General features: G+C 60.2%; 48 protein-coding genes (2 of these 48 only partly in view). 23 read left to right on the top strand and 25 right to left on the bottom strand.

The genetic code is table 11. The features are described from left to right. Together queE and queF are read left to right on the top strand one after the other, a co-directional pair. Positions 1–514, top strand: partial view of a 7-carboxy-7-deazaguanine synthase QueE gene (queE, locus tag RGAI101_RS19135; protein ID WP_037230121.1) — the 3' portion only. 206 nt of this gene lie to the left of the window's left edge; only the last 514 of its 720 coding nucleotides appear in the window; its start codon lies off the left edge, out of view; it ends in the stop codon at positions 512–514. Between the two features lie 16 nt (positions 515–530). Then, a complete protein-coding gene (gene queF, locus RGAI101_RS19130; RefSeq protein ID WP_037230118.1) occupies positions 531–995 on the top strand; it encodes a preQ(1) synthase in 465 nt (154 codons plus the stop codon). 227 nt (positions 996–1,222) lie between these two features. On the opposite strand, the gene RGAI101_RS19125 is transcribed toward queF, so the two are convergent. The 8 genes from RGAI101_RS19125 to RGAI101_RS19090 all read right to left on the bottom strand — a co-directional run bounded on the left by RGAI101_RS19125 (position 1,223) and on the right by RGAI101_RS19090 (position 12,692). Further along, positions 1,223–2,146 carry a LysR substrate-binding domain-containing protein gene (locus RGAI101_RS19125; RefSeq protein WP_008229581.1) on the bottom strand — a complete coding sequence of 308 codons (924 nt, stop codon included), beginning with the start codon at positions 2,144–2,146 and terminating at the stop codon, positions 1,223–1,225. A 42-nt stretch (positions 2,147–2,188) separates the two neighbouring features. Beyond that, positions 2,189–3,394 carry an NAD(P)/FAD-dependent oxidoreductase gene (locus RGAI101_RS19120; RefSeq protein WP_008229664.1) on the bottom strand — a complete coding sequence of 402 codons (1,206 nt, stop codon included), beginning with the start codon at positions 3,392–3,394 and terminating at the stop codon, positions 2,189–2,191. Further along, positions 3,391–4,209, bottom strand: a complete 819-nt coding sequence (locus RGAI101_RS19115; protein ID WP_008229586.1) for an NAD-dependent epimerase/dehydratase family protein — start codon at positions 4,207–4,209, stop codon at positions 3,391–3,393. Before RGAI101_RS19115 ends, RGAI101_RS19120 begins: the two co-directional genes overlap by 4 nt. Positions 4,210–4,217: 8 nt before the next feature. Further along, positions 4,218–5,423 carry a pyridoxal phosphate-dependent aminotransferase gene (locus RGAI101_RS19110; RefSeq protein WP_037230116.1) on the bottom strand — a complete coding sequence of 402 codons (1,206 nt, stop codon included), beginning with the start codon at positions 5,421–5,423 and terminating at the stop codon, positions 4,218–4,220. After that, entirely contained in the window at positions 5,420–7,039 is a 1,620-nt protein-coding gene (locus RGAI101_RS19105) for a hydantoinase B/oxoprolinase family protein (protein WP_008229679.1), read from the bottom strand. Before RGAI101_RS19105 ends, RGAI101_RS19110 begins: the two co-directional genes overlap by 4 nt. Position 7,040: 1 nt before the next feature. Next, the gene (locus RGAI101_RS19100; RefSeq protein ID WP_008229665.1) at positions 7,041–9,119 is read right to left on the bottom strand and encodes a hydantoinase/oxoprolinase family protein; all 2,079 of its coding nucleotides are present in this window, start codon (positions 9,117–9,119) and stop codon (positions 7,041–7,043) included. Beyond that, entirely contained in the window at positions 9,116–10,789 is a 1,674-nt protein-coding gene (locus tag RGAI101_RS19095) for a thiamine pyrophosphate-dependent enzyme (RefSeq protein WP_008229794.1), read from the bottom strand. The genes RGAI101_RS19100 and RGAI101_RS19095 overlap by 4 nt, the downstream gene beginning before the upstream one ends. A 496-nt stretch (positions 10,790–11,285) precedes the next feature. Then, positions 11,286–12,692 carry an FAD-binding oxidoreductase gene (locus RGAI101_RS19090; protein ID WP_008229577.1) on the bottom strand — a complete coding sequence of 469 codons (1,407 nt, stop codon included), beginning with the start codon at positions 12,690–12,692 and terminating at the stop codon, positions 11,286–11,288. Between the two features lie 160 nt (positions 12,693–12,852). Here RGAI101_RS19090 and RGAI101_RS19085 point away from each other — a divergent pair, with 160 nt between their 5' ends. Both RGAI101_RS19085 and RGAI101_RS19080 read left to right on the top strand, forming a co-directional pair. Continuing rightward, on the top strand, positions 12,853–13,545 hold the full coding sequence (locus tag RGAI101_RS19085; protein ID WP_037230113.1) for a winged helix-turn-helix transcriptional regulator: 693 nt from the start codon (positions 12,853–12,855) through the stop codon (positions 13,543–13,545). A gap of 289 nt (positions 13,546–13,834) precedes the next feature. Continuing rightward, positions 13,835–14,332, top strand: coding sequence for a hypothetical protein (locus RGAI101_RS19080; protein WP_008229766.1), 498 nt, complete (start codon positions 13,835–13,837; stop codon positions 14,330–14,332). 275 nt (positions 14,333–14,607) lie between these two features. On the opposite strand, the gene RGAI101_RS19075 is transcribed toward RGAI101_RS19080, so the two are convergent. The 6 genes from RGAI101_RS19075 to RGAI101_RS19050 form a co-directional block, all read right to left on the bottom strand. Next, positions 14,608–15,048: a c-type cytochrome gene (locus RGAI101_RS19075; protein ID WP_441295899.1), complete on the bottom strand. Its 441-nt coding sequence runs from the start codon at positions 15,046–15,048 to the stop codon at positions 14,608–14,610. A gap of 104 nt (positions 15,049–15,152) precedes the next feature. Continuing rightward, positions 15,153–16,541, bottom strand: a complete 1,389-nt coding sequence (locus RGAI101_RS19070; RefSeq protein WP_008229484.1) for a multicopper oxidase family protein — start codon at positions 16,539–16,541, stop codon at positions 15,153–15,155. A gap of 1 nt (position 16,542) precedes the next feature. Next, on the bottom strand, positions 16,543–16,971 hold the full coding sequence (locus RGAI101_RS19065) for a c-type cytochrome (RefSeq protein WP_008229505.1): 429 nt from the start codon (positions 16,969–16,971) through the stop codon (positions 16,543–16,545). A gap of 87 nt (positions 16,972–17,058) precedes the next feature. Continuing rightward, a complete protein-coding gene (locus tag RGAI101_RS19060; protein WP_157044754.1) occupies positions 17,059–17,364 on the bottom strand; it encodes a hypothetical protein in 306 nt (101 codons plus the stop codon). Between the two features lie 120 nt (positions 17,365–17,484). Next, positions 17,485–19,956, bottom strand: a complete 2,472-nt coding sequence (locus RGAI101_RS19055; RefSeq protein ID WP_008229618.1) for a heavy metal translocating P-type ATPase — start codon at positions 19,954–19,956, stop codon at positions 17,485–17,487. A gap of 358 nt (positions 19,957–20,314) precedes the next feature. Then, complete coding sequence (locus tag RGAI101_RS19050; RefSeq protein ID WP_008229671.1) at positions 20,315–21,409, bottom strand: hypothetical protein; 1,095 nt, start codon at positions 21,407–21,409, stop codon at positions 20,315–20,317. Between the two features lie 382 nt (positions 21,410–21,791). On the opposite strand from RGAI101_RS19050, the gene RGAI101_RS19045 reads away from it, so the two are divergent. From RGAI101_RS19045 to RGAI101_RS19010, 9 genes are all read left to right on the top strand, one after another. Then, the gene (locus tag RGAI101_RS19045; RefSeq protein ID WP_008229603.1) at positions 21,792–22,529 is read left to right on the top strand and encodes a GntR family transcriptional regulator; all 738 of its coding nucleotides are present in this window, start codon (positions 21,792–21,794) and stop codon (positions 22,527–22,529) included. Positions 22,530–22,533: 4 nt separating this feature from the next. After that, positions 22,534–23,571, top strand: a complete 1,038-nt coding sequence (locus RGAI101_RS19040) for an ADP-ribosylglycohydrolase family protein (protein ID WP_037230105.1) — start codon at positions 22,534–22,536, stop codon at positions 23,569–23,571. A gap of 84 nt (positions 23,572–23,655) precedes the next feature. Then, positions 23,656–23,865: a hypothetical protein gene (locus RGAI101_RS19035; protein ID WP_037230102.1), complete on the top strand. Its 210-nt coding sequence runs from the start codon at positions 23,656–23,658 to the stop codon at positions 23,863–23,865. Beyond that, positions 23,862–24,026 (top strand): hypothetical protein, encoded by a 165-nt coding sequence (locus RGAI101_RS21980; RefSeq protein WP_157044753.1) that lies wholly within the window; start codon positions 23,862–23,864, stop codon positions 24,024–24,026. The genes RGAI101_RS19035 and RGAI101_RS21980 overlap by 4 nt, the downstream gene beginning before the upstream one ends. A gap of 21 nt (positions 24,027–24,047) precedes the next feature. Further along, positions 24,048–24,497 (top strand): carbohydrate kinase family protein, encoded by a 450-nt coding sequence (locus tag RGAI101_RS19030; RefSeq protein ID WP_198133741.1) that lies wholly within the window; start codon positions 24,048–24,050, stop codon positions 24,495–24,497. Next, complete coding sequence (locus RGAI101_RS19025) at positions 24,403–25,161, top strand: ABC transporter substrate-binding protein (protein ID WP_254655319.1); 759 nt, start codon at positions 24,403–24,405, stop codon at positions 25,159–25,161. Before RGAI101_RS19030 ends, RGAI101_RS19025 begins: the two co-directional genes overlap by 95 nt. A 22-nt stretch (positions 25,162–25,183) precedes the next feature. Then, positions 25,184–26,047 carry an ABC transporter permease gene (locus RGAI101_RS19020; RefSeq protein WP_008229592.1) on the top strand — a complete coding sequence of 288 codons (864 nt, stop codon included), beginning with the start codon at positions 25,184–25,186 and terminating at the stop codon, positions 26,045–26,047. Further along, the gene (locus RGAI101_RS19015) at positions 26,044–26,829 is read left to right on the top strand and encodes an ABC transporter permease (protein ID WP_008229656.1); all 786 of its coding nucleotides are present in this window, start codon (positions 26,044–26,046) and stop codon (positions 26,827–26,829) included. The genes RGAI101_RS19020 and RGAI101_RS19015 overlap by 4 nt, the downstream gene beginning before the upstream one ends. Beyond that, positions 26,829–27,878: an ABC transporter ATP-binding protein gene (locus tag RGAI101_RS19010; RefSeq protein WP_008229604.1), complete on the top strand. Its 1,050-nt coding sequence runs from the start codon at positions 26,829–26,831 to the stop codon at positions 27,876–27,878. The genes RGAI101_RS19015 and RGAI101_RS19010 overlap by 1 nt, the downstream gene beginning before the upstream one ends. A gap of 104 nt (positions 27,879–27,982) precedes the next feature. On the opposite strand, the gene RGAI101_RS19005 is transcribed toward RGAI101_RS19010, so the two are convergent. Then, positions 27,983–31,114: an efflux RND transporter permease subunit gene (locus RGAI101_RS19005; RefSeq protein WP_008229600.1), complete on the bottom strand. Its 3,132-nt coding sequence runs from the start codon at positions 31,112–31,114 to the stop codon at positions 27,983–27,985. 18 nt (positions 31,115–31,132) lie between these two features. Next, positions 31,133–32,341 carry an efflux RND transporter periplasmic adaptor subunit gene (locus RGAI101_RS19000; protein ID WP_037230100.1) on the bottom strand — a complete coding sequence of 403 codons (1,209 nt, stop codon included), beginning with the start codon at positions 32,339–32,341 and terminating at the stop codon, positions 31,133–31,135. 24 nt (positions 32,342–32,365) lie between these two features. Here RGAI101_RS19000 and RGAI101_RS18995 point away from each other — a divergent pair, with 24 nt between their 5' ends. Beyond that, a complete protein-coding gene (locus RGAI101_RS18995; RefSeq protein ID WP_157044752.1) occupies positions 32,366–32,596 on the top strand; it encodes a hypothetical protein in 231 nt (76 codons plus the stop codon). A gap of 94 nt (positions 32,597–32,690) precedes the next feature. Here the strand turns inward: RGAI101_RS18995 and RGAI101_RS18990 are convergent, their stop codons facing one another. Then, positions 32,691–33,485 (bottom strand): hypothetical protein, encoded by a 795-nt coding sequence (locus tag RGAI101_RS18990; protein ID WP_008229532.1) that lies wholly within the window; start codon positions 33,483–33,485, stop codon positions 32,691–32,693. A 293-nt stretch (positions 33,486–33,778) separates the two neighbouring features. Here RGAI101_RS18990 and RGAI101_RS18985 point away from each other — a divergent pair, with 293 nt between their 5' ends. The 6 genes from RGAI101_RS18985 to RGAI101_RS18960 all read left to right on the top strand — a co-directional run bounded on the left by RGAI101_RS18985 (position 33,779) and on the right by RGAI101_RS18960 (position 37,944). Further along, positions 33,779–34,276 (top strand): hypothetical protein, encoded by a 498-nt coding sequence (locus RGAI101_RS18985; protein ID WP_008229760.1) that lies wholly within the window; start codon positions 33,779–33,781, stop codon positions 34,274–34,276. A 164-nt stretch (positions 34,277–34,440) separates the two neighbouring features. Beyond that, entirely contained in the window at positions 34,441–34,821 is a 381-nt protein-coding gene (locus tag RGAI101_RS18980) for a hypothetical protein (protein ID WP_008229841.1), read from the top strand. A gap of 24 nt (positions 34,822–34,845) precedes the next feature. Beyond that, entirely contained in the window at positions 34,846–35,472 is a 627-nt protein-coding gene (locus RGAI101_RS18975) for a MotA/TolQ/ExbB proton channel family protein (RefSeq protein ID WP_008229672.1), read from the top strand. 15 nt (positions 35,473–35,487) lie between these two features. Further along, the gene (locus RGAI101_RS18970; RefSeq protein ID WP_008229486.1) at positions 35,488–35,958 is read left to right on the top strand and encodes an ExbD/TolR family protein; all 471 of its coding nucleotides are present in this window, start codon (positions 35,488–35,490) and stop codon (positions 35,956–35,958) included. A 1-nt stretch (position 35,959) separates the two neighbouring features. After that, positions 35,960–36,364 (top strand): ExbD/TolR family protein, encoded by a 405-nt coding sequence (locus tag RGAI101_RS18965; protein ID WP_008229825.1) that lies wholly within the window; start codon positions 35,960–35,962, stop codon positions 36,362–36,364. Further along, positions 36,361–37,944, top strand: a complete 1,584-nt coding sequence (locus tag RGAI101_RS18960) for a hypothetical protein (protein ID WP_008229634.1) — start codon at positions 36,361–36,363, stop codon at positions 37,942–37,944. Before RGAI101_RS18965 ends, RGAI101_RS18960 begins: the two co-directional genes overlap by 4 nt. A 95-nt stretch (positions 37,945–38,039) precedes the next feature. Here the strand turns inward: RGAI101_RS18960 and RGAI101_RS21350 are convergent, their stop codons facing one another. From RGAI101_RS21350 to RGAI101_RS18930, 6 genes are all read right to left on the bottom strand, one after another. Continuing rightward, the gene (locus tag RGAI101_RS21350; RefSeq protein WP_008229528.1) at positions 38,040–40,136 is read right to left on the bottom strand and encodes a serine/threonine protein kinase; all 2,097 of its coding nucleotides are present in this window, start codon (positions 40,134–40,136) and stop codon (positions 38,040–38,042) included. Beyond that, on the bottom strand, positions 40,133–40,948 hold the full coding sequence (locus RGAI101_RS18950) for a PP2C family protein-serine/threonine phosphatase (RefSeq protein WP_008229704.1): 816 nt from the start codon (positions 40,946–40,948) through the stop codon (positions 40,133–40,135). The genes RGAI101_RS21350 and RGAI101_RS18950 overlap by 4 nt, the downstream gene beginning before the upstream one ends. A gap of 168 nt (positions 40,949–41,116) precedes the next feature. Then, positions 41,117–44,389 (bottom strand): type VI secretion system membrane subunit TssM, encoded by a 3,273-nt coding sequence (gene tssM / locus RGAI101_RS18945; protein ID WP_037230096.1) that lies wholly within the window; start codon positions 44,387–44,389, stop codon positions 41,117–41,119. Beyond that, entirely contained in the window at positions 44,386–45,822 is a 1,437-nt protein-coding gene (gene icmH / locus RGAI101_RS18940) for a type IVB secretion system protein IcmH/DotU (RefSeq protein ID WP_008229503.1), read from the bottom strand. Before icmH ends, tssM begins: the two co-directional genes overlap by 4 nt. A 574-nt stretch (positions 45,823–46,396) precedes the next feature. Continuing rightward, on the bottom strand, positions 46,397–47,461 hold the full coding sequence (locus RGAI101_RS18935) for a ParB/RepB/Spo0J family partition protein (protein ID WP_008229714.1): 1,065 nt from the start codon (positions 47,459–47,461) through the stop codon (positions 46,397–46,399). Beyond that, on the bottom strand, positions 47,458–48,768 hold the full coding sequence (locus RGAI101_RS18930) for an AAA family ATPase (RefSeq protein WP_008229542.1): 1,311 nt from the start codon (positions 48,766–48,768) through the stop codon (positions 47,458–47,460). Before RGAI101_RS18930 ends, RGAI101_RS18935 begins: the two co-directional genes overlap by 4 nt. A gap of 429 nt (positions 48,769–49,197) precedes the next feature. Between RGAI101_RS18930 and RGAI101_RS18925 the strand changes: the two genes are divergently transcribed. The 3 genes from RGAI101_RS18925 (at position 49,198) to RGAI101_RS18915 (ending at position 55,871) form a co-directional block, all read left to right on the top strand. Then, positions 49,198–49,863 (top strand): DnaA N-terminal domain-containing protein, encoded by a 666-nt coding sequence (locus RGAI101_RS18925; RefSeq protein ID WP_254655315.1) that lies wholly within the window; start codon positions 49,198–49,200, stop codon positions 49,861–49,863. 82 nt (positions 49,864–49,945) lie between these two features. Beyond that, a complete protein-coding gene (locus RGAI101_RS18920) occupies positions 49,946–50,839 on the top strand; it encodes a glycosyltransferase family 2 protein (protein ID WP_008229735.1) in 894 nt (297 codons plus the stop codon). Between the two features lie 181 nt (positions 50,840–51,020). Then, positions 51,021–55,871 (top strand): beta strand repeat-containing protein, encoded by a 4,851-nt coding sequence (locus RGAI101_RS18915; RefSeq protein WP_008229648.1) that lies wholly within the window; start codon positions 51,021–51,023, stop codon positions 55,869–55,871. 60 nt (positions 55,872–55,931) lie between these two features. Here RGAI101_RS18915 and RGAI101_RS18910 read toward each other — a convergent pair whose 3' ends face one another. Further along, complete coding sequence (locus RGAI101_RS18910; RefSeq protein ID WP_008229502.1) at positions 55,932–57,566, bottom strand: type VI secretion system-associated FHA domain protein; 1,635 nt, start codon at positions 57,564–57,566, stop codon at positions 55,932–55,934. A gap of 49 nt (positions 57,567–57,615) precedes the next feature. Continuing rightward, positions 57,616–57,671: the 3' portion of a DUF6931 family protein gene (locus RGAI101_RS18905; protein WP_008229575.1), read on the bottom strand. Its footprint extends 526 nt past the window's final position; the window shows 56 of its 582 coding nt (coding positions 527–582); the start codon falls outside the window, past its right edge; it ends in the stop codon at positions 57,616–57,618.

The following is a 57,671-nucleotide window of genomic DNA, read 5'->3' as shown; positions in this document are numbered from 1 at the left end:
GTCCAAGGGGCGACCGCTGACGGTGTCCCTGTCCGGCGGCAATCCCGCCATTCAGGATTTCACCGCGCTGATCGCACGCGGTCAGGCGCAAGGCTATCGGTTCGCCTGTGAAACCCAAGGCTCGATCGCAAAGCCGTGGTTTGCGGACCTCGATACTTTGGTCCTCAGTCCCAAACCGCCGTCCAGTGGCGAAGTTGTTGACTGGGATGCCTTCGACGCCTGCCTGTCGGCAGCGAAAGGGGCCAAGGCAACAGCAAACATCGTCATGAAGATCGTCATTTTCGATGATGCCGATTACGACTGGGCGCGTGCAGCGGCAGACAGATACCCCGCACTGCCGCTTTACCTTCAACCGGGCAACCCCGAGGTTGATCCCGATGTACCGGTCGACCCGCAACGGCTGTCGGATCGTCTGCTTTGGCTGGTGGACAAGACAATGAACGATGGTTGGTTTGCACCTCGCGTGCTGCCGCAACTTCACGTCCTTCTTTGGGGCAATAAACGCGGGGTCTGACCCGTAAAAAGGAGTAATCATGGAAACGATCTATAGTGATCTGACGCAATTGGGCGGCCAGACCGAATTGCCCGCCTCGCCTGAACAGGCAACGCTTGAACGGGTGAAAAACCCGCAGGCGGACATTGCCTTTTGCGTGCGTTTCACGGCACCCGAATTCACATCGCTGTGTCCGATGACGGGCCAGCCCGATTTTGCGCATCTCGTGATCGACTATGTGCCCGGTGAATGGCTGGTTGAGTCGAAATCGCTCAAGCTGTTTCTTGGTGCGTTTCGCAATCACGGTGCGTTTCACGAAGACTGCACAATCTCGATTGCGCGGCGTCTGGTCGATTTTCTTGACCCGCAGTGGCTGCGGATCGGCGGCTATTGGTATCCACGTGGCGGCATTCCGATCGACGTCTTCTGGCAGACCGGTGCGACGCCTGAAAACGTCTGGATACCCGACCAGGGCGTGCCACCGTACCGCGGCAGAGGTTGAACCAGCTGAAGACACAGTAGCGCGTTTGAACGCTGCAGATGCGCGCGGGTCGGAATGGGTCGCGCGCAGACCGCTGCCGGGAAGGTCCTGACGCAGGGACGCGGCGAAACCGGAGGGGGCGTATTTGGTCGCGCTCTCAATCTGCCCGGAGCCACTGTGGGCAGTCGGGCAGCGACCCAAATCAAGCTCGATAGAATATCAACAGGATTTGCTTTGCGAGACCGCGCTCACGACGCGTCAAGCAGGGCGTCCCAATCTTCCGTGATGATCCACTCGCAAAATGTGGCGATCATTTTGACACGTTTGTGAGACCGAGGCACGATGAGGAAAAAGCCCGGCACGTCTTCGCTGGGCAGATCTGTTAACGCATCTATCCCGAATGGGGCAACCAGATTGCCATCCCGAATATCCTGAATGGCATCAATCCGAGAGATCAGACCGACGCCAATGCCGGAAATGGCCGCACGGCGCATCGTGGCGGCGTCATGGAATTCTATCACGCTGGCTGCTTCGACACCCTCCAGCTTCAGATGCCGCAAGACACGGAGCCAGAGATCACGTGACAGCACGGGGTGCAGCAACGTCTGCTTGATCAAATCTTGCGGGGACCGAAGCTTTTCGGCGATTTCGGGGGTGCAGCAGATGATCTTGGGATCGCGCACCAGCAACGCCGTGTCGTAATCTTTCCAGCCGCCAAAGCCCCACTGGATCGAAACGTCCACCTCGTCACGCGCAAAGTCGGGCGTCTCGACCATCGTCGTCATGCGCAGATCGACGCCCGGCATGCGTTCACGCAGGCGCACAAGGCCCTGCATCAGATAGCGGGTGGCGAAATAGGGGCTGATGTTGATGTTGATGCGGTTTCGGCCGGTGGCCTTGGTGACACGCCTCACGCCTTCCTTGAATTCGTCAAAGCCGGCCTCGACGAAATGCGACAGGACTATCGCCTGTTCGGTCGGCTCGACCACACGGCCCTTGCGTTCAAACAGGTGCACCCCAAGAATATCCTCCAGCAATTTGATCTGCTGGCTCACTGCCTGAGGTGTCACCAACAGATCATCGGCCGCGCTGCGAAAGCTGCCCTTGCGCATCACCGCCCAGAACACCCGCAGCGCGTTCAGGGGGGGCAGTCGAAAGGTCTGGTCCGACATATGTAGCCTTTGCTTGCCGCAGTGTTGACGCGAGCAGCAGCGTCAGATCACGGCTCTTTCCAGGAATGGACGGTTCTCGACGATGCGTTCGTAGCCCAGTTGTGTCATGTCGAGCGTGCGAAATTCCCCGTGAATGATCAACTCGGAAACACCGCGCCCCGTGGCGGGTGCCTGCTGCAGGCCGTGGCCGGAAAATCCGTTGGCGAAAATGAAGTTTTCCACCTCGGGATGCCGACCGACAACCATATTGTGATCCAGCGTGTTGAAGGCATAGTGGCCAGCCCACTGGTTGATCACCTTGATCGCCTCGAATGATTGCGACCGTTCGGCAAGGGCGGGCCAGATCTCGTCTTCGAATTCCTCATAGCGCGGATCGAAATCATCCCAGTCGACGCAAGGATCGTGCGCAGGGGCCCAAGCCGTCAGGAAATATTTCCCTTCGGGGCGGCAGAAAACGCCTGACGGGTCGATCATCAACGGCAGCCGCCCGGCGTTGACGCGCGCAGTGCCTTCGGGCGTCTTTGCGCAGTCGAATACGAAAAGCGTCCGCTTGCGCGGCTCCACCGGGATATCCAGCCCCGCCATCCGGGCCGTCCGCGCCGCACGGGGGCCCGAGGCATTGACCACAGTGCCCGTCTGGATGGTGGCACCGGATTTAAGCAAGACCGATGTGACGCGGTCGCCTTCGCGTGCGATCTCGATCACCTCGTCCGTCACGAATTCGGCCCCTTGCGCGCGGGCCTTGGTCTTGAACCCCATCATCAGGCCGGTGTTGTTGAACCAGCCTTCGCCGGATTGGCCGTAGGACGCCAGGGCGATGTCATCCACCCGGATGTGCGGGAAAGCGTCAGCCAACTGGTCGCGGTCCCACAAGACCACATCCGCGTTGCAAGATTTCTGTGCTGCATGGTTTTCGCGCAGAATCTGGACCTGCTCGTCTGTGCGGGCCAGAAACAGATAGCCGCCAGAGTGAAAGTTAAGGTCAGGCTTGTCGCCATCGACTTCCATCATTTCGCCGAAATTTCGGATCACTTCAGAACCGTATTGGCTGATTTTCACGTTGATCGGATTGGAAAACTGTGTCCGGATCGAAGAAGCTGACAGCGCCGTGGAAGCCTGTCCATAGGTCGGGTCACGCTCGACCACCAGAACGGAGCCTGTAAAATCAGGGTTCGCGGTCAGGTAATAGGCGACGGCCGATCCGATGACGGCACCCCCTATGATCACGACGTCATATGATCGCTTCACGCCGCGGCCGCATCGTCTTGATGACCAAGGTCGACGAACCAACCGCCGATGCAGCGCGTCGATGCTGCATTGGGGTCCGCGGGTTCTGTTTTTGCCTCGACAGAAGCGCGAAAACTCTCGGCGCTGTCCTGTGGCACATAGCCGACATGGCCAGCGCTCGAGGTGTCGACTGGCTTGACGGTATTGTCCGACATCCCTGCCATCACGGTGGCCCCCAGATGCGGGGCGGTCAGACAGGCGCTGATCATCCGGATGCAGTCGCCAAAGCTAAGCCAGGACCACAGCATGCGCCGGTCCGCAGGTTCCGGGAAGGACGAGAATATGCGCACGCAGCTGCTCTCGATCCCGAATTTGTCATAGTAAAGGCTGGCAAGGGCTTCGACAAAGCATTTGGACACGCCATACAGGCTGTCAGGCCGCCCTGTTGCATCGCCTTTGATGCCATCGTCAATCTTGTGATAGCCGATGGCATGAACCGAAGACGCATAGATGACGCGCTTGACGCCGTGTTTCCGTGCCCCTTCAAAAATGTGGTAGGAACCGCGAATGTTGCTATCAAGGATTTCCTGCCAGGGTCGTTCAAGTGGCGCGCCGCCCATGTGCACGACCGCATCGCAGCCCTCCAGAAGCGCCATGGTGGCCTTTTCGTCGGACAGATCGCAAACCACCATTTCTTCATGGCTGGACAGGTTTTCGCAGGCCACGCGGTCAGAAAGACGAAGAGTTTCGGCAAGTGGTGCAAGCCCATGCCGCAGTTCCGTTCCCAGACGTCCCGCCGCCCCGGTGATCAGTATCTTTTTGAAAGGTTTGGTCATGAGGTGCCTCAGAAACTCAGTTTGCCCACCGCGTCCGCAATGCGGGTAACAGCCTTTGTCAGTTCTGCTTCGGATGTGGCCGTCGAAATACGAAAGAACGGCGACAGCCCGTAGGCGGTGCCCGGCACGGCGGCCACCCGGCCTTCGTTCAGCAGATATTGCGTGACGGCGATGTCGTCTTTCAGAACCTCGCCCTGTCCTGTGGTCGCCCCGATCAGGGCCGCGCACCCGATATAGGCGTAAAAGGCACCCTCGGGCGGATCGAGCGTCAGTCCTTCGATCCCCTGAATGCCGGCAACGACCAGATCCCTGCGGCGCTCGAACGCGGCGCGAAAACGCAGCACTTCGTCCTGCGGACCGTCAAGCGCCGCCTGCGTCGCGATCTGCGCGGGGGTGCAGACCGACGTGCAGGACTGGCTCTGGATCGTGGCCATCGCCTTGATCAAATCTTTTGGCCCTGCGGCGTACCCAACGCGCCAGCCAGTCATTGCATAGGCTTTCGACACGCCGTTGACGATCAGCGTCCGGTCGCGCAACTGCGGACATGCCGCGCCGAACGACACAAAGGACCGTCCGTCGAAAACAATGTGCTCGTAGATTTCATCGGACAGGATCATCACCTGCGGATGCTTTTCAAGCACTGCGCCAAGCGCTTCGAGCTGCGCGCGCGAATAGACCGCCCCCGACGGGTTGCCCGGCATGTTGAGGAACAGCCAGCGGGTCTTGTCGGTGATTGCGGCCTCCAGCACCTCTGGCGTCAGGCGGAAACCGTTTTCGGCCGGGCAGGCAGGCGTCACGGGAACACCGCCGAACAGCTTGGCCATTTCGGGATAGGACACGAAATAGGGTGCGGGCAAGATCAGTTCATCCCCATCTTCCACCGTGGCCATCAGCGCGTTGAAGATGATCTGCTTGGCCCCGTTGGCCACCGCAATCTCGTCTATCCCGTAGTCCAGCCCGTTTTCCCGCTGGAACTTGTCCGCCACGGATTTGCGGCAATCGGCCGTGCCGACCGCCGCTGTGTACAGCATGCGTTCGGACCGGGCGGCAGCAAAGGCGGCTTCGGTGATGTGGGCGGGCGTCGGGAAATCGGGTTCTCCCAATCCCAGATTACAGACATCCACGCCCGTCGCCGCAAGGTCCTTCGCGGCCTGGCTGACGGCCATGGAAGCCGATGGCTTCACGACTGAAAGCCGGTTTGCGATATGAGTCATTTGCCTGGCTCCGTGACATAGCCCTTGCGCAGATCTTCCGCGCGGCTTTCGGCGGTCCGATTGGCCGGATCACCATAGCCGCCGCCCCCCGGCGCGTTCAGGACAAGGCGTTTGCCCGCCGGGACGAACTGCCAGCCCTTGGGCCGCAGTTTTGTGCCGTCATCCAGCGCCACGCTGCCCGTGGCCCCCGGCAACCCGCCCTCACGCCCCAAAGGCGCGGTGCCGACGCGGTCGAACATCGCCGAAAATTCGAACTCGTGCCCGTCGGCGGGTGCGATTTCGATGCGCTGGCCCAGACCGCCCCTGAATGTACCGTCACCGCCGGAATCCGGACGCAGTTCCTTGCGCCAGATCACGACCGGGCCGGCATGTTCCGTCGCCTCGATCGGCATGGTGTGCACCCCCGACGGGAAGGCGGTCGCGCTAAGACCGTCCAGCGTGGGCCGCGCGCCCATGCCGCCCGAGTTGAACATCAGCACTTCGGACCGCCGTCCCTCATGACCCGCAGCAGGCCGAGCGGAGATATGGATGTTCCACAGCGCCCCGGCCCCTTCGGCCTGGATTTGCCCCGGCAGGGCCTGAGCCAACGCACCCAAGACCACGTCGGGCACCATATGCCCGATGACATGGCGCAAGCTGACCGGTGCAGGCCGTTCGGCATTCACGATGTTGACGGGGGATGTCACCTCGAATGCCGCCAACGAAGCTGCATTGTTCGGAATGTCGGGGGCCACCACGCATTTGATCGCATAGCAGGCATAGGCTTTGGCGTAGATCATCGGACAGTTGATGCCCCAGCGGCTGATCGCCGAAGAGCCGTCGAAATCCACATGAACGCGGGACTCTTCGATTGTCACCTTGGCAACCAGATTGACGGGCTCGTCATAGCCATCGGTCAGCAATTCATTCGACCATGCGCCTTTGGGCAGCGCCGCAATACGCTCCATCACCGCCGCGTGGGTCCGCGACAGGATGAAATCACCCAGCTTGTCGAGGTTCGGCAGACCGATTTCGTCAAGCATCTCCAAAAGGCGTTTAAGACCCACGTCGTTGCAGGCCGCCAGTGAATAGAGGTCACCGACCACCTGATTTGCCTCGCGCACGTTGGCCCGCAGAAGGCTGACCAGCACCTCGTTCACCACGCCGCGTTCGGCGAACTTCATGATCGGGATCTGGATGCCTTCTTCGTAGACTGATTTGCCATCGGCACCAAACCCGCGCCCGCCCACGTCAACCACATGGGCCGTGCAGGCAAAAAAGCCGATCAGCTCTTCGCCGTTGAATACGGGCGTGACCATGGTGATGTCATGCAGGTGGCCCGTGCCCAACCACGGGTCGTTGGTAACGTAGGTGTCACCGGGAAACATGTTCTGACGCGGAATCGCTGCCAGAAAGTTGCCGACCGCTTCGGCCATCGTGTTCACATGACCCGGCGTGCCGGTCACCGCCTGCGCCAGCATTGCGCCTTTGGCATTGTACACACCGGCCGACAGGTCGCCTGCCTCGCGTACACTGGTGGAAAAGGCGGTGCGCAATAGCGTCATTGCCTGTTCCTCGACCACGGAGATCAGGCGGTTCCACATCACCTGCATGCGAATTTCATCGACTTGAGACATATCAGTGTCCTTTCCGGATCAACAGAATCGTGCCGTCGGGCTGGATCACGGCATCAAAGGGCGAGGTGACGACAGTCGAGGTTTCACTCTCGACGATGACGGCCGGGCCGGTGACACGCGCGCCGCTTTGCAGGCTGTCACGTTCAACGATCGTTGTGGTCAACTCTGCGCCGGTGGCGGGGTCGAACACGGCGCGGGTCAGGGCAGCACCCGCCACCGCACCATCATCGGTCAGGGTTACCGGCGCAGGTGCGGGACGAATGTCGTGCGCCTTGACGGACCAAGTGACGAACTCAATCTCGGGGCCTTCGACCGCACGGCCAAAGAACTGCGCATAGCGGGCGCGGAACGTCTCTTCGATCATGGCCTTGTCATCTGCGGTAAAGGCGCGGTCCGGCATGGTGACCGGAATTTCCCAGCCCTGCCCCGCGTAGCGCATAAAGGCCGTGATCTCGCGCACAATCTCGCCGGCGGTACCGGCGCGCACAAAGCTTTCCGCGGTGGTCTTCAACCCTGCCAGCATCGCGTTGGTCGCGTCCGGATCAAATTCGCTCAGGCGTGCGATCTGCGAGGCAAGCGCCTCGTAGCCGAACGGTGCCTTGAGAAAGCCGATGGCAGACCCGACGCCCGCCCCTTGCGGGATCAGACACATGTCGATCGACAGCTTTTCGCACAACCGCGCAGCGTGCAGCGGGGCGGCCCCCCCAAAGGCGATCATCACGTTGTCACCGATGTTCTTGCCGTTTTCGACCGCGTGCACGCGGGCCGCATTGGCCATGTTCTCGTCAACCACCTCGGCGATGCCAAAGGCTGCCGCCTGCGGGTCAATCTGAAGCTTGTCACCCACTTCGCGGCCGATGGCAGCGCGGGCGGCATCGACCGACAGCTTGATCTTGCCGCCGGCAAAGTTGTCGGGATCGATCTTGCCCAGAACCAGATCGGCGTCGGTGATCGCGGGGCGCGCACCCCCGCGCCCATAACAGGCGGGTCCCGGTTCCGACCCGGCAGATTCCGGCCCGGTCTGGATGCGTCCCATGGCGTCGACCCAGGCGATGGACCCGCCCCCTGCCCCGATCTCGATCATTTCGATCACAGGAATGGAAATCGGCATGCCCGATCCTTTGGCAAAACGGTAGGTGCGCGCAACTTCAAAGGTCCGGGCCGTCTGGGGCTGGAAATCCTCGATCAGGCAGATCTTGGCAGTGGTGCCACCCATGTCAAAGCTGACGACGTTTTCCAGCCCGAAGCGCTGCGCCACATCTGCGGCAAAGATCGCCCCCCCGGCAGGACCGGATTCAATCAGACGCACCGGAAAGGCCGACGCCGTTTCGACCGAGATCAACCCGCCCCCCGAGTGGATCATGAATACCGGACAGGTCGCCCCCATCTCTTTGACGCGTGTTTGCAGCCGTGCCAGATAGCTTTCCATCTGCGGGCGCACATAGGCGTTGGCGCAGACGGTGTTGAACCGCTCGAACTCGCGCATCTGCGGGGATACTTCGGACGAGATCGAGATCGGCACGTCAAGTTTTGCCGCCAGAATCTCGCGCGCGCGTTCCTCGTGCGTGCCGTTCAGATAGGAATGGATGAACCCGATCGCCACGGCGGCAAAGCCTTCGGCCTTGAGCGTGTCGGCGAGCGCTTCAAGCGCCGCTTCATCCAGCGGTTGAAGCTCTTGACCTTGCGCGCCGATCCGGCCCTTGACGGGAAACCGGTCCTCGCGCGGGATCAGCGGCGGGGGCAACTGGATGTTCAGGTCATATTGGGCAAAGCGGTTTTCCGACCGCATTTCGATCACATCCCGGAAACCTTCCGTCGTCACCAGGGCGGTCCGTGCGCCGCGCCGCTCAATCAGCGCATTGGTCGCAAGGGTGGTGCCGTGAATGATGATGTCGATGTCCGACAGCGCGATGCCCGCCTGTTCGGTCACGATGGCAATGCCGTCAAGAATGGCCTGTTCGGGGGCCTTATAGTTGGTCAGCACTTTGGACGAATGCATGACGCCCCCCACGTCCAGCGCGATGTCGGTAAAGGTGCCGCCAATATCCGCACCAAGGCGGATTTCCTGTGCCTGCGTCATGCGTTTTCCTTTGCTTTCAGCGCGGCGTCGCGCATCTGGGACAACGTGACCCGCGGGGTCAGCGCCTCGGGCGAGATATCAAGATCAAGCACAGCACCGGTGTTCGAAGCCAGCGCGCGGTCAAAGGCGGCTGCGAATGCGTCCGTTGTCGCGACATGTTCGGCATGAAAGCCATAGGCCTTGGCCAGCGCCACGAAATCGGGGTTTACCATCTCGGTCCCGGACACGCGGGCCGGATAGTGACGTTCTTGGTGGGCACGGATTGTACCGTAGATGCCGTTGTTCAGGATCAGAATGATCGGCTGTGCGCCTGCCTGTGCCGCGGTGGCCAGTTCCTGACAATTCATCTGGAAATCGCCATCCCCCGCGAAACAGACGACAGCCCGGTCAGGATGGGCGAGTTTGGCCGCCACCGCCGCAGGCACGCCGTACCCCATCGCGCCAGATTGCGGAGCCAGCAGCCGCGCATCGGGGCCGAATTTGAAGAACTTGTTGGGCCAGACCGTAAAGTTTCCGGCCCCGTTGGTCAGGATTACGTCGTCGGGCAGGATATCGCGCAGGTGCGCGGTGACCTTGCCCATGTCAACGGGTGATGGCAGATCGCCCAGATCGAAACCGGCCTCGAACGCCGCGCGCCCTTCTGCCCGCCAAGCGGCCCAATCGCCCGACACAGGTGCCGCCGCCAATGCCTTGGCAAATGCGTTCGGCCCCGCCTGAATGCCCAGTTCGGGCTGATAAACCTTGCCTAGTTCCAGATCGGACCCGTGCACGTGGATCAGGCGCTGTTTCGGCAGCGGCACATCCAGCAGCGTGTAGCCATCAGTCGAGTTCTCGCCAAAGCGGTTGTTGACGGCCAGGATAACATCGGCCTCGACGATCAGTTTCTTGACCGACGCCACCATGCCGACCCCAGCCTCGCCACAGAATGTCGGCGAGAAGTTGTCGTATTGATCCTGATAGCGGAATACCGAGACGACAGGAATATCAGAGGCTTCGGCAAAGGATTGCAGCGCGGCGCTGCCTTGGGCCGTCCAGTTGCACCCGCCATAGATGATCAATGGCCGTGCGGCTCCTGCAAGCATCTCGCGGGCCTGTGCCAGCGCCTGTGCTGCGGGCTCAGGCTCGGGGTACGCAGCAGGTCCGCGCAGCGGGGCCACGTCCGTGGCGCTGGTCAGCATGTCTTCGGGCAGTGCGATGACCACGGGACCAGGGCGGCCTGTCGTCGCCGTCTTCCAGGCCCTTGCCAGAATTTCAGGGATGCGGTCAACGTCGTCGATTTCGACGGCCCATTTCGCCACCGATCCGAACATCGCGCGATAGTCGATTTCCTGAAACGCCTCGCGGCCCCTCATGTCGGTACCGACCTGGCCCACGAAAACCAGCATGGGGCAGCTGTCTTGCATCGCGGTGTGAATGCCGATCGACGCGTTGGTAACCCCGGGTCCGCGTGTCACGAGGCAGATGCCGGGAATGCCGGTCAGCTTGCCATAGGCCGCAGCCATGAACGCGGCACCGCCTTCATTGCGGCACAGGACAAAATCCAGCTTGCCCTTGGTGTCATGCAGCGCATCAAGCACCGCCAGATAGCTTTCACCCGGAACACCGAAACTTTTCTTTGCGCCAAGTGCCACAAGACTTTCGACCAGAAGTTGACCACCGTGTCGCGCCATTATCGTTTATCCTTGCTTGAATGTGACGCCGATCAACCGATCACGCCCGTTTATGCTTACAGTGCCTGTGTTCGCATATCTGCGAAATCAAGAAAAGCAGGCCATAGACAAGCTCTACTTGTCTATCGGGTGCGTATGTGCAGGAGAGATGACGTGCAGATGTCGGACGAAAGGCCGAATTCCGTCTCATTGGCGATGGCTTACGCCGCATCCAAACCGGCAGCCTTGATGACTGCGGCGCAGGGCTCGACAATCTCTTCGCGTGATACCCGCATGACTTCGGTCGCAGCAAGGAATCCACTGGAAAGAACGCTTCGCCATAGGCAAGAGAAGCTTGATGCAGCAGGGAATAACCATAAATTCCAACCGCTACCGCTTCAACAGCCCCAAGGCCCCCAAGCTTCTTTTCCACTTCCAAAGCCGATCACCGCACCCAAAAACACAACAGATTGCCTGACACAAAGACCACAATGTACCGTGCCAGGCGTCCGCGTCATTATAGGTTGTGATTCAGACGGAACTGGTTGTTGGGATCATAGGTTGCCTTGATCCGACGCAGTTTTTCAATGTTGGGGCCATAGGCCTCGGCCATCCGGCCATCGTCAGACGGCATGAAATTGACATAGACGCTGCCTGCGGATTTGGGTTCTGTCCGATCGGAAAGATCGCGCGCCCAATCGATGCACGTCTTGTCCAGCGCAGGATCCGACCACCGCGTGTGGACGTTCATCACGAAGTGCCGGTTCCGTTGCGGGAACGGTGTGGCCGCGGCGTCAACGCGGGCCATGCCCCCCCCAAGATGGGCGATAAAGATTTCCGACTGCGGGTCCGGCAGGGCCGCAACCGCCGCAAGGGAGATATCAATAACCTCGTCTGAAAGCTCCAGAAAATCATTGCTTTTCCAATAGTTGCGCGCGCCGGGCGTCAAAAGCGGATCAAAGGCCTGTTGCCAGCCCGCATAAGGGTTAGGACCGATCACGTCTGCAATCGGATGTCCCAGATCGCGCAACTCTTCCAGCGCTTTCTCGCCTTCCTTCATATCGCCCGCATAGCACGCAGCAAAGATCAGCACTTCCTTGCCATGCCACTCTTCGGGGAGAAATGGCAGCGGCGGTGCCTGCCGCATGACCGCCCAGACGGTCAGCGCATCGGGCGCGCGGGCACAGATGTCACGATAGCTTTGCAGCAGGGCGCGCGCATCCGCCAAGGGGTGCACAATCAGACCCGAAAGCACCTCTGGCCCGATCGGGTGCAGCGCAAATTCAAAAGAGGAGACGACGCCAAAGTTACCGCCGCCACCGCGAATGGCCCAGAACAGATCGCTGTTCTCCATCTCGCTCGCGACGCGCACGACACCATCGGCACAGACCACGTCCGCCGACAGCAGATTGTCGATCGTCAAGCCATGCTTGCCCGTGATCCAGCCAAACCCGCCCCCCAAGGTCAGCCCAGAAACGCCCGTGGTCGAGTTGATGCCAAGCGGCACGGCAAGGCCGTGAACCTGTGTAGCTTGATCCACGTCGGACAGAAGGCAGCCGGGCTGCACGATTGCGGTCGCCTTGTCGAGATCGACATCGACCGCCCGCATCTGCGAAAGGTCTAGCAAAAGCGCGTCGTCGGCAACCGCGTGACCTGCAATCTGGTGGCCGCCGCTTTTGACCGCCAGCAAAAGGCCATTCTCGCGCGCAAAGTCCACCGCCAGCCGAATGTCATTCGTGTTCCGCGCGCGAACGATCTGACTGGGATACCGGTCGATCATGCCGTTCCACAAGCTGCGGGCATCATCGTAACCGCCGTCCCCCTTGCCGATCAGGTCACCGCTGAGCGACGCGTTGAAGTCCGCCAGTTTCGCCTTTGTAACGTCGGTGGTCCCACCGTTCAGTGCTTTGAATGTTTCCGTCATGGCAAGCTCTCCCAAAAAAGTTTGATCCTGCGTTTAGGCTGCGCCCCTGGCGGCAGCCGCACTAGTCCTGAAACTGAACCGGCCTTTTCCTGCCGGATTGGGGCGAAACGTGGTATGATGAATATTTGCAAAACCAAATTTGCCATCAGGGAGAATCGCTATGACACTTGGAAGTTACGGACAATTCTGCCCTGTGGCGATGGCAGCCGAAACGCTCTGCACGCGCTGGACCATGGTTCTGGTGCGCGAAATGGTGGCGGGTTCGACCCGGTTCAACGATCTCAGACGGGGCGTTCCGCGCATGTCCCCAAGCCTGTTGTCACAGCGGCTTAATGAACTGGAAGTCGCCGGGATCGTCACGCGCACCCCCGTCGCGAACGAACCGAACGTACATGAATACCGCCTGACGGAAGCAGGCCGTGACCTTAAGTCGGTCGTCGAAGCATTTGGCATCTGGGGGCAAAAGTGGATCGAAACGCAGGCGACGCTGAAGAACCTCGATCCGTCGCTGCTGATGTGGGACATGCGCCGCAACCTTGATCCGGTCCCGCTGCCGCCGCAGCGGACGGTTGTGAAGTTCAGATATCCCGAGCTTGCGGAAGCGCGCCGGCACTGGTGGCTGGTCGTCGATCCCCATGCCGCAGTTGATCTGTGTTCCTCCGATCCGGGCTATGACGTCGATCTGTGGGTAACGACCGACCTGCGGACAATGACTTCGATCTGGATGGGGCTGACGCGGGTTTTCGATGCCGGAGACAAGATCCAGCTTGACGGCGATCCCGCGATTGCGCGCACGATGCAAACCTGGCTTGGCCTCAGCCCGTTCAGCGCGCAGAGGAAACTGGTGCACTGAACCTATCGGCCAATCGAACAGTACAGTTTCAGGACTATCAGACCACATCCCGAGGCTGCACCTTCAGGGAAGTATCGCCAGACCGTTCCGGATAGGCGCGTTTTCCCGGCTTAAACCACGATCCGCGCTGCAAGAGGTTATCTATTCGGTCGGATGGGCACTGACGTCCATCCATCACAGCGCCACCACCCGCGGCTGTGAACAGGATGATCCATGTCAATCCCCGCGGCAATGACTGGCCTAGGGTCATACCGTCACCACCATGCCAATCACCAGAAGGAGCTGGAAGATGACCTTTGCCAGACGAATGGCGCTCGCTCTTTCGGGGTGCGTCATGGCCGGATTTTTCGCCTTGCCCGCCGGGGCTGCCGAAACAGTGGTCCACGTATCGCTTTGGGACAGGGGTCACACGCCCATGATGTACGGCCAGCAGCACATGGGCCTGATGGGTGCGGATATGCCTATGGTGATGATGGGGATCACGGTCAATCGGACGCAGGTCCCAACGGGCGTCGTGACCTTTCGTGTTACCAATAACTCTGCGGACATGATCCACGAGATGGTGGTCACTCCGATGCGCAGCCTTTCGACGCCGCTGCCGTATATCCGTGACGCGCAAAGGATCGACGAAGATGCGGCCGGGCATCTTGGCGAAGTGGCCGAGCTGAACCCCGGACAAGCAGGTGCGCTGACCCTGACGCTGCGGCCCGGCACCTATATTCTTTACTGTAATCTTCCGGGGCATTTCGCGGCGAGAATGTGGATGCTTTTGACTGTCACCGCTTAAGCCCGGTTGAGACAATACACCTCGGGTCAGGGTGTTCGGGGCGGGGGCACGGGGCCGCCAGACGCGCCCGCCCCATTGGAACAAGGAGAATGACGATGGACGGTTACGGTATGGGTTATGGGATGGGGTTTGGCTAGATCTGGGCGATCCTGCTGATTGTGCTGGTTGCCTTGGCGATTGCCGCCTTGATCAAATACCTGCTCAAGTAATCCCCTGTCAGCAGGATCCATTGCGCGCGACCGACAGGAGGATAGAAAAGACAGCCGGAGCGCTCATCACTCCGCGGGTAGCGCGTGGGTCCGTTCTGCTTGAACTTGGCGGGCCTGTTCGGGCCAGGTCGACCGGATGTAGGCAAGGATATCCATGATTTCCGCGTCAGAAAGAATGTCGCCGAATGCGGGCATGCCGCTGTTAAATCCCGTGACACCGCGCGCATTCAAGGCGGCCTGTCCACCCAGCCGCGTATATTCCAGCAACAGCGGTGTGTCGTGGTGCCAGGTGTGGCCGGATGCATCATGCGGTGGCGCGGGCAGGACCCCATCAGGGCCGGGCGACCGCCAGTCGGGCTGACCTTCAAGGTTTGCACCGTGGCACGCCGCGCAATTCCCGGCATAGAGCTGTGCCCCCCGGTCCAGATCACGCCCCTGAAATGCATGATCCGCTTGTGTCGCAATCGGCGCAAGCGCCAGCAGGGTCGCGAAAATGACCCTGCGCAGGATCGACCCCTCGTGGCATTCGCGTGGCTTGGGCCTTGCATGACAACCATCGTCGCACCGCCCCTGCAGCACCGCAAATCTGTGTATCGTTTTCTGACGTATCATCACGCAACCTCGATCCATGTTGTCATACCCGATGCCGCATGGCCCAGCATGTGGCAATGCAAAAGCCATTTGCCGGGGTTATCCGCGACAAAGGCAATCTCGACCGTCTCGTTCGGGAACGTAAGGACCGTGTCGCGCATCGGGCCTAGGGTACCGTCCGCACCAACCGTGCGAAAATGCATCCCGTGCAAATGCATGGCGTGCGGAAACATTGTCTGGTTGGTCAAACCCAGTCGCACCGTCTCGCCCCGCGACAGGCGGGCAAAGGGGACGTCGGCCATACCGGCTTGACCGGCAAGCGCCCAGAACTGCCCTTCCTGCATCAAGCCCCTGAACCCAAGTTCGCGTCCCTTGTAACGGGCGCTTTCCAGACCGCTCATCGCGCCCCCTTCCAGTGCCATCGTCAAGCGCCGCGCGTCTTTCAGGCCGCTAACCTCCATCTTGGGGTTGGGCGGCAAGGCAGCCGGAACACCGCGCCGCGCGATCGAGGCTTGGCCGGTGACCGGAACCATCGCCTGCGGCTGCCATGTGCCGTCCGTGTCCCGCCGCAAAAGACCGGCGGTTTCCCCTTCCTCGGCGGTCACATCGACCACCAGATCAATGCGCTGCGCAGGGGCCAGGACCAGTTCGTCAGAGAGGGGTTCGGGTTCTGGCAACGGCATCCCGTCAACTGCGACGGTCCACCCCTCAAGCCCCGCCAGGCGCAAGACGAAGATACGCGCATTGGCGGCGTTGATCAGACGCAGGCGCAGACGTTCATGGCGCTTGGCAGGAAGGCTGAAAGCAAATTGTCCGTTCGTCCCGACCAGATTACCGGTACGCCCTGCGTGGCTGAGGGTCACGGGGTGGTCGCCGCCCCGGAACGCGCCGGTCTCAGGATCAAGAAGCCAGTCGTCCAGCATCAGCACCTCGTCGCGGTCCACGTCATAGGCGTCGGCTTCTTCGATGATCAACGGTCCGGACAGCCCGCGGGCCACCTGCTCCATCGAATTGGTGTGAGCGTGGTACCAGTAGGTGCCTGCATCGGGCAGAACGAAGTCATAGTCAAAACTGCCGCCAGCGGGAACCGGTTCTTGCGTCAGCCCGGCAACGCCGTCCATGGCATTGTCGATCCGGATGCCATGCCAGTGCACAGAGGTCGGTACCGGAAGTTCGTTGACCAGCCGCCGTGTCAGCCGCCCGCCCTGTTTCGCGCGCAAGGTGGTGCCTGGAACGGTGCCGTCATAGCTCCAGACCTTGGTCGCGGCATAGCCTTCAGGGGCAAGCTGAACGGTCGCCGGACGTGCGGTAAGCGGGGTCGGTGCGGCGGCGAACGCAGGTCTGCCAAGGATGGCACCCGCAGCAAGGCCCGCGCAAAAGCCGCGGCGCGACAGGGGAATACCGGCCATCTCAGTTGATCCCGTTGGCGCGCTGCAGCGTACGGACATAGGCGGTGATGGCCTTCACATCCGCCTGCGTCAGGCCGGATTGCGCAGGCATATCGCCAAAGGTCCAGTGATGCGCTCTGGCCCCTTGCTGGACGGCCAGCACAAAGGCCATGTCGCCGTGATGGGATGGCTCATAAATCTTGTGGACAAGCGGTGGGCCAAAGCCCGCCTTGCCAGCAGCATTTGTCCCGTGACAGTCGGCACAGGTGGCGTCAAAGGCGCGCTTGCCCATCGTCGCCTCCGCTGAAAGCGTCTCGGGCAAGGCGACCGAGACGATCGGGTCACCCTGCTTTGGTTCAGATGCAGCAGTGTCGGACGTTTGCAGCTGCGTGACGTAATATGCTCCGCCTGCGAGGATGGCAGCGGCGGCAACGATAGCGATTTTGTTCATTTCGAATTCCTGAAGGGCGCACGGCACCGGGGCCGCGCGTGGTCGTTCTGGCGGAAGCGATCCGCCGGTGGATATCTTGAGACCCGTTCAGGCGCGCGGCGGCGGAAGGTCGAAGGTCACTGTTACAGGATCAGAAAAGCTGGCGACGGGCCAAGGATATTGCATCGGTCGTCGGACCGAGTGGCCAAGGCCAGTAAAGCCGTCTGGCATCGCGGCAACCACGCAAAGTGCACCATGCGAACACATTGGCAGCGACATATCACCTGCCACATCGGCGCTATCGACACATCCCGAACAGGGATGACCATGCTGCATGTCATGACCCGCATTCTGCCCAAGCAAGATCGCGACCGCGAAAAAGCCCAGCGTCAGAATGAGGAATATTTTGCGCATGTTCACCTTATGATACCACATGTCCCAGGTTCATACCCGATAACAGATCCAAGGCAAAATCACCAAGGGGTTATCAAGTCCTGACTGCCGCAGGCAACCGTGTGGCATTGCAAATCCCAGCTACAGCTTTTCACTGCGCAAGCGAAGCGCATTGGTGATCACGGACACCGACGACAGGCTCATCGCCGCGGCGGCCACGACGGGCGACAGCAGAATACCGAAGAAGGGGTACAGAATCCCTGCAGCCAGCGGAACGCCCGCAGTGTTGTAGACGAAGGCGAAAAACAGGTTCTGGCGGATGTTGCGCATGGTCGCTTCGGCCAGCCGCCGCGCACGGACGATCCCGCCCAGATCCCCTTTCACCAGCGTGATGCCCGCGCTTTCAACGGCGACATCCGCGCCGGTGCCCATGGCAATGCCGACATCCGCCTCGGCCAAGGCGGGCGCGTCGTTCACGCCGTCCCCCGCCATGGCCACCGACATCCCCTCGCCTTTCAGTTTCCGGACCAACGCGTTTTTATCCTCGGGGCTGACCTCGGCGTGGATTTCGTCGATCTTGAGCGTCTTGCCAACAGCCTCGGCGGTGGCTTTTGCATCGCCCGTCGCCATGATGATCCGCATTCCAAGGTCATGCAGGGCGCGAATGGCGTCCGGTGTGGTGTCCTTGATCCGGTCCGCCACCCCGATCAGGCCTGCCGGTTTTCCGTCACCGGCAACGAACATCGCAGTTTTGCCCTCTGACTGAAGCGCTTTGGCACGGTCGGCAAATGCCCCCGTATCAATGCCAAGATCCTGCATCAGCGCAGCGTTGCCAAGGGCAACCTTGCGTCCATCGACAACGCCGGTGACGCCTTTTCCGGTGATGGCCTCGAAATCGGAACTGTCCTGCTTCGGCGCGCCGCGCTCCTGCGCTCCGGCGACGATGGCCTCGGCCAGCGGGTGCTCTGATCCACGCTCCAAAGCCGCAGCAAGCGACAAAAGCGTGGTTTCATCCATCCCGTCAGCAGGTTCTGCATCCGTCAGGGCAGGCTTGCCTTCGGTCAGGGTGCCTGTCTTGTCGACGATCAGCACGTCAATCTTTGCAAAACGCTCCAACGCCTCCGCATCGCGGATCAGAACCCCTGCCCCCGCGCCGCGCCCTGTGGCGACCATGATCGACATCGGCGTGGCAAGGCCAAGCGCACAGGGGCACGCGATGATCAGGACGGAAACCGCCGCGACAAAGGCATAGGACAGCGCAGGCGTCGGGCCGAAGATTGCCCATGCGGCAAAGGAAAGCAGTGACACACCTACGACGGCGGGCACGAAATAAACGGCGACCCTGTCTGCCATCGCCTGAATAGGCGCGCGGGACCGCTGCGCCTTGGCGACCATCTCGACAATCCGGTTCAACGTGGTGTCGGCACCGACATTCTGCGCCTTCATCAGAAAGCTGCCGGTCTTGTTAATCGTTCCACCCGTGACCGGCTCTCCTTCGACCTTTTCCACCGGCACCGGTTCGCCTGAGATCATGCTTTCATCGACAGACGACCGCCCCTCGGTCACGACACCGTCCACCGGCACGCTTTCACCGGGGCGGACCCGCAGCACGTCGTCTGTGCGCAGATCCTCAAGCGGCACGTCCCTTTCCGTGCCATCCGCGCTGACCCTGCGCGCCGTCTTGGGGGCAAGGTCCATCAGCGCGCGGATCGCGTCGCCCGTGCGTTCGCGGGCTGCCAGTTCCATGACCTGCCCCATCAATACCAGCACAAGGATCACGGCGGCGGCTTCGAAATAGACCGGGGCCATGCCCATATCGTCGCGCATGCTATCGGGAAACAACTGCGGCGCGATCAGCGATATGACCGAAAACAGATAGGCCGCCCCGGTGCCAAGCGCGATCAGCGTCCACATGTTGGGGCTGCGGTTCACCACAGAGGACCAGCCGCGCTTGAAGAACGGCCAGCAGATCAGGACCACCGGCGTTGCCAGCACGAATTGCACCCAGCCAAACGCGGTGTGGCCGATCCAGTCCGCAAACGGGATGCCCACATGGCTGCCCATCTCTAGCGCAAACACCATGAAAGCAAGAGGCGCGGTGATCCAGAGACGGCGTTTGAAATCCACAAATTCGGGGTTGGGCCCTGCGTCTGCCGACGGCGTCATCGGCTCGAGCGCCATACCGCATTTAGGGCAGTCGCCCGGATGGTCCTGGATGATTTCAGGGTGCATCGGGCAGGTATATTGCGTGCCCTCGGGCATCGGTTCCGGCGCGGGCTGGTCGCCAAGGTATTTCTCGGACTCGGTGTCGAACTTGGACTGGCATCCGGAGGAGCAGAAATAGAAACGCTGCCCCTCGTGCTTTGACATATGCGCCGCCGTGGCGCGATCTACGGTCATGCCACAGACAGGATCCTTGGCGGTCAGATAGGTGTCGGGATTTGATACAAATTTTTTCCGGCAACCGTCCGAACAGAAATGATAGGTGTGGCCGTCATGCTCTGCCGTCGGCTTGCCCGCCTTCGGGTCGACAGTCATTCCGCAGACCGGATCACGAGTGATCTTTGACGCCGTCGGCGATGTTGCAGGATGTTCGGAATGCGTATCGGTCATTGTGATGTCCTTTCAGGGGACGCAACTCCGGACCGCGTTCAGGGGGCGATTTAGGTCACCGCAACGCCAACCAAGAATATCGGTCAGCGGGCAGTCTGTTCCAAGGTCCGGCCTGTGTCGTCATCCCAGAAGCTATGCAGTCATGGCCCGGCATCCAAGGTCTTTTTTTTATTTAAGGGCTCGCAGTGAGACACTGTACAAAATGAACCCTCACCCGATAGCAAGCCCCGCCAGGCGCGGATCTGCTACGTGCATGTTCTGGGCGGCATGCCAGAACGCGCTGCCGATGCGTCATAAGTCGAGGGGCCGGACGTGCATCCAGCTCCTCAAGATGTTTATCAAACTCAACCTATCGCGATCAGAATACGGCCCGTGCGATGCGGATCAGTTGAAGTGTTTCGAATGCATCATTCTCCAGCGCCAGAACCTCTCCGTTCATGACGGTATAGCTGTAGCCTGGGTCAAGCGGCGGAAGGCGATACGCTTGCATCAGTTCGGCCTGCGTCAGCGCTGCGGTCGGTGCCACCTGCACGCCGTTGTCCAGAATTGGCACGCGGGCCATGTCATTGATCCGGGCAAGTGCGGTATAGTTGCGATCTTCAAGAAGCACCGGCATGCCATCGATCAGCGCATAGCGGCTGCCGCGTGGGGCGGGCGCAAGATCGTAGAGCCGGGCAACCTGATCGGAGTTCAGCAAAAGACCGGAGTCATCGATTTCATCAATATTTCGCACTTCGATGTTCTGGGTCCGCAGATAATGGTCTCGACGGTCGACATAGACACGCTCCAGCTCGTCATCGTCATAGGATACCCATTGATCATAAGTCACACCGTCTTTCGCAAGACCGGGGGGCACGCAGGGGGGATCTTTTTTCGCAAGGCCGGGAGGGCAGTTGCGATAGGTCAGAAGACGGTCATCGTCGATGTCCTGGAAAATTACATCCTGCCCCAGCAGCGCCAAAGGCACAGCCGACAGCAGAGTTACCATGTCGCGACCCTGGGGCGGCTGGACCTCAAGCAGTTGCTGCGACGCGATAACGCGGTCTTCTTGCGACCGCTTGACCCTTTTGTCGTGCTTTTCGTTCTTGTGATCGGCTTTGCCGTTATTCTTGACCACCTTGTGGTCGTTGCCTTTGTGATCATTGGCCTTGGCGGGCTTGTTGCCCTTTCCAGGGTTTCCCTCGGCCTTTTTACCGACCTTCTTGTCGTTCGGCTTGCCGTGGCCCTTTTTCTTTTCGGTGCCCTTGCCAGCATTCTTGTGGCCGCCGCCTTTGTCCTTGTCGTTCTTGACGTGCACGATGTTTGCATCGAAATCATTGATAGCAAAATCACTGACGTCGACATGCGTGTCGGCCAGGGATGACCAGACAGGTGTCATCTGGGTCGCTGCGTTGGCGGGGTATATCGCCGTGATCGACAGGGCGGTGACAAGCAGAATACTTTTCGTAGGCATTGGGGGCTCTCCTGTAATAGGGCACTTAAAACACGAACATCTTCAGGGAAACATCAGGGAGGCCCACAAAGGGCCCGATGTCCTGATCACTTAACGCAGATGTTACCGACAAGGTTCCCCAGCACGACCGATGCAACGGCGGAACTTTGCCGGCTTGAGTGAACAGGCGGTGCTGTAGGCCAGTTAACGGACCATCTCGGAGCGACGCCGCGACCACATAAAACGTTCGGGTCTCTCCTTCTGATTGCTTCTCAGCTTTGATGCCTGTCGCCGGAGAACTTGCGCAAAGAGCTGCCCAGCGTAACCCGACCGCCGCCCTTATCTGAATGCCTGCACAAATTCGATATTGACACAGCGCGATTTACAAGCAAAGCATACAGGTATGGACAGGATTAAACATGACGAAACAAGACACGCATTGATCGGTGCAACGAAATCCGTGCGCATCGCGCACACGCTGGAAAGCGAAATCCGGTCAGGCGTGCTTAATCGTGGCGACGCGCTGGCAAGCGAAAATGATTTGGTCAAACGGTTCTCGGTAAGCCGCAGCACCGTCCGCAAAAGCCTTGAGCTGTTGTCGAGCAAGGGCATGATCACCACCAAAAGCGGGATCGGGTCGTTCGTGACATTCGGCGGCAAGACGATTGATGATCAGGCGGGGTGGACCTTGGCGCTCTCCTCTTCTGATGTGCAGCTCTCTACCCGTGTGTTGCGCCTTGAACGCGGCGGCATGGATCTGCCCGGAACCGAAGTTGCGCTTGGTGTCGATTGCCTCATCGTTGACCGCCTGCGGTTTTTGGAAACCACCGGCAAGGGCGTCTCGCTTGAGCGCAGCAGAGTGCCTTGGCGCGATACGCTTGAGGATGTTCTGCAAACGGGGCTAGTCGACGGGTCGCTGAATACGACGTTGCTGAACCATGGGCTGTCGATCGCAAGTGGAGCGGAATGGGCTGGGGTGATCCCCGCACTTTCGTCCGAAGATGCCACCGTAATGGGGCGCAATGCCGGTGATGCGATGCTGCGGTTGCGCAGGCTGACCCGCCAGACGGACAGGACCATCATCGAATGTGTCGAGAGCATCCTGGATCCCGACCTCTTCGGATTGCACATGGAGTTTTGACGGCGTGACACACCAAGGTTCTGAATTTGACCGCGCTTGCGCTGCCCTGATCGGGATGGCCGTCGGCGACGCGCTAGGCATGCCCTCGCAAACCCTCTCTCGGGGGGACATCATGCGTCACTACGGCCAGATCACCGATTTCATGCCCCCGATCGACGATCATCCCGTGTCTCATGGGCTGGCCGCCGCAAAGGTCACCGATGACACCGAACAGACGTTATTATTGGCCGCGCGGCTGATACAGGGCGACGGCCTGCTTGATGAAACCCTGTGGGCGCAGGATTTGATCGCATGGGAAGCCGATGTCAGGGACCGCGGCCTGCGCGATCTGCTTGGCCCCTCGACCAAGGCCGCCTTGGAAGCCATGTTGGCAGGCACCGATCCGGCACATACGGGGCGCAACGGGACGACCAACGGTGCCGCGATGCGGATCACGCCGGTCGGCATTTCCACACATCTGACCCCGATGACCAGTCTGATCGACCAGGTGGAGCGTGCGTGCCGCCTGACACATAACACGGGTGAAGCGATTGCGGCGGCCTGTGCCGTGGCGGCAGTCGTCAGTTCAGGCATCGCAGGTGCCGATTTTCGGTCGTCGCTCCCCCTGGCGATTGATGCCGCAAAGCTTGGGCAACAGCGGGGCTACCCCGAAGGCCACAGCGACATGGCACAGAAAATAACGAAGGCCATCGCCCTCGCCGGCAGCGGGGTTTCGGTACAGGAGTTTGCGGACAAGATAGAGACCTCGGTCGCGTCCCATGAATCGGTTCCGGCGGCATTTGGCGTTGTCTTGCTGGCGGGCGGTGACCCGTGGAAGGCCGCGGTGATCGCCGCTAATATTGGCGATGATACAGATACGATCGGCGCGATTTCCGGGGCCATGGCCGGGGCCTGCATCGGCTGTTCCGGCTTCCCGGTTGAAAAGGTCGAGCAGGTGCGCCGGGCCAACCCGCTGGCCATCGAACAGATTGCCACCAATCTGCTTGCGCTGCGCCACCGCGTGGGCAGCAGTACACCTGTCGCCGATGGTGTTGCCATATGAACGGTCGTCTGCTGCAAATGTCCGGCATCGTCGCCGATTTGCTTTACGATGTTAAGCAAGTCCCCGCTGCGGGCAAGGAAGCGATTGTCAGCGGGTTTCAAATTGCCCCCCGGTGGCGGCTTCAACGCGATGGTCGCCGCGAAACGCGCGGGCATGTCCGTCAGCTATGGCGGGTCGATCAGGACCGGGCCTTTTGCGAACGTCGCGCTTGAAGGACTTGCGGCCGAACAGATCGACGTCTTGCGCCCGCACGACACGACACGGCGCGGGATCAGGTATGCTGCACCGTTTTGATCGATCAGGACGGTGAACGCACCTTTATCGCCAGCGATGGTGCCGAAGGTCATGTTACGCAAAAGGATCTGTCCGACATAAACTTCGCTGATTTCGAGTGGGCCCTGCTGTCGGGCTATGCCCTGCACTATCCCAATTCACGGGGCGCATTGTCGGACTAGTTGCGCAAGGATACCGGCCCCTTGCGTCTGGTTTTTGACCCGGCCCCGATTGTCGCGGCTTTGGCACAGGACGTTGTGCAGGCTGCGCTGGCGCGTGCCGAATGGGTCAGCGCAAACCTGCATGAAGCAACCATTCTGACAGGCTGTTCCGACCCGACCGCAGCGGCCAAGGCGCTTGCCGCGAACCGCGCTGGCGGGGCTATCGTTCGGAACGGCGCGGCGGGATGTGTCCTTTGCACCGCAGAAACCTGCGTCGAAATCCCACCCTTCAACGTGCAGGCCATTGATACCAACGGGGCCGGTGACGCCCATATCGGCAGCTTTATCGCTCATCTCTCCCAGACCGGGGATCCAAGCAGTGCCGCGTCCTTTGCCAATGTCGCCGCGGCGCTTTCCACGACCGTCAAAGGCCCTGCATCCGCACCGACAGCAGAACAGATCGCAGCAGCCCGCCAACGATCCAACTTATAATGCGCCGAAAAGGCCGATCAATATCCACAAGGAGAACACTCAGGCCTTCGAAGAAGCGCCGACCTCGATCGAGGTCTTCTGGGACAGCGCCCATGCAGGCAAGGTGTCAATCCGCGACGACGCGCTGGAAGCCGTCCAGTTCGCCGCGATCGCCACCGATCAGGACATCAATGACATCGCGGATATGGACGCGGTCAAAAGCAAACTTACGGCGCTGATGCCGCAGATCAAAACCTACTGGGGGTCTGAAAACGACTGGAACCAGTTCATGGCCGCTGGCGATCTTGAGGTCGCAACAATCTGGTCGGGATCGGCCAGCCGTTCGATGTCAGCGGGCCTGCCGGTTGAATTCGTCGTCCCCTCCGAAGGTGCCATTGGCTGGCTTGACGGCCTGTCCATTCCAGTTTCTTCCACCAAACAGGACGCGGCCCACGCGTTCATCAACTGGATAATCGACCCCGCCTTCTATGTGAAATGGGCCGCAGACGGTGCCCCGGCTTCGGCAAATGCCAAGGCTGCCGCAGCCTTGCCCGATGACGCATTCAACAAGCGCATTCTAAGTGATCCCGAAGTCGTGGCGCGCGTCCAGTTCCAGCGCCCAGTGTCCGACGAAAACCGCGAGGCCTATCTTGCCCTTTGGCAAGAACTGAAAGCCGCACAGTAACCAGCGAACAGGGAATGCTCTGATGTCGACGACACTCGCCAATCAACAGCGATCTAAGATCATCAGCCTGCTTTCCCCGGCCTATCTTTGGCTGACGGTGGCAATCTTCCTGCCCCTGTCAGCCATGCTTTACTTCAGCTTTCTGTCTGATGTCCCGTTCGGACAGACAGAATGGCATCTGACGACCGAGAACTACCAAGCCTTCTTTCAGACGACGACCTACGCAAAACTGCTTTGGAAATCGATAAAGCTGGGTTTGATCGTGACGGGGTTTGCCGTGCTTGTCGGGTTTCCCTGTGCCTATGTGCTGGCCAAAGTGATCCAGGGCCGCGCCCGCGAAGCCCTGTTTCTTCTTGTCATCCTGCCGTTCTGGTCAAATTCCCTGGTGCGCATTTTCTCCTGGGCGATCGTCCTGCGCGGCAATGGCGTGCTGGAAATCGGCCTGAATGCCATTTTACCGTTCGAGGTAGATGTGAACCTGATGTTCTCGACGCCTGCCATCGTGATCGGGCTTGTCCATTCCTATCTGCCCTACGTCATCCTGACGTCCTATCTGGCGTTGCAGGCGATTGACGACAATCTGATTGATGCGGCCCGGTCCATGGGGGCTGGCAAGCACACGATCCTGTGGCGCATCATCTTGCCGCTGTCCCTGCCGGGCCTGCTGGCCGGCGCGGTCCTGATCTTTGTGCCTGTCGTCGGCTCTTTCATGGAGCCGCGTATTCTGGGCGGGCGTGTCGGCACCTATTTCGGCACCGTGATCGAAGACCAGTTTGTCGCCGTCTTCAACTGGCCGCTTGGTGCAGCGCTTTCCTTTATTCTGTTGGCGGTGGTTCTCGTTATCCTCGCCCTTTCCAGTCCCATCTTGCGGAGGGCCCAAACATGAGTGGTCTATTGCTGGCCCGGCTTGGGAAAATCTGGCTGTTCTGCATCCTTGTCTTTCTTTATGCGCCAATTCTGGTGATGGCGTTCATGTCCTTCAACGCCTCGCAATATTATCAACTGCCGTTCGAATTTTCATTGAAATGGTATGAAAAGCTGGCCGGAAACGCTGAAATTCTGGACGCCGCAACACGGTCGATCCTGATCGCACTGGTCACGACCGTGATCGCCACGGTTCTGGGAACGGCCGCTTCCGTCGCATTGTTCCGTTTTGAATTTCGCGGCAAGCGTTTCCTTCAGGTCATGCTGTTCCCGCCCATTGCAATTCCATGGCTCATCACCGGCACGGCCATGCTGATCTTCTTCTATGGCATCGGTCTGGGGCGCGGCACCCCGTCTGTCATCATCGGTCATGTCGCCCTTGCGATCCCGTATGTGATTGTGGTGGTCAGCGCGCGTCTGGCCACATTTGACCACACCCTCGAAGAGGCCGCACGGTCCATGGGAGCAAGCGGCTGGACCGTCACACGCCGCGTCACAATGCCATGGATTGCGCCGGGCATCATCGCCGGTGCGCTCTTTGCCTTTGCCGTCAGTTTTGACCAGTTCGTGGTCTCTTATTTTCTGTCTGAACCGGGCGACAGCACTTTGCCGGTCCTGATATACACGTCAATCCGCAAGGGTTTCACGCCCGAAATCAACGCAATCTCGACCATTATCATAACCGTTTCGATGGTCGTCATGCTGATTGCGGCACGCTTTTCAAACTTCGGAGGAGAACGCTAATGGCTGAAGTTTCCGTTCATAACGTCACAAAGCGCTTCGGCAAATTCACGGCCTTGTCCGATGTGTCCATGGAGTTTCCAGATGGCGGGTTCTTTGCGCTGCTCGGCCCTTCGGGAAGCTGCAAGACAACCCTGCTCAGAACGATTGCGGGCTTTTTGTTCACGGATGGCGGCACCATCCGCATCGGCCAGCAGGTTGTCGACGATATTCCTGTCGAAAAGCGCGAAATTGGCTTGATGTTTCAAAACTACGCGCTGTTTCCGAATATGACCGTTGCCGACAATGTCGGGTTTGGCCTGCGGGTCCGCAAAGTCGGTGCCAGCGAAGAGCGGCGGCGCATCGGCGAGGCGCTTGATCTGGTTCAGCTGGGCCATCTGGGGGATCGCAAACCACATCAGCTGTCCGGCGGGCAACGGCAACGGGTGGCTTTGGCCCGTGCGATCGTCACCCGTCCGCGTGTGCTGCTTCTGGATGAACCCCTGTCTGCGCTGGACAAATCCTTGCGGGTCGACATGCAGATCGAACTCAAGCGCATCCAGCGCGAGATCGGGATCACGACAATCTTCGTCACGCATGATCAGGAAGAGGCGCTGACGTTGTCAGACAAGATCGGGATCTTGCGCGAGGGTCGGATGATCCAGTCCGGACCGCCGCGCGACGTCTACAATAATCCGGTAGACGTGTTCACCGCAGAGTTTTTGGGCGACGCCAATATCATCGCAGGCCGTGGCCAAGGGCAGCGTCTGGAACGTCCGCAGGCCGGCGGCATCCTTGTCCCGCCGGGGTCCGATACCGCCAGCGCCCTTGCAGTGCGCCCTGAAAGCATCAGCATTTCAACGTTCGAGCCTATTCAGGACGGAATATCGAAGGTAAACGCGACACTTGTTCAACGGATGTTTGCGGGTGCCATGTCCACATGTATCGCAGAAGGTGACGGCAACACCTACAAGGTGATCGGTCGCGATCTGGACATTCCCGAGGTGGCCTTGGGGCAAAAAGTCTGGCTCAGTTGGAAAGCAGTCCACACGATCGTCATTCCGGGACAGTGATTTTCAACCGTATCGCGCAAGATCTGCGGGCAAACTTGGTCGCCTAGCGGCGGAGAATGGACACGCTATAAACTGCTATCCGGTTTCTCCGCCTTCGAAAGCGTCTAAGCCTTCTCGCTCGCCGAAACGTCACCCTTCTGCGAGGCTTTGCCGCCGGTCAGACGGGCGATCATCACAAAGAAGAACGGCACGAACAACACGCCAAGCACGGTCGCCGCGATGGTGCCCGACAGCACGCCGCTGCCGATGGCCGTCCGACCGCCCGACCCTGCACCACTGCTCAGCAGCAGCGGCAAGACCCCCAGCGAGAATGCCATCGAGGTCATGATGATCGGTCGGAACCGCTGACGTGCGGCATCAAGGGCCGCATTGACCATGCTCTCGCCCTCTGCATGCCGGTCACGTGCAAATTCCACGATCAGGATCGCGTTCTTGCCGGTCAGGCCGATCACCGTCAGCAGGCCGACCTGAAAGAAGACGCCATTTTCAAACCCGCCCAGATAGGCCCCGGTCAACGCCCCCAGAACACCGATCGGCATGGCAAGCATGACCGCAAAGGGGATCGACCAGCTTTCGTACAGCGCCGCAAGGGACAGGAAGATGGCGGCCAAAGACAGCGCATAGAGCAACGGGGCCTGATTGCCGGATTCCTGTTCCTCAAGCGACAACCCCGTGGGCGCGATCACAAAGCCCGGCGGCAGCTCTTTGGCAAGCCGTACCATTTCGGCAAGCCCCTCGCCGGTGCTCGTCCCTGGTGCAGAGGAACCCTGCATCTGCATCGCCGGGACACCGTTGTAGCGGTTCACGCCTTGGGGTCCGAAGGTCCAGTTCGCCTCGGTGAAATTCGAGAACGGCACCATGCCACCGCTTGCATTGCGCACGCGCCACTTTTGCAGGTCTGACGGCAACGCGCGGGCGTCGGCCTCTCCCTGAACGTAGACGCGCTTGATCCGGCCCTCGTCGATGAAGTCATTCACGTAGCGGCCTGCCCAGGCGATGGTCAGCAGGTTGCCGACATCGGTGGCCGTCACCCCCATCGCACCGGCGCGCCGCCAGTCGATATCAAGTTTGAATTGTGCAGCATCTTCCAGCCCACTTGGGCGAAGCGAGGCGATCAGCGGACTTTGGGCCGCAGCGCCAAGCAGTTGGTTGCGCGCATCCAGAAGCTGTTCGTGGGTCTGCCCGCCCCGCGCCTGAAGGTAGAAATCAAATCCGGACACGTTGCCCAGTTCGATGACAGACGGCGGCACGACCGGGAACACCTGCGCATCCTTGATCTGGCTGAAGGCCCCGAATGCCCGCCCCGCCAGCGCCTTCGCGCTGAGGTTCGGGGTGGTGCGTTCTTCCCAATCCTTGAGACGGACAAAGACCAGACCAAGGTTCTGCCCCTGCCCCGCAAAGCTGAAGCCGACAACGCCAAAGACCGATTGGACCATGTCGCCTTCCTGATCCAGATAGTAATCCTCGACCTGCTTGATCACATCCAGCGTACGTTCGGCGGTGGCCCCCGTCGGGGTCTGAACCAGCGTAAAGAGAATGCCCTGATCCTCGTCCGGCAGGAAGCCTTGTGGTGTGCGCAGGAACAGCGCGCCCATCGCGGCGATGATTGCCAGATAGAAGATACCGCTGATGAACGGATGCCGCACGATCCCGCCGACAAGGCCGGCATAACCGCCGCGCAGCTTGTCAAACCCGGTGTTGAACCACTTGAACGGCCCGCGCTTTTGCTCGTGTTTCTTCGCCTTGAGCATTGTCGCGCAGAGCGCGGGGGTCAGCGTCAGCGCCACCACCACCGACAGCGTCATCGCCGAGATGATCGTAACCGCAAACTGCTTGTAGATCACACCCGTAGAGCCGGGAAAGAACGCGACCGGAACAAACACGGCGGACAGCACGACGGCAATACCCACCAGCGCGCCGGTGATCTGGTCCATCGACTTGCGCGTCGCCTCGACCGGGCCAAGGCCCTCCTGCTCCATGATCCGCTCGACGTTTTCGACAACGACAATCGCATCATCCACAAGCAGGCCGATCGCCAGCACCATCGCCAGCATCGTCAGCGTATTGATCGAAAACCCCAATACGGCCATCACGCCGAAGGTGCCCAGCAACACGACGGGGACCGCCAGTGTCGGGATCAAGGTTGCGCGGAAGTTCTGGAGGAACAAATACATCACAAGGAATACAAGAATGATCGCCTCGATCAGGGTCTTGATCACCTCTTCGATCGAGATCGTGACAAAGGGCGTCGTGTCGAATGGCACGACATAGGTCACGCCTTCGGGGAAGAACTGTGCCAGTTCCTCCATCCGGCTCTCTACCGCACTTGCGGTATCCAGCGCGTTGGCACCGGGTGCCAGACTGATCGCCATACCCGTCGACGGGTTGCGGTTGAAACGCGATACGGTGGCATAGCTTTCCGCGCCAATCTCGACCCGGGCCACATCATTGACCAGCACCAGCCCGCCGTCGGTTTCAGCGCGCAGAACGATCTGGCGGAAGTCCTCGGGTGTGCGCAGCAAGGATTGCGCCGTGATCGTCGCCGAAAGCTGCTGACCCTCGACCGAGGGGCGCGACCCGAAGGCCCCGGCCGATATCTGCGCGTTCTCTGCGGATACGGCCGCAACCACATCCGACGGGGTCAGTTCGAACGCCGCCAGCTTGGCCGGGTCCAGCCAGATGCGCATGGCGTATTGCGCACCAAAGACCCGCACGCTGCCGACACCTTCGACCCGGCTGAGTTCATTAACAAGGTTGGTGGACAGGTAATCGCCAAGGTCGGTTGCATCCAGCTTACCATCCTCGGAGATAAGCGAGATCACCATCAAGAAGCCGGCAGACGATTTTTGAACCGTTACGCCCTGCCGCTGCACGGTTTCGGGCAGCAAAGCGGTCGCCTGCGCCAACTTGTTCTGCACCTGCACTTGGGCAATGTCGGGGTCGGTCCCGGTCTCGAATGTCAGGGTCACGCTGGCGCTGCCCGACGACGTCGAACTGGACGAGATATAGCGCAACCCGTCCAGCCCCGTCATCTGCTGTTCGATCACCTGCGTGACGGTATTTGCAACCGTATCGGCTGAGGCCCCAGGATAGACGGCGCTGACCGAAACGGTCGGCGGCGCGATCTGCGGGTATTGCGCGACGGGAAGCGACAGGATGGAAAGCACCCCGACGCCCATGATGAAGATCGCGATGACCCAGGCAAAAATCGGGCGGTCGATGAAAAAGCGGGCCATGGATATTCCGGTTCTGAATTATTCGGTTTTTGTGTCGGACGGCTCTGTCGCCGCAGGTTCTGCCGACGCATCGGCGACTGCGGCATTTCCGTCAGTCGTTGTTGCGGCAACCTGTTCTTCGGGCGTTACCGTCGCGCCGGGGCTGGCCTTTTGCAGGCCCACGGTCACGATCCGGTCGCCGGGGTTCAGCCCTTCGCTGACCACCCAGTCGCTGCCCATATCCTGCAGGACTGTCAGCGGCCGCGCCTCGACCACGTTTTCCGCGCCCACGACCATCGCGATGGGCTGTCCACGCCGGTTCCGGCTTACCGCTTCCTGAGGAATGACAAACACATCCTGCGCGGTGCGGGTCGGCATTTCGACCTGCACGTACATTCCGGGAAGCAGCAGCTTGCCGGGATTGTCGAACGACATCCGCAGCACCACGACGCCGGTCTGTTCGTTCACGTCGGGTTCTGCCGCAGTAAGGGTGCCGGTCTGGTCGTAGAGGCTGCCGTCGGCAAGCGTCAAAGTGACCCGCTGCATGGTGTCGCCAATCCGTTCGCCCATGTTGCCGCGCCGCCACTCAATGATTTCGGCGGCCGATTGCGTCACGTCCACGTAAACGGTGTCGATGTTGCGGATCACCGCCATCGGGCTGGCCTGGCTTGCGGTCACCAAAGCACCCTGACTGGCCAAGGAACGACCAATCTCACCCGACAGACGCGCCGTGATTTCGGTTCGGTCCAGTTCGATCTGGGCGGCGTTTCGCTGCGCCTGCGCGGCCTGAAGACTGGCCAGTGCCGCGTCCCGTCCTGCAATGGCAGTATCAAGCGATGCCGTGCTGGCAACATTCCGCGAGGCAAGCTCCTGCTGCCGCGCTTCCTCTTTCTGGGCGGCGTCCAGCTGCGCCTGCGCTTGCGCCACCGCCGCATCTGCCTGTGCCACAGCGGCCTCGTAGCTGGCCGGGTCGATCTTATAAAGCACATCGCCCGCCTTTACGGACCCGCCCTCCTGAAACAACCGTTCGATGACGATGCCCGCAACCTGCGGGCGCACCTCTGCCATGGCGGATGCCACGACCCGGCCCGGCAGGGTTGTCGTCAGGGTCACGTCCTGAGGCTGGAGCGTCGCCACAGTGACGGCTGGCGGTGGACGCCCTTGCTGTTGGGCCGCCGCCGGAAAGGCAAGACAGGCAAGCATAAGGCAAAGAAACGGCAGACGCCGGGTGGGGTAAATCGAATGCATGGTTTGAAGGTCCCGTCAGGCGATATGGATGACAAACTGGAAGGGCGTATTAATTACGGCAGCGCTGCAAAACATCATGAACGGCTCATTACCGTATCTGGCCCGGCTTTCATCAGAATTCCGGAGCGGTCCAAGTTGATCATGAAGTTCATCGGTGCAATGCAATTTACTAAGTTAGGCTTATTACATCGGTTACATATTTTGTGCCGCCCAGATGTCAATCCTGTCCCGATCAACTTCTTGAAGCTGGCATGACAAGCATCACTGGATTGCCTTTTTATGCGGCGCAATCCGACGTCCGTCCGGATTCACGACAAATTTGCCTGTGTAACGAAAGAAGCGTTAGCCCCTACCGGAACACGCCCTGTGCCCCGATCGACATCTTGGGCTTGGCGGCCGGTGCCGCCTTTGGTGTCGCCGGTGCGCGGTTTGTCGTGGTGGTGCGGCGGGTGGTCGTGGCCCGTTTCGGTGCAGATGACGTGGCCCTTGGAGCCACTGCCGCCGCAGCGGGCGTTGGGCAGGCGACGTCGCCATTCAGGATGATCGACCGGAACAGGCTGTTTGTCGGCGCGGGATCATCCCATTCCACAGAGGCAAGTTGACTGAAATATTCGTCCACTGACCCGCGCGACCCCCGGCCCCACGCGCCATCGACACCCGCACGATAGCAATTCATCCGCTTCAGTTCGGTTTGCAGCACGCGGTTCAACTGGTCGGGATCGGGATCGATATGACCTTCTTCGACAAGCCGGCGGAAAAGATCTGGGTTGTCTGCGCGCAATGCCTCGCGCGCAGCCAGATCGTCCAATGCGAAAATGATCTGCTCGACCGTTGCAGGCAAAAGCCTTTCGACGCCGAAGGTTTTTTCCTGGCCCGGCGCGATCAGCCCCAGAATGATCGACGGTTTCGGCAAGGTTCCGGTCTGGCGCACGGCCGCCCGCGTCACGGTCGCGGATTCAATCAGGACGCTGTTGAAAACGGGCGCTTGCCCCGCGACCGGCATCGCCGCAAGGATCAGTTGATCCCCCTCTTCGGCCAGTTCAATCCCGATCGGCTGGATATCGAGCCCTTGCGCAGACGCCCCGATTGCCCCCAAAGGGCCAAGGATCAGTCCGAACAAAAAGCTTTTGCGAAACCCGCTCATCAATTAACGTCCCGGTAAATAACGTCGCTTGACGAAACTCTACCCGCTGGGACAGACGTGCCGCAAGCAATTCATCTTCGACAAAGGCATCCTAGAGGGTGGACCGCTAAAATTCCTTTTATATTTAAGCCGCTCACACCTACCATAATTGGTCACCGGCGCGGGAAACGGCACAAAATCAGCGTCAGTGTTGCTTAAAATCTGCAGGATGCGGCAGTTTTTCGCTTGTTGAGGTGAAATTAGTCAAACTTCATGCTATGTATATAAGGATCAAAGCAAGGTAGGCTGATTCTATGAAAAGTACATTTGCGCTCTCATTATCGCTCGTCGCTTTTTCCGGCGGTGCAGGCCTTGGCCTTTCTGCCTACCATGACTTCTCGACATCGGTACAATCCGCATCGCTCGAGCAGCCTGAAATCATCAACGATGGATCCTCCGGCTTTGTCATTCCGAATTATGTTCCGGCCATCAATGCTTCGATGTCGGCATCGGTCCTTGCGGCACCGACACGCCCTGCAGTGTTCAAGACGCCAGACTTGAGCTCGCAAACTGAACAACCCACGCTCGCCGCCCTTACCGGTCCAGCGGTGGATGCAGAAACGATCGCCCCCTTGGCCGCCCCGAAAAAGAGCTTCGTCAAGCAGGAGAGCGCACCGAAATTCATCCGGCAGGCCAAACCACAGGCAGCAAGCGCGTCAACCGTTGCTGCATCCGGACCTCAGGCCTTCAACGATTTTGAAGAATTCGTTCCGAAAAACGCCCCTAAATACGTGGTTGGCGTTTACCGCTAAGCGGTTCCTCCGTCGCGCAGTCGTCGGGGGTTTTATTGAATTCACAGTTGACAGGCCCAAGACCAATACCGCTAATGTATAGATAAATTTAAAACATACATTTGCGAGGGTGCATGGGGAAATTCACATCAACCGCGGCCGCTTCACTTTTTCTTTCGGCGTCAATGGCCTTTGCACAGAACGCCGAACCCAGTATATCATTGGAATTGAACCGTACCATCCAGTCTTCGGAAGGTGTTTGCCAGGTCGTTTTCTTCGGTGAAAACGGTCTGGATCAGGACTTTGAAGAAGTCACCTGGCGGCTTGCCGTTTTCGGCGCAGACGGTGTGTTTCGCAACCTTCTCGCCTTGCCCTTGGGATCGCTTAGCGCGGGCAAGCGGCGGGTGGTTCAATACAACCTTCCCTCAAATTGCGCAGACTTGTCCGAAATCATCGTAAATGACGTGGCCAGTTGCATCATCGCCGATGGTGGCTCTGACGAGAGCGATGTATGTCTGTCCAAGTTGATCGTGACATCGCGCACCGATATTGCCTTTGGCCTGTAATCCAAGCTCCAAACAGGAACTGTCATGACCATTTTTGACCTCGCTACCCTTACTGTCTACGGGCTTCTTGGCTTGCTGTCGCTCGTTGCCTTGGGCATCGGCCTGTACAAGACCGGCCAATTCGCACGGATGGGCGTGGGGAAACGCAATCAGGCGGAAAAGATCCTTGATGACTGGCTGAACGGCCGCGTCGATGACGCAATCAGCGAAGCGGGCAAACGCAAATCGGTTCTGTCCCGCATCCTTCAGGCCGTATTTTCGGGCATTCAGGCGCGTCCCACCGACGTCAGCTATGCTGAGGAACTGAGCCGCCAAACCGCGATGATCGAACTTGCCACGATGAGCGAACGGATGCGTGCCCTGGACATGGTCGTGCAGGCAGCCCCGATGTTGGGCCTGCTTGGCACCGTCGTCGGCATGATCGATGCGTTTTCGGTGCTGGCCGTTACCGAAGGTGCCGTTGACCCGACGACCCTCGCGGGCGGTATCTACGTCGCCTTGACCACCACTGCCGCCGGTCTCGTGCTCGCGCTTTTCGCCTTCTTTCTTGCCACATGGCTCGAAGGGCGGATCGACCGCGAACGCAACATGATCGAGGCCCTCATGTCTGCCGCGATCCACGGGCGGGTTGATCCGAACGCGGCGAAATAATCGGGGCCGCATCGCATGGCCTCTAAAAAAGTCCCGCTGCCGGAACGCAAACGCAGCTACCGATTTGTTTTGACCCCATTGGCGGATGCCATGTTTCAGCTGTTGATCTTCTTCATGCTGTCGACAAGCCTGACGCCCTATTCGCTGATCACGCTGAAAACCGCGTCCGCCGCAGCCCCTGACCCGAACGATGACCAGACCGCCGGTGCCGGCATAGACGAGACGAAGCCAGCGCCGCCGCCGCGTTCCGACACTGTGGATGTCACGCTTTGGACGATCAGCAACGGGTCGGTCCGCACGGCAGGACAGGATTACGACATCACGCAACTCGGGTCCTTGGCTGACGCCATCGGCAGCCAGGACACCCCTGGCCAGGTCGTTCTGATCGTCGGCGATACCGCGCGCGTCCAGGACGTTGCCCAAGCGCTGGAGGCGCTTGAAGGTGCCAATGTCGCCGGTGTCCAAATCACCCGCGAAGGGGCCTGATATGCAGTCGCGCCTTCCTCAACGCCGCAAGGGTGCGCAATTCGACAGCTCGCTGGCGATCATCAACATCGTGCTTCTGCTCATCTTTTTCTTCATCACCACCGGTTCGCTGATGAGCTCGAGAACAGTCGAGGTAAGCTTGCCGGAAACCACCCGCCTGCCGCTTGACCTGTTGCCCGATCCCCTGCTGATCATCCAGGCCGACGGCGCAATGTTGCTTGACGGTGAGGTCATTGAAAAAGGGGCCTTGGCCGACGCCCTGATCGACAGCCCCACGGTGCATGTCCTGACCGACCGGGAAATGACGGCAGCGAACCTCTTGACCATCCTTGACGAAGAAGCCCTGATCGCGGTCGAAGTCCGGCTTGTCACCCTCCACCTCAATGCGGGGGGCGATGAGGAATGAGCTTTCTACCGCACGCTGACGCAAAAGGGCTGGCATGGTACGGTTCGATGACCGCATCGGCGGCCACTCATGCCGGGGTCATTGCCTTTTTCATGCTGTCGGGGGCGGTCGCGTTTCTGCCTGATCCGGTGGAATCCGAACGGCCCGAGCCCGAGTTTGCCGTCAGTCTGGAAATTCTGGATGCCGAGATCGTGGGCGAAACCGATGTGATCGACGAAAGCATGCTGATCCCGCCGGATGCGATCCCGCTGGAACCGGATACCCGGACCGAAGCAGAACTGCCTGACAGCCTGACGGCACTGGACCCGGATCAGGAAGCGCTCGCGCCCGATGACACTGCCCTTGCGCCAGAGCAAGACGTCACCCAGCCGGATGATCTTGCGCTGACGGAACCGGATGTCACCGAACCGGAAGCCATAGAACCCGAGGCGGCTGAACCCGAACCAGTGGAGCCGGAGGTGGTCGAACAGCGGCCGATCGAACCAGAGCCCGCCCCGCAAGAGGTCGCAGCATTGCAGCCGGAAGAAACGGTGATTGCACCTGTGCCAGAGCCGGAACCAGCCCCCCTGCCCCTTCCGACAGTCGCTGAACCCGAACCCGAAACACCGTCGCTGCTCGCGATCGAGGGGATCAGCCCGATTGACGACACGGTGTTGAACCCCTTGGCCGAAAGCCGTGGCGGCCTTGTTGCCGATGTCGGGCCGGAGCAGGACAGCGCCCTGCTGCTAACCCCCGAAGCCTCGCCCGAGCCTGATGTTCTCGCTCTTTTGACGCCTGAACCGGTGCCGGAAATTCCGCTCGACACGCCAGCCGTCGCCGCGCCGGAACCCGTTGTGCTGCCCGAACCCGAAGCCACCCCGCCGGAAACAACCGAGCCAGAAGCGACCGCACCAGAAGCGGACGAAACACCGGCAGCCTCCCCTCCCCCGGCACCGCGCGCGTTGCCCAATCCGACAGCCTCGGATATCGCCATCGGTCAGTTGCTGCGTCGCATCCGCGCATTGCCGCAAACCCAATGCACGCTGATCCTGCCGCGACGGGCAAGTGGAAATCCAGGCGCTGGCATCTCTCTGATCGGGACAGATCTGGACGTTCTGGATGATCTGGCAGAACGCGTGACGGCAAACCTCGGCTTCGAGCCAGTGCAAACCCGAGAAGAGATCGACCCCCGCCAATGCGCCACGCTTGATATTCTGCGTCAGGCCGAAAGTTATCCTGCCAGCCGCATCGGCCTGGCCCTGGAAAGCACGTCTCTCGCAAGCGGGGACACGCTGAACGGCCGTGTTATCGGCGCGGGCGGGCTGTTCGTGACGCTGTTGCTGATTGATGACAATGGCGTCGTGCAGGACATGACACCCTTCGTTCGTCTTGAAGATGATGTACCGGTATTTGCCGCCCCCGTCGCACGGTCGGGGCCAGTGCGTGCCACCCGTCAAATCCTGCTCGCCTTGGGGACGCAGGCCGCTCCCCTGGATATCGAAGCCCGCATCGGGAATGTTTCGCAAACCGTCTTCGCGCCAATCCCCGGTGATACCCTGCGCAACATGGTATTCGGGGTCGCGACCTTCGACGTCCGTTGATCGGGCGCTGATCAGGCGCTTATCGGGACGCTGGTTTTCAGCCCATTCCGCTGCCGTAAACACAGGGATGCGCCCCGCACGAGGCGCATTTATCCTTATCGCGTCAGCTCGAGAAAGGCGACATCCGCCGCCCCCTGCCCGTCGGTTGCAAGCTCGCGGGTCATCAACGGCAGGATGTCAGAGGCTTGCGTTCCGTCCCGCATGGCACCAGCGCGTACCAACGGGCTGTCTGACGCCGTGGCCACCAGCATATAGATACCCGGTGCCGCCGAGGGCAGCCGGAATGCAAACCGCCGCTCGTCCCCGATGGCGTCATCGAACTGCCGCATCAGGGAAAAGACCTGCCCGTTCGGATCAACAAGCGCCAGCCAGTTTTGCCGTCCCGCACTGCCATGCAAGGTGCCTTGCACCCCTTCGGACCGCGAAAGCGTGCTTTGCGTCAGGGAAAGTTCGACCCCGCCGCCGTTGGTGCCCTGAAGGCTGCGTGCAAAATCAAGCACGGCACATTGCGGTGCCGTCACATTGCGCGGCACGACATCGGGCGTACTGCCAAATGCGGCCCCATACGCGTCGCCAATGCCCTGCAAGGGCGTCAGGTTCTGGGCAAACCCTTCGATCAGACCCGCCACATCCCCGTGTGTCCGGCGCGCGGCATAGGCGCAGTCCTGCGGCACGGTTTCCGCCAGAAACGTGGCGCGGCTGCCCACCGTACGCTCAAGCCCGGCGGCGACTGGATCAGACGCTGTGCTGCCGCCATCAGTGCTGCCACCGGCCATGAAATCACCGGCGAAAAACACCGCAGCCCCGCCAACTGCCGCCAACCCGGCGACCATCAGTGTCGCGACAAGCCCGCGACTGGACTTTGCCGGAAGATCAGGCAAACGCGTGGGTGCCATGGTGCGCGGTGAACTGGTCTGCCCCCCGGTGCTGGTCGACGCGAATGGCACCGCTTGCAAACCGGGCACGGACCGGTCCTGCGCCGTCTCCGTTACGGGCATCGTCAAACGCGACCGCGTCGTCATGCCCTCTCCGTCCATCATGGCGCGCAGCTCATCCTTGACCTCGGTCATGCCGGACATGCGCAGCTTGGGGTCGGGCTGCAACATCGCGTGCAGCATCGGCTGGAATTCCTCGGGCACCATGCTGATGTCAGGCACGCTCATCCGCAGCTGCACCGCTTCGGCAAAGTTGCCACCCATGTTGTAGGGCTTGCCCATCAGCATCGCGATCATCAGCAGACCCAGCGAATAGACATCGCTGGGGCCCTCGGCCTGTCCCCCGAACGATCCCAGCTGTTCGGGCGATACATATTTCAGCTTGCCCGCAAATTCGTTGCCGATGGTGACGTCCTTGACGGTCGACGACCGCGAGATTCCGAAGTCGATCAACACCGCCTTGCCGATATCGCCGTCTTGCAGCATCACGTTATCCGGCGACAGATCGCGGTGCACCACGCCGATGCTATGCGCCCGTTCCAGCCCGTCGGCCAACCGCATGGTCAGCTTGATGACATCGCTCCGCTTCAGCGGGCCACCTTCTTTCAGCGTGTCCGACAGTTTGGTGCCTTGAATGAACCCCATGACCAGCGCGTGAAAGCTCAGGTTCTCATCCGGCGGCACATAGGCAAAATAGCGGACGATCGCGTCATGGTGCAGCTGGCGCAAGACGCGCGCCTCGCGGCGGAACATGTCGGCAACCTTGGTGTCCTCTGCCATCTCGGGCAGAATGACCTTGATCGCTACGGATTCACCGGTGCCGATCTCCTCGCCGCGAAACACCCGGCCCATGCCGCCCTGGTCCAGACTTTCTTCGACCCGGTACATGTTGTTGATGACCATCCCCGGTTCAAGCGAGGTGATCGGAGAGCTGACGATCCCTGCATTCGGGGCCACAACGGACGGCGTTTCCGTTACCGGGGCCGCGCTGGCCGGCTCGGGGGCCGCAGGTTCGACCGGAACGGTCTGAACTTCGCTTTGGGGCATCTCTTCAACGCTAGCGCCGGCGTCGTCTTCGGCGACAGGTGCAGGCGCGCTTGGCGTATCGCGCACGACGATGGTGCGGTCGTCATCGTCCTCGGGCACGTCTGGCGCGGGCGCAGGTGCGGCAGGCTGAGGACTGAACAGGATTGTCTTGTCATCGTCGTCTGCACCCGTGTCCGGTGTCTTGTCAGACGTCTTTTTCTCGTCGCTCATTGCAATCCTCTAAGCTCGGGATAATCGCCATCAACGGCAAATCCCGGTAAATCCAGCTGTTGGCAGCGGACCATGACAACGGAAACATTGTCTTTCCCCCCCCGCGCAAGCGCGGTGCCAACCAAATGGGCGCACATCCCCTCAAGCGGGAAATCCACACCTTCGTATAATACATCTGCCAATTCGGAGTCGTCAAAATATTCAGTCAAACCGTCGGAACACAAAAGAAAAACGTCACCATCAGCCAGCTTCCCTTCGACCATGTCACATTCGGGCAGGTCCGTCACGCCAATCGCGCGGGTAATCACGTTTTTGCGGGGCCATGCCTCTGCCTGTTCGGCGGTGATGGAACCGGCATCCAAAAGCGCCTGCACCTCGGTGTGGTCGCGGGTGACGCGGGTCAGCTTGCGGCCCCGCATCCGGTAGATGCGGCTGTCACCCGACCAGATGCAGGCGAAATGATCCTGCTGGATCAACAGCCCCACGACGGTGGCCCCGATCGTCTTCTGACCAATTTCGGCAGCATGGGCATGGATACGGGCATTGGCCTTTGTCAGCCGGTCCATGAACCGGGCCCGCAAATCCATGGCCCCTGTCGGCAGGCCGATCGTCTTCATCTGGGCCACGATCGTCTGGCTTGCGAAATCGCCCGCCGTATGTCCGCCCATCCCGTCTGCAACCACCCACAGTCCGGATTCAGGCAAGGCCAGCAAGCTGTCTTCGTTCAACTTGCGGACACGACCGACGTCCGTGCGCGTGCTGGTTTCAAAGGCCATCATGCCATCGACCGACGCCACCATCTTTGCGTTCATTTCTGCCGGCCCTCCTCAAGGCATTTCGTCCGTCACCTGACCCACGCGCAATCAGATCATGTCACTTTGGCATCGAAAGGGGCATCGCGATACCCTCTTTCCGCCCGCGATCCTGATGCGGTCAACCACCCTGCCCCTGGCCCCCCCTGTGGCTAGGCCGGTTGCCGGTCACTCCAACCGGTCGGGACAGGTGAAATCCTGCCAGATCGGATCAAGGAACGGCATCTTCGTCCCGCCTTCAACGCCAAGGGATATCCGGAACGCGTGCCACCCTGCACGGTGGGTCATGTCCACGTTGGCCCCTTCGGTCTGCACATCCCCGCCACGCCGTATCAGGTCGATCACCGACCAGGGACCAGCATCAAGCGTCAGCGTCCCGACGTCGTCCAGATCGCCGTTCACCGTCCAGACCATGCCATTGATGTTCGCAGGCCAGTCGATGACGATGCCGGGTCCGCCCGACACAAGGCGCTGCACGCCATTGCCCAGATCGACGTCCACGGACGTAACGCCTTTGGTCACGCCCCCCAGACGCAGGTTCAGCGCCATCTTGGGCACGCTTGATCCCGCCTCGAAAAGACCGGCGCGCAACGCATCCAGCTTGCCGAATTCCGCCTGCACCGATTCAGAGACCGGCAGCACGACACTGCCTTTCCCCCCATATGTCTGCCAGAAACGGTCAACCTGCCCGCCATAGCCAAAGAAAGCGCCGAAATCGGCAACAGGCAGCGGCTTTGCCGTTTCGCCCCCGAACGGGTAAAACGGCGCAATCTTCTCGTGGCACACGTCGGTAACATCACGCGTCAAAACGGTCTCTGCGCCCGCCAGCCCCGCATAGCCCGCCATGCGCCCCACCAGCGGCGGCAATGCCGCGACGCGGGTGGCCACCTCTTGCAATCTTTCGGGATCGGTCGACAGGGCGGTCAGATCCTTGATGACCGTATCGACCGGCCGCGCGCCCATGGTACCCTGCACCAGCCCAAGCCAGGGTTTGAAACCTTGCGCGATCTCCTCTGCCCGCCGCCGAAGATCAATCGAACTCAGCTGCGGCCACATGCCCTTGACAGTCCGCAGGGCATCGGACTCTTGGCCCGTATCGGGGTCAGGATCCAGAAAACGCGCCACCTGTGCTTGGGTCGCGATCACATCGGCCAAGGCGGCCAGCATGGTCACGTCGCTATTGCCTGCCACAAGGCCCAGCATCCCGTTCCATTCTGCGGCAAATTGCTGGGCGTATAGCGTATGCACGTCTTCGGTCAGGCGCGCACGCTCGGACGCGGCTGTAATTGCCTTGGCCAATACCCACGCTTCGGCGTCAACAGTTTCCTGCGCCCTGGAAAGTGCTTTCTGAAAGGTATCCCAATACCCGTCAAAGGTAAAAAGCCCGGGCAACACAAGCGTCTTGGCAGCGCGGCCATCCGTCAGGCGCAGCCTGTCCGCCTCGGCCAGCACATCGGCCAGATGCCATTGCGGCAACACTGCGGCCTCGCTGCGGGCGACGGTCAAAACCTGTACAGCCAGCGGCAGATCGAACAGTTCCTCGCGCGCGCGGTCCACCAGGGCCTTGTTCGGCTTGATCGGGGGCGAAACACGGTCGTCCAGGGCCAGCATTGCCGCCAGATGCGCATTGATCGCGCGGTAATCCTTGTCCGACCCAGAGACCTGATATTCTTCGGTCCATGCCTGCGCGAAATAGCTTTGGATCGCCAGATCATCGTCACGGCCGTTCTGTTCCTTGGCCAGCAGGATATACACCTTGAGCGCGCGGTAGGCTTCGGCGTGATCTTCCCTGATCAAGGCATCCGCCAAGCGCCGTTCGGCCAGCAGCATCATGCGCGGCCGCAACAATCGCTCAAGACTGTCCGAATACGCCTCGACTGCGGCACCGCGCAGGACATCGCGCCGCGACAGGCCAAACTGTTCCAGCGCGGTCTGCGGCCTTGGGTCGGCATAGCCGGCGGGAATGGCACGGACAGCGGCAAGGGCTGGCAACAAAGGACGCGTCGCCGCGTTTTCGATATAGCGGTTGTTCAACAGCAGATCGGCGCGCTGCGCATAGGCCTGGGTCTGCGCGTTCGCCTCGCGGACAAGGGACGCGTTGTTCCAGAAGCTGTAGCCGAAAGCGCCCGCCGCCGCGATACAGGCCGTCGCGATGGCCGTCTTGGCAAGCCCCCTGAAAATGGTGCGGCGCACCATCCGCCTGCGGTCATAGCCGACCCAGTCACGTTCGGCGAAAATGACCTTTTTCAACAGGTCGTGCAAAAAGAAACTGCGCCCACGACCGGACATGAAGGCAGGTTGCATCCCCCCTGCCCCATTGGCCGCGATCGACCCCAGGACCTGATCGATCGGCGTTCCTTCCTGGGTACCGGATGTAAAGTAGAACCCGCGCAAGATCGCCTTGGTCTGCGACGCCCCTTCGAACACACCGCGCAGAAAGCCGGTGATTTTGGGCTCAAGCATCTCCATCTGGTTCGGGAACCCGTAAATCGCGATCCGCGTGGCACTGTCCAGTTCTTCGGCCATCCGGTCGCTGACCTCGTCCGACAGACGGGTCATCAGACGGGCGTATTCATCCGGCACGGTTTGCCACGTCTGTTCCTTGCGGCTGCGGGTCTGGAACGTGACGCCCCAGACACCCCGGCGGCGGGCTTCCTCAAACCCGCCAAAGTACTGACGGAAACCGGCGATGATATCTGCCTTGGTGAAAATGACGTAGACCGGCACATGGGTGCGCAAGGTTTCATGAACCTCAGCAAGACGGGCGCGGATGGTGTCGGCATGGGCGTTCAGCTCGGCCTCTTCTGCGGTCATCAGGTCCGTGCACGAAAAGGCAAGGATGATGCCATTGATCGGCTGGTCCGACCGCGCGGCCTTGAGCTGCCCCAGGAACGCCCCCCAGCTGGCGCGGTCCGCCTGCGCGTCGCTGTCCTGCGTCGTATAGCGCCCTGCGGTATCAACCAGAACGGCGTCCTTTGCGAACCAGAAATCGCAATTCCGCGTGCCGCCGAACCCCGCGACGGATCGTGGATCGGTGCCGGGGAAATCGAGACCTGAATGCACCAGCGCCGTTGTCTTGCCGGCCCCCGGTGGGCCGATCATGACATACCACGGCAAATCATAGAGCGCGGTCGCCCCGCCTGATTTCTTCAGCTGGGCCAAAGCATCCTGCATGCGTTCCGCCAGCACTTCGCCGTCGCCGACCTGGCTGGCGACAAGGCTTTGTTCAAGTGACCGTGCCGCCCGCTTGCGCTTGCGGCGGCGCAGCACCATGGCCACCAGCAGGACCAGCAAGACCGCCCCGATCAGCCCGGCGCGCAGTTCTGGCATGGCCAGCATGTCGACGCCAAGGATCGGCAGGCCGAACCAGATCGCGGCACAAAGTGCTGCCGCACCCAGAAGGTACACAGAGGTCGACACGGCTTTGGTCAAGGTCCTCACAACCGCTGCTCCTTGAGCAAAAGAATATCGACGCGGCGGTTCCGGGATCGCGCCTCGGGGGTATCGGCCCGGACCAGAGGCTTTGACGCCCCTGCCCCCTCGACCGTCATGCGGTCAGGATCGGACATGTATTGCGCAAGCACATCGGACACAGCGGCTGCGCGGGCGGCCGACAGCTCTTCGTTGGTCTTGTACCGGCCCCGTCCGCTTAGCGGGATGTTGTCACTGTGCCCCTCGACAATGATCGAACCGGGTTCATTCTCAAGCACTGTGGCGATACGCGCGATGATCGGGCTTTCGCTGGCAAGAACAGCGGCCCCCTCGCCAAACTGCAAGGCCTCCCCCAAACGCACAGCGATAAAGTCGCCCTCTTCGCTGACAGTGGTCAGACCGGCTGCGATCTCGTCTGCCAACTGGTCGCGGACCCGATCAACCTGTCCGGTCTTGGGCGCTTCATATACGGTCACCTGCGGTTCGACCGGCACATCGGGAAGGGCAACCCGTTCAATCGCAATGGGGTCGGTCGGGTCATGCAGGGCGATGATTGCCGATTGCGCGGCTTGCGCTTCCTTTGTCAACGTCCAGGCCAGCACGCCGTAAAGCACCACCACCATCGACGCCCCGATGCCGGTGATGATCCACAACGGAACACGATGATGCCGCCGCGCACCGTTCAGCACGACGGGGGCCCAGTTGCAGGACATGTCGGGATAGGCCCGCGGCACGACGCTGCGGATCCGGTGATACAGGTCCGTCCTCAGGTTCGACAAGGCAACCTGCCCGTCGCGTGCGCTGCGGTATTGCCCCTCGAAGCCCAATCCAAGGCATACGAACATCAGCTCAAGGGTCATGGCGTGCCGGGACGGATTGCCGGACATCCGGTGCAGACGAATGAAAAACCCGACGCCCGGATTCGGGTCCGCAAAGAAATGGGCCGTCAGGCTGTGGCGCTTCCAATAGACCTGGTTCGCGCCCGGAAGGTTCTGCGCAATGTCGTCGCAGGTGGCTGCAAGCGCATAGCGGGCATCGTTTATATCCGCGTCCGAAAGCCCGGCATCCCGCGCATCTGCTTCAAATTGGGTCAGCGCGGCATGAAGATGGCGTTGCAACCTCAGCGCGTCCATCTCGACCAGCCCCGTGCGCAACAGACCCAAAAGCTCGAGCACCCCGTTCGCGGCGGCGATCATCGGGTTGGATGCGCTCCCCCCGCTGCGCGCCTGACGCCCAAGGACGTCGGACAGCGTCAGTTTCCGGGAGGCAGGCTTTGCAGGCGATACAGGGCGCGGCCCGACAATCGTGCGTTCATCGTCGCCCAATGATGTCTTGGTTTTCGACGTTGGGCGCGGACGCTGGCTGCTTGCGGTCTGGCCTGACGGCACCTGCCCTGCGGCCGGCCGGCTGCCCTTGTCAGGATTTTCTTTGTCGGACGTCATTTCGACCGCCCGGCGTGCTGCGTTGGATGCACCCGAAGAACCGGCCTTTTGTGCGGATGCGCCAACATTGTAATTCTCTCACCTAATTTCGGTTTTTACACCCCGCTCGCAGATTCCGAAAATCGCTTCGGGGCTACCAATTGCTGCTCTTTGAGCGTTACTTTGGGGGTTCGCTTTGTTTCCGTCAAGTTGCGCCATTGCCGACGTTCCATCGCCACTGTCAATACAAAGGCGCGGCGCGCGCAAATGAACAAAGTTTTACCCCCCTTACCGTGGTTGAAATACACCGGGTTGGCGGCCTTTCAAGGGGATGACGCCGTTTGCGGGGCGAATACGCTCACCACGAGCCCAATTTCGCCAAATATTCATTTATTTCAATAGGTTGGTTGGTTTTTAGGGCGCAAAACAGCTTAAGCAGCACGCTTCAGGCTTTAACAGTGATGCTACGAATTTTCGCAACCCCAAAAGCCGCAGCTTGGCAGGTTTTGTATGTTTGCAGACCGCCGCAGCGCTGGATTACCCGGTTACCCATGGGTAACACCTGATGCAGTGTTACCCATGGGTAACCGCCGGGTTACCGAATGCGCGGGCCGCCATTCAGTACTTCTTCGAAAGCGCGCACCGCGTCTTCAAGCTGCTTCTTCGGCATCGTGGCAAAGTCATACTCGCTCACCAACCGGCATTCACCCTGACGCGCGGTAACCTTCGTCTTGCCAACGAAGAACTCGAACTTCTGCTTCGGCTCCGACCTTGCTGCAGGTGCCCTGCCCTGCTTTTGCGTCACGTCGATGAACGACTTCAGCGCTTCGTTCTGCTCTTCCGCCGTGCTGCACGCGTCAAGCTTCGCACGCAATTCTTGCGCTTGCTCCGGCGCGCGCAAGGCACGCGCGACATCGACACCCAGATTGCGGGGGATCGCCTTGGGGAACTGGACGCTCTCGCCAAGCGCGCTCAGCAAGAATACGAAGCTTTTGATGTAGGACCTCTTGGTCTTGTGCAACGCGCTGTACAGCCTGCTGACCAATTCCGCCGGATCGATTTCATCAACGCTTTCGTCCTGTGCCGCCGTGATCGCAACCTGCGCCATCTCGGCAAAGGTCAGATCTTCGCGCACCACGTTTTCTTCGACCATGTCGACATAGCGCGACATGCGATCTTCGCCGCCCGCCTCGATCCGGGCAGTGATCGTGCCAAAGCGGTCGTCTTTCGTCTCGGTGAAAAGCTGCGAAAGCGCGGTGAACCGGCGCCAGCCCTTCTTCAGCTGATACCGCCCGCTTGGTCCGACATAGACTTCGACGGGTTCGCGTTGACCGCGCGCACGGATTGACGCCTTGAGCTCCTCCATCTCGTCCGACTGTGCGACCTCTTCAAGCGCGAGGCGGTCGCGCGGCAGATCATCGGTAAAGATTTCGGCAAGGGCGATCTGATACAGCACACGCCCTTGGGCCTCTGCCTCGCGGAAGGTTTTGGCGTCACTGGCGTTCTGGCGGCGCTGTTCGATCTTGGCTTCTGTCGCCTCTTGCAGGTTTTCGGCCACATCACGCACCGCAGCGCCCATCGGCCCCGGTTCGCGGGTCCGGCGTTTCACGGGTGCTGTCGCATCGACGGGCGCAAATCCGAATTTGTTCTTGCTGCTCATTCTGCCGCCTCCTTCTTGGCACCGTTCTCTTTCCATGCCGCGAGGACGGTTTCGATAAATTCGTCATAGGCCCGGTCAAAACTTTGCCGCGCCCGTTTCCACGTTTCGCGGGTCATCTGGCGATAGTCCTGTTCGTAAACCGACATCTGGAACCGGCCCGATTGTTCAACCGCGCGCGTCATCTCGATCGGGTGGGCGCAGACGTCGGCACCAAACACGTTCTTGAACGCATCCATCATGGCACTGTGCAGCGGGTTGGTGGATTCAAAGCGGGTCATCAGCAAACGGATGTCTGAAAACTGTTTCGGAAGCGTGATCCCGGCGTCCGCTGCCAGTGCGGAAAACCCTTCGGAGATATCGGCCATCGCATCGCCCAACTGGCCCAGATAGCTGGTCGTGCTGTCATATTCCCAATAGCCGGGACCCGAGGGGATATAAAGAATGTCTGCCGCGAAAGCTGCGTTCAAGGACTGGTAGCCAATGGCGGGCGGACAGTCGAAGATGATGATGTCGTATTGATCGTCCGGCAATTCATCCAGGTACCGTGCGACGCAACCAAAAAAGCTCCAGGCCTTGTGCAAGGACCGATACTGCGCAGAAGCAAATTCGACGAAGGCCGCATTGGAACAGGACGGGATGATATCGATCGTCGGCCAGCAGGTCTGCTGGATGAAATCCTGAAACCGCTGCGCACCGATGGATTGCACGTCTTCGGGCAGTTCGTCCGCGGAAGGGTAGGGGCAATCATCCGGGTCATCGTAGCTTTCCATGATCCGGTTGGCCTCGCGACACAGATCACGGCACATGATGCCCCAGACGGTATTGCCTTCCTTGACCTCGGTCAGGCCCATCGAATGGGTCAGGGTCGCCTGCGGGTCAAAGTCGATACACAGCACACGGTAGCCATCAAGTGCGGCGGCATGGGCCAGATGCTGGGCCACGACCGTCTTGCCGACACCGCCCTTGAAGTTGGAAACGGCGACACGCATCGCGCGCCCCCTTGGCCGCTCGGGCAGCAACTTGCGGCCGCGAAACCGGGCACGTCGCCGCAACTCGTTGATCTCCTCCAGACTGAACCACCGCTGACGTCCGTCTTCTTCGGTCAGACCTTGGGGCAGGGTGGAATCATCGGCCAGTTTCTTGCGCAAGGTGTCGGCCGGGACATCGAACATGAACTGGCTGATCTCCCAGATCGAGAACGGGCGCAGCGCCTTGATTTCGCCCGGCGAGAACGTCGCGCGCCGCACGGCGGCCTGTTGTTCCAAGCTGCGCTCGTTCATGGTAAGCAGGTCGTTATGGTCTCTCATCTATCTACTCGCGTTTTTTATCCTCGCATTCCCAATAACGGGATTTCGGGAATTTGGCAAAACCTAAATTTTGGATTCCCCAAAGAGACGGTCAGCGGCCTTTGCGCGTAAATCAAAGGGCTTTTCGCGATAAGGGCTGTTTTGGTGACAGATGGTCTGGGTTTTAAGGGGTTTCGGTGACAGCAGCCCCCCTATAGGGTGACATCTAACTGTCCCCCTTAACCTATTAACCTTAATCTATTCAGATTTTAGAAGAGGTTCAGGTAAATCCCGCTTTTCCCAATGGGTTGACAGAAGACGGGATTTAGCGCTTTCTAAAACACATAAACGGAATCGGCCCACAAGAGGCTGATCCGTGAGGCAATATACGATCAATCGGGCGGACAGAAACCAATGAATCCAATGCGGCTGACTGGGCCAGAAGCCAGCGTGATAAAATACGACCTGCTGACCGCGCTCAGCGTCGCAGGTCTGAACGGATCTCCCACTTTGCAGACGACGCTGATGCGGCTGATCGCGGCGGTGACAGCGCGGTACAACTGGCGCGCCGATGAACTGACCGTGGGCCAGCGTGATCTGGCGCGGATGTGGTCGGTGAACGAGCGGACGGTCAAACGCGAGATCAAGCGGCTGATCGACGGCAAGATCCTGATTTGCAAACGCGGCGGCGTGCGGGGCAGGGTGGCAGCCTATCAGTTGAACTATGCTGAAATTGCCAGACTGTCAGAGCATTGCTGGTCGCTTGTAGGGCCTGATTTCGATCTTCGGATGAAGGGGCGCTATCAAGGCGAAAGCCCTGTGAAGGTTGTACAGCTGAGTGATTATGCGAAACCGGCCGAAGCGGGCGGCGATGCGGCCTCAAGCGCGCCCGGCACCTGGCAACGCGCGATGGCCCGGCTTGCCAAGGAAAACGCGGACCAGTTCAATGCTTGGTTTTCGCAATTGAAATACATCGGCTTTGAAAAGGGTATTCTGCAACTGCGCGCCCCAAGCAAGTTCGCCCAGCGGTACATCGAAACCCATCTGATGCGCCCGCTTGTCACTGCTGTCGAAACGGAACTGGGGCCGGTTGCGCGGGTGGAATTCGAGGCGTAGCGCGTTATCGAAAGGCAGGATTTACTGGAGTATACCGGCAAAACGTCTTGTCTAATTTTGGCGAAGCAGCATAAATGACCGCATGAAGATATGCGCAATCACAATGGTTTACAAAGACTACTGGGCGCTATCGCAGTGGTACACCCATTACGGACGGTTGCTGGGCCCTGACAATCTATATGTCGTCGCCCATGGCCATGACGCGAAGATTGCGGAAATCTGCCCGCTGGCCAGCGTGATCACGATCCCCCGCGATATTTTTGACGGGTTCGACCGCCGGCGGGGCCAGATGTTGAACAGCTTTGCCGACGGGTTGGGCCTTTCTTACGATTGGGTGATCCGTACCGACGCGGATGAATTGATCTGTTTCGATCCAGCGATCTACCCCTCGATCAAAGAAGTCTTCGAGGCGGCATCGTCGACGGCACTTTTTGCCCTGGGGTTGAATGTTGCCGAAGTGATCGACGACAAGGTGTTGAAAGCCGGAGAGATGGCGTTGGGACACAGGTCCAAGGCGGTGTTTTCCGGGCATTACAGCAAGGCATGGGCGACCAGACGCGGCACGGCGTTGTGGCGCCACGGCATCTGGGTGGGAACCCGCAAGCTGGCATCGGCCCCGTTCGAGCTGCCAAAGGGCGTGTATCTGATGCACCTGAAATATGCCAATCTGGATGCGCTAGAGATCGCGAACCGCCACAGGACCGAGGTCGGAAATGCCGAAGGCAAAGGCCTGCCCGGTGCGGCATGGAAGGACCCCGAAAAGGATGCCGCGCGGTTTTACGCAAATCTGGCGCTGTATAAAGACCGGGCATGGGTGCAGGCACGGGACGAGGCACACGTCGCCATCGTGTCGGATCCAATGAGAGACGAAAAAGAAAACGTCCTGAGAAGCAGATCCAGGGTCTTCAAGTATCGGGTGTCGCTGCCCGCGTGGTTCAGGACACATTTCGGCGCAGATCAAGAAACCGAAGCCTGACGCCGTTTTCGGAGGCTTGCACCATAGGGTGCGGAGCCGTCTGAAACCTCGAATGATGAAGGGCAGAAAGGCCACAGCCCTAAAAATTTCTAGGTCATTTTGTTTGCATAACAATTGATCGACAAAATTTTCCGTGTTTGAGTAAGAAAATTTTAAAAAATATTTCCCGGGGATGGTTCCAATGATTTCTTTTGAAGGTCGTTTCTATCTGCGCGGCGCGCGCGCGATTGCCTTGAGCACGACTTTTCTGCTGACATTGTCGGCGTCGACCGCGATGGCGCAATCTTCTCTTGAATGGAACATCGGCCGCGCATCAGATGACACCGCGCCGGCAATCGGCGGAAATGGAACATGGGAAGTTGGCGGCGGCGCTCTTAACTGGTTGGATGCCACGGGGACGAGCGTTGACTTTGCTGATGGCGACGACGCCACATTACCTGCACCGGGCGGCTATACCCTGAATTTGGCGACCGACATCTCGGTGAATGACCTGACCTTTGCGGCGGATGGCATAACGGTTGCAGATTCCGGCGGTGCGGAAAAATTGACGATTGCCGGCGACGTTTCCGTCGATAGCGGTCTGGTCGGCACGATAACCGCAAACGTCGCCACCAGCGTAAGCAAGATCGGGGCGGGCGAGCTGAAGTTGAACGGCGGAGCAGGCGGGAACGTCGATGTTTTGGACGGAACGCTGACAATTGACAGCGGTGCCCTTTCGGGTGCCATCACGGCGAAGAACGATTCCGTCACCTTCGGCACGATCGACATTAATGGTGGCACTTTATCCGGCTCTTTAACCAACGACGGTGGGATCGTCACAATAGATGGCGGCCTGATCGCCGCTTTGACCAACACTACCAATGCAGCGTCCAGTACCACCATCACTGCCGGCCAGGTAACGGGCGCGACGACCGTCGACGGTGGCGCGCTTATCGTGAATGGCACTACGAATGGCAGCCGCGAACTTGGGGGTACCACGACAGTCAACGCAGGCACGTTTACGCTGACCAAGGGCGATATCGATGCACTCGTCAACAGCGCGGCAACGGACGGCACCACGGATATCACGGTGACGGCTGGCAATGTGGCCAGCCTGACGAACACATCGGGCGAGACTTTGCTGAACGGCGGCACGGTCGCGGGCACCACCACGGTGACGACAGGCACGGTAACTGTCGCTGGCGGAACGATGAGCGGGAATACCACCGTCGATGCGACCGGGGTGCTTGACCTGAACAGCGGCTCTGTCGCAACCGTGTCGAACGGTGGTACGGTCGACATTTCGGGGGGCACGATTTCCGGTCTTGTGACCAACACCGGCACCGTCAATGCGGGCGGTGGTCAATTGAGCGGCGGGCTGACCGCTGACGGCATCATCAACGCCAACGGCAATACCACGACAATTGCGCTGTCTTATACCAACGTCAACGGTATCACGAACACCGGTAATAGCACGTCCACGCTTAGTTTCGGGGACACCTTTGAAAACACCGGCGCGGTCAACGCCGGCACTGGTGCGGTAACCATTCAGGCGAACAACATCACAATCGGTGCCGGTAACACGGTCACGGGCGACGTCACGTTCGACGGCGCGGTTGCAGGCAGTGGTGATCTTGATGGAGCCGATATCACCGGTACAGTCGATATCGATGACGGCGATGCCTTGACGAATATCGGGACCTTCACGAACGATGGTCTGTCAGAGATCGGTGCGGGGGGCGCGGGTGCCAGCCTAAGCGCCTCTGCGATCACCAACCAAGATGGTGCGACGATCAACGTCAACGCCAATTCGACGCTGACGGGGACGGGGAACACCACCAATAACTCGGGTATCGTCAACGTTTTTGGCGGCGGCTCGTTGGTTGAAACGACCGGCAATTACAACAACCTGTCGACAGGTATCGTGAACTTCAACGATGCGGGTGCCAAGACTTTCGACGTTCAAACCGGGGTCATCACCAATGAAGGCGCTTTGAACTTCAACGCCGGCACAACGACGGTGAATTCGGCTGGCGGTGCCATCCAGAACAATGCAGGCGGCACGATCAACGTTGACAATGGCGCGACGATGGACGCGACGGGGGATACGATTGTCAGTGATGGTGCCGGTGCCATCATAACCGTTGACGGGACGCTAACGGTCACGTCGGTGACCAACCAGAATGGCGCGCAGTTGATCGTCAACGATGATGCCGGCGTGCTTACCACGGGCGTCATCAACGGTGCGGTGATCAACAGCGCCGATTTCGATCTGGATGGTGGTAGCGTGGGCAGCCTTGAGAATAACGGTGGCACGGCTGATCTGAATGGGGGTTCTATCACAGGCACCACCACGGTGGCCGACGGCACGGTGACGAACGCGGGTGCGACGCTGACCGGACAGACCAGCACCTCGGGGACGGGGACATTCACGCAGACGGCGGGGACCTCGGGCGCGGTGCAGAACAGCGGCGGGACGGTGAACCTCGACGGTGGCACGGCGGCGAGCCTTGAGAACACGGCGACGGCGGGCACCAGCACGGTGACCGACGGGCAGGTGACCGGCACGACGACAATCGCGGGCGGGTCGGTCGTGGTAAACGGCACGACGGGCGGGGCGGTTGAACTGGCGGGCACAACGACGCTGACCGACGGGACGCTGACGCTGACCGCGGGCGACGTGGCGGGGCTGGTGAACCAGGGTACCACCGGCGGCGCGACCGAGATCACGGTCACTGCGGGCAACGTGGCCAGCCTGACGAACACGAGCGGTGAAACGCTGCTGAATGGCGGCACGGTCGCGGGCACCACCACGGTGGCCGACGGCACGGTGACGAACGCGGGTGCGACGCTGACCGGACAGACCAGCACCTCGGGGACGGGGACATTCACGCAGACGGCGGGGACCTCGGGCGCGGTGCAGAACAGCGGCGGGACGGTGAACCTCGACGGTGGCACGGCGGCGAGCCTTGAGAACACGGCGACGGCGGGCACCAGCACGGTGACCGACGGGCAGGTGACCGGCACGACGACAATCGCGGGCGGGTCGGTCGTGGTAAACGGCACGACGGGCGGGGCGGTTGAACTGGCGGGCACAACGACGCTGACCGACGGGACGCTGACGCTGACCGCGGGCGACGTGGCGGGGCTGGTGAACCAGGGTACCACCGGCGGCGCGACCGAGATCACGGTCACTGCGGGCAACGTGGCCAGCCTGACGAACACGAGCGGTGAAACGCTGCTGAATGGCGGCACGGTCGCGGGCACCACCACGGTGGCCGACGGCACGGTGACGAACGCGGGTGCGACGCTGACCGGACAGACCAGCACCTCGGGAACGGGGACATTCACGCAGACGGCGGGTGCGGCCAACGGCGGGATCGCGAATGACGGCGGGACCGTTAACCTTAACGGCGGTACGACAACCAGCTTTGCCGGAAACAGCGGTGACAGCTTTATGACCGGCGGGACGATCACTGGGCCGACCACGATTGACGGCGGGTCCTTCAGCCTGAGCGGTGGGACCATCGGGAATGTGACCAACAACGCGACCTTCAACATCGGGTCAACCGTCACTGGCAACTTCACCAACACGGGGACCTTGAATGCCACGGGCACGACGGGCGTGATTACCGGTAATCTGTCTGCGGCATCCGGTACCCTCAACATGCAGAACGGCGACCCGACCAGTTTGCTTACCATCAATGGCGATGCTGATCTGAACGGGGTGGTTCAGCTGGATGTGGACCTGAGTGACGGATCGACGCAGTCTGATACGATTGCGGTTGGTGGCGCGCTTTCCGGCAACATCATATTGGCCTTTACCAATGTCGGCACCGAAGGCGATATTTCGGACATCGACATCTTCACCTACGGAACAACCAACACGCTGAGTTTCAGCAGCATCACAGGCCTTCCCGATACGGCGGCATTTGAATATTTCGTTCAGGACAACGGGGCGGGATCGGTGCTGTTGCAAAGCCGGATCAACACCGGGATCACGAACCTTGCTGCGACTGTCGGGTTGACCCAGACGCTTGTGGACGCGGTGATCAACCGGCCTACCAGCCCGTTCGTGAGCGACTTTGCCGGCGATAAATCCGTCGATCCTTGCGGGGCAGGGACTTGGGCGCGGATGACGGGCGGTAGCGCCGATGTGGACGGGTCCTTCTCGGATCAGACCACGGGCCAAAGCGGTACATCGCCGGTGTCCCTGAACTACAGCGGTCTACAGCTGGGGGGCGATTTCGCCTGCTTTGACGGTCATTATGACGGATGGGATCTGGCGTTCGGTGGCCTTTTGGGTGTGAACCAAGGCAGCACAAGCAACAATGTTTTTGCTATCGATCCGAACACCGGTGCCGCAACGACCCAATTGCTGAGCTTCACGGAAACCGACATTCTGCAGCGGTACGCAGGTGTCTACATGACCGCCGCGCGCGGACGGTTCTTTGGTGACCTGCAATATCGCTACGAGGCGACCAGGTTCAGTTCGACCAACTTCGAAGTGGTCGCGAACCGTGGTTTTGACCTGACGGACGAGAAATATGACAACCGCGGTCAGACGCTTTCGGGCGCGGTCGGATATTCCTGGCCGGTCGGGGATGTCCCGGGGCTAAGCTTTGTCTCGTCGGCGGGCTTTGCCTTTACCAACAACGAGACTGATACGATCGACCTTGGCACCGACGGCACATTGACGCTGAAAAATAGCAAGAGCCGCATCGGTTTCATCAGTGGCACACTGGCCAAGTCCAAATTGCTTGATGATGAAGTCAGTATCCTGAGCTATTTCGGGACAGCGACTCTGTACAACGACTTCGGGTCCGATCGCGAAGCTGTCTTTACCTCACCGACAGGCACGACGCGGGACCTCAAAATCTCGAATGTGGGGTCCTATGGTGAGGTGAGTGCCGGTCTCAACTATGTCCGGTTGCTGAGCCCCAATGACGCAGGAGGGGCACGCCAGTTGAACGCTGCCATTCGGGTCGATGCCCGTGTGGGCAAAGATATCGACAGCTATGCATTGACCGGTCAGCTTAGGCTTCAGTTCTAAAGCGGTCTGCTGAAAGAGAGAAACGAACGGGCGTGGCGAAAGCTGCGCCCGTTCCTTTGTCTAGAGGTTCTCAAGCGCCTCGGAATAGCGTTTTGCGAAGGCATCGATGAACGCGTCCAGCATGCCGTTCTCGCCTTGATTGGCGCGGGTTTTCCACCGCTTGTTATATTCTTCCCAGCATTTGCGCGCCCCGCTGCCAAGCACGCCACCACCCGAACTTCCTGTCGCGCTTTCGATGTCGGTCGGGGCCAGTCCGGTCAGGATATCAGCCATCGCGGGTTGAACCGCGGCCATCATCGCAGCCTGATGTTTGCGGATATCGGTGAGGGCATTTTCAAATCCGTCCGCACCTGTCTGATACCCGCTGCGGGGTACAACAAAAAGCGCCTCGAACGCCTCTTCGGGATCAAGCATGAATTTCATCGGGTTATTGCCGTTTGAAATCCGCATGGTTCGGTCTTCTTGGGCGACAAACAGTTTTACCGCAGACCGGTCTTGCAGCATCTGCATCATTTCGCGGGTCCCGAGGCGGGCGCATGCCCCAAGGATGCGGCCCAGTTCATGCAGCGGAATCTCAAGATTTTCGGTGCCCTCGATGCCTGCACCTTCAAGAAACCCCCTTAGGAAGTCATCGCCGGCTGACGCGGGTACCGGGCGCTGCGCGGCAGTCTGGTCAACGGCCGGTGCAGCATCAATTTCCCTCGGTGCCGGAGGAGGAGACGCAGGTACGTCTACAGGATCAATGCGCGGTTGCTTCGGGGGCAGATCACCCTCCGAGAAGGGGGACGCGTCATCCGCTGCCCCGAATGTTTCACCCATCCCGCGGGGGGCTTGGGACAATTCGGATGAAAATTCTGCCCGATCAGAGAAGGCAGGGGGCTTTGATTCCAGATCAAAGCTTGGTTTTGGCAGATCGCGTGTGAAATCATCATCCGGTATCAAGAATTCCGCGGCATCCTGCTGCGGCTTTTCGGGGTCCTCGGGCATGACCTTTGAAGGGGGCGTTGCGGACTGATTTTCAAGCGGATCAATTTCATCTGAAATCGCGGCACCAAGGATGTCCGCAAAGGGGTCAGACAGTGCATCGTCGGGGGCCTTGGCTACAGCGGCCGGTGGGGCAGACACACCCGTTTGATCTGGAACGCCCGATTGGAACCGCGCAAAATCGGGCGTTTGGGCCGCCTGACCTGCCGTGAAATGACCATGGCCGGGAGACTGGACGTGTGATTTTGCGTCCTTGGTCAAAAAGGCCGCGCCGGGTGGGGCTTGGACGGCGCGACTGCCTTGGGCCGCGTTCGATGCGCTTTGAGGTCGAGACCGGGGGGGCTGTGTGGCCTCGTCAACGGACTCTTCCGCTTGCGTGACAGGGTCAACGATCGGCCGCAGACGGGCGTGGATCACGTAAAGACCCACGTGAATCCGGTCGCCATCGGTTAAGGGGTGCGGCCCCTCGATCCGCTGCTTGGAGCCGTTGAGGAACGTGCCGTTGGTCGACAGGTCATGCAGAATATACCTGCCGTCCTCCCAAAGAACGTCGAAATGCGTGCCGGAAATATGCCGCGTCTGATCCGGCAGGATCCAATCGTTTTCCGCCCGCCGCCCAACCTTTATGGACGTGCCAGTGCTGTTGAATGTGGCTTCCGTTTCCAGATCCTCATCCGCGTGACTTTCGATCGTAAGTGTCAGTGAGTCCATATCAAACGACTGCCCTTTGCCGGTTAAGTGGGTTGGTCGCTCCGCTAAATCAATGGACCCGGAAAAGTCCAGCGGCCTTGTCCAGAACCTGATCAAGACTGTCTT

It is taken from the genome of Roseobacter sp. GAI101 (genome assembly GCF_000156335.1).
GTDB lineage: Bacteria > Pseudomonadota > Alphaproteobacteria > Rhodobacterales > Rhodobacteraceae > Sulfitobacter.
The sequence above is the reverse complement of the archived record's forward strand: the minus strand, read 5'-3'. Positions and strand labels throughout refer to the sequence as shown.

Bases quoted from the DNA above. Each gene is read 5' to 3' on its own strand.
- RGAI101_RS19125 (WP_008229581.1), bottom strand. From the start codon at position 2,146: ATGTCGGACCAGACCTTTCGACTGCCCCCCCTGAACGCGCTGCGGGTG.
- RGAI101_RS19115 (WP_008229586.1), bottom strand. From the start codon at position 4,209: ATGACCAAACCTTTCAAAAAGATACTGATCACCGGGGCGGCGGGACGT.
- RGAI101_RS19110 (WP_037230116.1), bottom strand. From the start codon at position 5,423: ATGACTCATATCGCAAACCGGCTTTCAGTCGTGAAGCCATCGGCTTCC.
- RGAI101_RS19105 (WP_008229679.1), bottom strand. From the start codon at position 7,039: ATGTCTCAAGTCGATGAAATTCGCATGCAGGTGATGTGGAACCGCCTG.
- RGAI101_RS19100 (WP_008229665.1), bottom strand. From the start codon at position 9,119: ATGACGCAGGCACAGGAAATCCGCCTTGGTGCGGATATTGGCGGCACC.
- RGAI101_RS19095 (WP_008229794.1), bottom strand. From the start codon at position 10,789: ATGGCGCGACACGGTGGTCAACTTCTGGTCGAAAGTCTTGTGGCACTT.
- RGAI101_RS19090 (WP_008229577.1), bottom strand. From the start codon at position 12,692: ATGACGGAAACATTCAAAGCACTGAACGGTGGGACCACCGACGTTACA.
- RGAI101_RS19085 (WP_037230113.1), top strand. From the start codon at position 12,853: ATGACACTTGGAAGTTACGGACAATTCTGCCCTGTGGCGATGGCAGCC.
- RGAI101_RS19080 (WP_008229766.1), top strand. From the start codon at position 13,835: ATGACCTTTGCCAGACGAATGGCGCTCGCTCTTTCGGGGTGCGTCATG.
- RGAI101_RS19070 (WP_008229484.1), bottom strand. From the start codon at position 16,541: ATGGCCGGTATTCCCCTGTCGCGCCGCGGCTTTTGCGCGGGCCTTGCT.
- RGAI101_RS19065 (WP_008229505.1), bottom strand. From the start codon at position 16,971: ATGAACAAAATCGCTATCGTTGCCGCCGCTGCCATCCTCGCAGGCGGA.
- RGAI101_RS19060 (WP_157044754.1), bottom strand. From the start codon at position 17,364: ATGCGCAAAATATTCCTCATTCTGACGCTGGGCTTTTTCGCGGTCGCG.
- RGAI101_RS19055 (WP_008229618.1), bottom strand. From the start codon at position 19,956: ATGACCGATACGCATTCCGAACATCCTGCAACATCGCCGACGGCGTCA.
- RGAI101_RS19050 (WP_008229671.1), bottom strand. From the start codon at position 21,409: ATGCCTACGAAAAGTATTCTGCTTGTCACCGCCCTGTCGATCACGGCG.
- RGAI101_RS19045 (WP_008229603.1), top strand. From the start codon at position 21,792: ATGGACAGGATTAAACATGACGAAACAAGACACGCATTGATCGGTGCA.
- RGAI101_RS19025 (WP_254655319.1), top strand. From the start codon at position 24,403: ATGTCGCCGCGGCGCTTTCCACGACCGTCAAAGGCCCTGCATCCGCAC.
- RGAI101_RS19020 (WP_008229592.1), top strand. From the start codon at position 25,184: ATGTCGACGACACTCGCCAATCAACAGCGATCTAAGATCATCAGCCTG.
- RGAI101_RS19015 (WP_008229656.1), top strand. From the start codon at position 26,044: ATGAGTGGTCTATTGCTGGCCCGGCTTGGGAAAATCTGGCTGTTCTGC.
- RGAI101_RS19010 (WP_008229604.1), top strand. From the start codon at position 26,829: ATGGCTGAAGTTTCCGTTCATAACGTCACAAAGCGCTTCGGCAAATTC.
- RGAI101_RS19005 (WP_008229600.1), bottom strand. From the start codon at position 31,114: ATGGCCCGCTTTTTCATCGACCGCCCGATTTTTGCCTGGGTCATCGCG.
- RGAI101_RS19000 (WP_037230100.1), bottom strand. From the start codon at position 32,341: ATGCATTCGATTTACCCCACCCGGCGTCTGCCGTTTCTTTGCCTTATG.
- RGAI101_RS18995 (WP_157044752.1), top strand. From the start codon at position 32,366: ATGGATGACAAACTGGAAGGGCGTATTAATTACGGCAGCGCTGCAAAA.
- RGAI101_RS18990 (WP_008229532.1), bottom strand. From the start codon at position 33,485: ATGAGCGGGTTTCGCAAAAGCTTTTTGTTCGGACTGATCCTTGGCCCT.
- RGAI101_RS18985 (WP_008229760.1), top strand. From the start codon at position 33,779: ATGAAAAGTACATTTGCGCTCTCATTATCGCTCGTCGCTTTTTCCGGC.
- RGAI101_RS18980 (WP_008229841.1), top strand. From the start codon at position 34,441: ATGGCCTTTGCACAGAACGCCGAACCCAGTATATCATTGGAATTGAAC.
- RGAI101_RS18975 (WP_008229672.1), top strand. From the start codon at position 34,846: ATGACCATTTTTGACCTCGCTACCCTTACTGTCTACGGGCTTCTTGGC.
- RGAI101_RS18970 (WP_008229486.1), top strand. From the start codon at position 35,488: ATGGCCTCTAAAAAAGTCCCGCTGCCGGAACGCAAACGCAGCTACCGA.
- RGAI101_RS18965 (WP_008229825.1), top strand. From the start codon at position 35,960: ATGCAGTCGCGCCTTCCTCAACGCCGCAAGGGTGCGCAATTCGACAGC.
- RGAI101_RS18960 (WP_008229634.1), top strand. From the start codon at position 36,361: ATGAGCTTTCTACCGCACGCTGACGCAAAAGGGCTGGCATGGTACGGT.
- RGAI101_RS21350 (WP_008229528.1), bottom strand. From the start codon at position 40,136: ATGAGCGACGAGAAAAAGACGTCTGACAAGACACCGGACACGGGTGCA.
- RGAI101_RS18950 (WP_008229704.1), bottom strand. From the start codon at position 40,948: ATGAACGCAAAGATGGTGGCGTCGGTCGATGGCATGATGGCCTTTGAA.
- icmH (WP_008229503.1), bottom strand. From the start codon at position 45,822: ATGACGTCCGACAAAGAAAATCCTGACAAGGGCAGCCGGCCGGCCGCA.
- RGAI101_RS18935 (WP_008229714.1), bottom strand. From the start codon at position 47,461: ATGAGCAGCAAGAACAAATTCGGATTTGCGCCCGTCGATGCGACAGCA.
- RGAI101_RS18930 (WP_008229542.1), bottom strand. From the start codon at position 48,768: ATGAGAGACCATAACGACCTGCTTACCATGAACGAGCGCAGCTTGGAA.
- RGAI101_RS18920 (WP_008229735.1), top strand. From the start codon at position 49,946: ATGAAGATATGCGCAATCACAATGGTTTACAAAGACTACTGGGCGCTA.
- RGAI101_RS18915 (WP_008229648.1), top strand. From the start codon at position 51,021: ATGATTTCTTTTGAAGGTCGTTTCTATCTGCGCGGCGCGCGCGCGATT.
- RGAI101_RS18910 (WP_008229502.1), bottom strand. From the start codon at position 57,566: ATGGACTCACTGACACTTACGATCGAAAGTCACGCGGATGAGGATCTG.